General features: G+C 58.3%; 40 protein-coding genes and 2 tRNA genes (1 of these 42 running past the window's edge). 33 read left to right on the top strand and 9 right to left on the bottom strand.

What is annotated here, in order from left to right; translation table 11 throughout:
- Positions 1 to 134: 134 nt before the first annotated feature.
- Positions 135 to 1,418 (bottom strand): NAD(P)/FAD-dependent oxidoreductase, encoded by a 1,284-nt coding sequence (locus tag AAEZ03_RS07575; RefSeq protein ID WP_123750512.1) that lies wholly within the window; start codon positions 1,416 to 1,418, stop codon positions 135 to 137.
- 184 nt (positions 1,419 to 1,602) lie between these two features.
- Here AAEZ03_RS07575 and AAEZ03_RS07580 point away from each other — a divergent pair.
- The 12 genes from AAEZ03_RS07580 (at position 1,603) to AAEZ03_RS07635 (ending at position 19,501) form a co-directional block, all read left to right on the top strand.
- Positions 1,603 to 1,679 (top strand) — tRNA-Val (locus tag AAEZ03_RS07580).
- Between the two features lie 1,024 nt (positions 1,680 to 2,703).
- Positions 2,704 to 4,272: a cellulose biosynthesis protein BcsQ gene (bcsQ, locus tag AAEZ03_RS07585; protein WP_350577411.1), complete on the top strand. Its 1,569-nt coding sequence runs from the start codon at positions 2,704 to 2,706 to the stop codon at positions 4,270 to 4,272.
- The gene (bcsA, locus tag AAEZ03_RS07590) at positions 4,272 to 6,494 is read left to right on the top strand and encodes a UDP-forming cellulose synthase catalytic subunit (RefSeq protein WP_048368895.1); all 2,223 of its coding nucleotides are present in this window, start codon (positions 4,272 to 4,274) and stop codon (positions 6,492 to 6,494) included. The genes bcsQ and bcsA overlap by 1 nt, the downstream gene beginning before the upstream one ends.
- A complete protein-coding gene (gene bcsB / locus AAEZ03_RS07595) occupies positions 6,494 to 8,782 on the top strand; it encodes a cellulose biosynthesis cyclic di-GMP-binding regulatory protein BcsB (RefSeq protein WP_350577414.1) in 2,289 nt (762 codons plus the stop codon). The genes bcsA and bcsB overlap by 1 nt, the downstream gene beginning before the upstream one ends.
- Positions 8,783 to 8,788: 6 nt before the next feature.
- Complete coding sequence (bcsZ, locus tag AAEZ03_RS07600) at positions 8,789 to 10,027, top strand: cellulose synthase complex periplasmic endoglucanase BcsZ (protein ID WP_350577416.1); 1,239 nt, start codon at positions 8,789 to 8,791, stop codon at positions 10,025 to 10,027.
- Positions 10,003 to 13,935 carry a cellulose synthase subunit BcsC-related outer membrane protein gene (locus AAEZ03_RS07605; protein WP_350577419.1) on the top strand — a complete coding sequence of 1,311 codons (3,933 nt, stop codon included), beginning with the start codon at positions 10,003 to 10,005 and terminating at the stop codon, positions 13,933 to 13,935. Before bcsZ ends, AAEZ03_RS07605 begins: the two co-directional genes overlap by 25 nt.
- 16 nt (positions 13,936 to 13,951) lie before the next feature.
- A complete protein-coding gene (locus tag AAEZ03_RS07610) occupies positions 13,952 to 14,617 on the top strand; it encodes an SGNH/GDSL hydrolase family protein (protein ID WP_153355775.1) in 666 nt (221 codons plus the stop codon).
- A 17-nt stretch (positions 14,618 to 14,634) separates the two neighbouring features.
- Entirely contained in the window at positions 14,635 to 15,288 is a 654-nt protein-coding gene (locus AAEZ03_RS07615) for a cell division protein FtsQ (protein ID WP_350577537.1), read from the top strand.
- An 18-nt stretch (positions 15,289 to 15,306) separates the two neighbouring features.
- Entirely contained in the window at positions 15,307 to 16,722 is a 1,416-nt protein-coding gene (locus tag AAEZ03_RS07620) for an MBOAT family O-acyltransferase (RefSeq protein ID WP_350577423.1), read from the top strand.
- A gap of 11 nt (positions 16,723 to 16,733) precedes the next feature.
- Positions 16,734 to 17,876: an alginate O-acetyltransferase AlgX-related protein gene (locus tag AAEZ03_RS07625; protein WP_350577426.1), complete on the top strand. Its 1,143-nt coding sequence runs from the start codon at positions 16,734 to 16,736 to the stop codon at positions 17,874 to 17,876.
- A gap of 187 nt (positions 17,877 to 18,063) precedes the next feature.
- Complete coding sequence (locus tag AAEZ03_RS07630; RefSeq protein ID WP_278940725.1) at positions 18,064 to 18,234, top strand: hypothetical protein; 171 nt, start codon at positions 18,064 to 18,066, stop codon at positions 18,232 to 18,234.
- Between the two features lie 190 nt (positions 18,235 to 18,424).
- Positions 18,425 to 19,501: an alkene reductase gene (locus AAEZ03_RS07635; protein ID WP_350577429.1), complete on the top strand. Its 1,077-nt coding sequence runs from the start codon at positions 18,425 to 18,427 to the stop codon at positions 19,499 to 19,501.
- Between the two features lie 138 nt (positions 19,502 to 19,639).
- Here AAEZ03_RS07635 and AAEZ03_RS07640 read toward each other — a convergent pair.
- Positions 19,640 to 19,714 (bottom strand) — tRNA-Gln (locus AAEZ03_RS07640).
- 317 nt (positions 19,715 to 20,031) lie between these two features.
- Here AAEZ03_RS07640 and AAEZ03_RS07645 point away from each other — a divergent pair.
- The 3 genes from AAEZ03_RS07645 (at position 20,032) to AAEZ03_RS07655 (ending at position 22,867) form a co-directional block, all read left to right on the top strand.
- Positions 20,032 to 20,589, top strand: a complete 558-nt coding sequence (locus AAEZ03_RS07645; protein WP_048368902.1) for a helix-turn-helix domain-containing protein — start codon at positions 20,032 to 20,034, stop codon at positions 20,587 to 20,589.
- 16 nt (positions 20,590 to 20,605) lie between these two features.
- Complete coding sequence (locus tag AAEZ03_RS07650) at positions 20,606 to 21,952, top strand: glutamine synthetase family protein (protein WP_350577432.1); 1,347 nt, start codon at positions 20,606 to 20,608, stop codon at positions 21,950 to 21,952.
- 90 nt (positions 21,953 to 22,042) lie between these two features.
- Positions 22,043 to 22,867 (top strand): helix-turn-helix transcriptional regulator, encoded by an 825-nt coding sequence (locus tag AAEZ03_RS07655; protein WP_048368904.1) that lies wholly within the window; start codon positions 22,043 to 22,045, stop codon positions 22,865 to 22,867.
- Here the strand turns inward: AAEZ03_RS07655 and AAEZ03_RS07660 are convergent.
- Together AAEZ03_RS07660 and bamA are read right to left on the bottom strand one after the other, a co-directional pair.
- Positions 22,864 to 23,451 (bottom strand): LysE family translocator, encoded by a 588-nt coding sequence (locus AAEZ03_RS07660; protein WP_048368905.1) that lies wholly within the window; start codon positions 23,449 to 23,451, stop codon positions 22,864 to 22,866. The two genes, AAEZ03_RS07655 and AAEZ03_RS07660, sit on opposite strands and share 4 nt — an antisense overlap.
- Positions 23,452 to 23,585: 134 nt before the next feature.
- Positions 23,586 to 25,952 carry an outer membrane protein assembly factor BamA gene (gene bamA / locus AAEZ03_RS07665; protein ID WP_350577436.1) on the bottom strand — a complete coding sequence of 789 codons (2,367 nt, stop codon included), beginning with the start codon at positions 25,950 to 25,952 and terminating at the stop codon, positions 23,586 to 23,588.
- A 230-nt stretch (positions 25,953 to 26,182) separates the two neighbouring features.
- Between bamA and AAEZ03_RS07670 the strand changes: the two genes are divergently transcribed.
- From AAEZ03_RS07670 to AAEZ03_RS07680, 3 genes are all read left to right on the top strand, one after another.
- Positions 26,183 to 26,869 (top strand): response regulator transcription factor, encoded by a 687-nt coding sequence (locus tag AAEZ03_RS07670; protein WP_278940729.1) that lies wholly within the window; start codon positions 26,183 to 26,185, stop codon positions 26,867 to 26,869.
- Entirely contained in the window at positions 26,866 to 28,146 is a 1,281-nt protein-coding gene (locus tag AAEZ03_RS07675; protein ID WP_350577538.1) for a sensor histidine kinase, read from the top strand. Before AAEZ03_RS07670 ends, AAEZ03_RS07675 begins: the two co-directional genes overlap by 4 nt.
- 339 nt (positions 28,147 to 28,485) lie before the next feature.
- The gene (locus AAEZ03_RS07680) at positions 28,486 to 28,935 is read left to right on the top strand and encodes a hypothetical protein (RefSeq protein WP_278938523.1); all 450 of its coding nucleotides are present in this window, start codon (positions 28,486 to 28,488) and stop codon (positions 28,933 to 28,935) included.
- A gap of 3 nt (positions 28,936 to 28,938) precedes the next feature.
- On the opposite strand, the gene AAEZ03_RS07685 is transcribed toward AAEZ03_RS07680, so the two are convergent.
- The 4 genes from AAEZ03_RS07685 to araD1 all read right to left on the bottom strand — a co-directional run bounded on the left by AAEZ03_RS07685 (position 28,939) and on the right by araD1 (position 34,570).
- Positions 28,939 to 30,522 (bottom strand): aldehyde dehydrogenase (NADP(+)), encoded by a 1,584-nt coding sequence (locus AAEZ03_RS07685; RefSeq protein ID WP_350577438.1) that lies wholly within the window; start codon positions 30,520 to 30,522, stop codon positions 28,939 to 28,941.
- Between the two features lie 80 nt (positions 30,523 to 30,602).
- On the bottom strand, positions 30,603 to 32,159 hold the full coding sequence (locus tag AAEZ03_RS07690) for a UxaA family hydrolase (RefSeq protein ID WP_350577440.1): 1,557 nt from the start codon (positions 32,157 to 32,159) through the stop codon (positions 30,603 to 30,605).
- Positions 32,160 to 32,182: 23 nt separating this feature from the next.
- Positions 32,183 to 33,502 (bottom strand): MFS transporter, encoded by a 1,320-nt coding sequence (locus AAEZ03_RS07695; protein WP_048368912.1) that lies wholly within the window; start codon positions 33,500 to 33,502, stop codon positions 32,183 to 32,185.
- A 69-nt stretch (positions 33,503 to 33,571) separates the two neighbouring features.
- On the bottom strand, positions 33,572 to 34,570 hold the full coding sequence (gene araD1, locus AAEZ03_RS07700; protein WP_048368913.1) for an AraD1 family protein: 999 nt from the start codon (positions 34,568 to 34,570) through the stop codon (positions 33,572 to 33,574).
- A 125-nt stretch (positions 34,571 to 34,695) separates the two neighbouring features.
- On the opposite strand from araD1, the gene AAEZ03_RS07705 reads away from it, so the two are divergent.
- Entirely contained in the window at positions 34,696 to 35,625 is a 930-nt protein-coding gene (locus AAEZ03_RS07705) for a LysR family transcriptional regulator (RefSeq protein WP_262124064.1), read from the top strand.
- Positions 35,626 to 35,635: 10 nt separating this feature from the next.
- Here AAEZ03_RS07705 and AAEZ03_RS07710 read toward each other — a convergent pair whose 3' ends face one another.
- Complete coding sequence (locus tag AAEZ03_RS07710; protein WP_350577443.1) at positions 35,636 to 36,253, bottom strand: TetR/AcrR family transcriptional regulator; 618 nt, start codon at positions 36,251 to 36,253, stop codon at positions 35,636 to 35,638.
- Positions 36,254 to 36,374: 121 nt separating this feature from the next.
- On the opposite strand from AAEZ03_RS07710, the gene AAEZ03_RS07715 reads away from it, so the two are divergent.
- The 14 genes from AAEZ03_RS07715 to AAEZ03_RS07780 form a co-directional block, all read left to right on the top strand.
- Positions 36,375 to 37,580 carry an MFS transporter gene (locus tag AAEZ03_RS07715; protein ID WP_350577446.1) on the top strand — a complete coding sequence of 402 codons (1,206 nt, stop codon included), beginning with the start codon at positions 36,375 to 36,377 and terminating at the stop codon, positions 37,578 to 37,580.
- A 256-nt stretch (positions 37,581 to 37,836) separates the two neighbouring features.
- Complete coding sequence (locus AAEZ03_RS07720; protein WP_350577448.1) at positions 37,837 to 39,060, top strand: SfnB family sulfur acquisition oxidoreductase; 1,224 nt, start codon at positions 37,837 to 37,839, stop codon at positions 39,058 to 39,060.
- A gap of 2 nt (positions 39,061 to 39,062) precedes the next feature.
- A complete protein-coding gene (locus tag AAEZ03_RS07725) occupies positions 39,063 to 39,728 on the top strand; it encodes a methionine ABC transporter permease (protein WP_350577451.1) in 666 nt (221 codons plus the stop codon).
- A 34-nt stretch (positions 39,729 to 39,762) separates the two neighbouring features.
- A complete protein-coding gene (locus AAEZ03_RS07730; RefSeq protein ID WP_153332688.1) occupies positions 39,763 to 40,533 on the top strand; it encodes a MetQ/NlpA family ABC transporter substrate-binding protein in 771 nt (256 codons plus the stop codon).
- A 460-nt stretch (positions 40,534 to 40,993) separates the two neighbouring features.
- Complete coding sequence (locus AAEZ03_RS07735; RefSeq protein WP_048388512.1) at positions 40,994 to 42,049, top strand: NADP(H)-dependent aldo-keto reductase; 1,056 nt, start codon at positions 40,994 to 40,996, stop codon at positions 42,047 to 42,049.
- A gap of 11 nt (positions 42,050 to 42,060) precedes the next feature.
- Positions 42,061 to 43,455 carry an LLM class flavin-dependent oxidoreductase gene (locus AAEZ03_RS07740; protein WP_350577456.1) on the top strand — a complete coding sequence of 465 codons (1,395 nt, stop codon included), beginning with the start codon at positions 42,061 to 42,063 and terminating at the stop codon, positions 43,453 to 43,455.
- 232 nt (positions 43,456 to 43,687) lie between these two features.
- A complete protein-coding gene (locus tag AAEZ03_RS07745) occupies positions 43,688 to 45,340 on the top strand; it encodes an ABC transporter substrate-binding protein (protein ID WP_350577459.1) in 1,653 nt (550 codons plus the stop codon).
- A 13-nt stretch (positions 45,341 to 45,353) separates the two neighbouring features.
- Positions 45,354 to 46,334 carry an ABC transporter permease gene (locus tag AAEZ03_RS07750; RefSeq protein ID WP_350577462.1) on the top strand — a complete coding sequence of 327 codons (981 nt, stop codon included), beginning with the start codon at positions 45,354 to 45,356 and terminating at the stop codon, positions 46,332 to 46,334.
- The gene (locus AAEZ03_RS07755) at positions 46,331 to 47,194 is read left to right on the top strand and encodes an ABC transporter permease (RefSeq protein WP_350577465.1); all 864 of its coding nucleotides are present in this window, start codon (positions 46,331 to 46,333) and stop codon (positions 47,192 to 47,194) included. Before AAEZ03_RS07750 ends, AAEZ03_RS07755 begins: the two co-directional genes overlap by 4 nt.
- On the top strand, positions 47,191 to 48,903 hold the full coding sequence (locus tag AAEZ03_RS07760; protein WP_350577468.1) for a dipeptide ABC transporter ATP-binding protein: 1,713 nt from the start codon (positions 47,191 to 47,193) through the stop codon (positions 48,901 to 48,903). Before AAEZ03_RS07755 ends, AAEZ03_RS07760 begins: the two co-directional genes overlap by 4 nt.
- Before the next feature lie 24 nt (positions 48,904 to 48,927).
- Positions 48,928 to 50,136: an acyl-CoA dehydrogenase family protein gene (locus AAEZ03_RS07765; protein WP_282363677.1), complete on the top strand. Its 1,209-nt coding sequence runs from the start codon at positions 48,928 to 48,930 to the stop codon at positions 50,134 to 50,136.
- Between the two features lie 383 nt (positions 50,137 to 50,519).
- Positions 50,520 to 52,553 (top strand): type VI secretion system Vgr family protein, encoded by a 2,034-nt coding sequence (locus tag AAEZ03_RS07770; RefSeq protein ID WP_350577471.1) that lies wholly within the window; start codon positions 50,520 to 50,522, stop codon positions 52,551 to 52,553.
- The gene (locus AAEZ03_RS07775) at positions 52,543 to 53,286 is read left to right on the top strand and encodes a DUF4123 domain-containing protein (RefSeq protein WP_350577474.1); all 744 of its coding nucleotides are present in this window, start codon (positions 52,543 to 52,545) and stop codon (positions 53,284 to 53,286) included. Before AAEZ03_RS07770 ends, AAEZ03_RS07775 begins: the two co-directional genes overlap by 11 nt.
- Before the next feature lie 2 nt (positions 53,287 to 53,288).
- Positions 53,289 to 57,671, top strand: the 5' portion of a protein-coding gene (locus AAEZ03_RS07780; protein WP_350577477.1) for an RHS repeat-associated core domain-containing protein. The gene runs 501 nt beyond the window's last position; only the first 4,383 of its 4,884 coding nucleotides appear in the window; it begins with the start codon at positions 53,289 to 53,291; its stop codon lies off the right edge, out of view.

Raw genomic sequence — 57,671 nt, forward strand, 5'->3', positions numbered from 1 at the left:
AGCTTGTCTCGCGATCTTTTAAAAGATCAAAAGATCGCGAGACAAGCTCGCTCCTACAGGGTGTGGCGCACACAAACCCTCCCACTCGATGCAACGGCCAAAATCAAAAGATCGCGAGCCCTTTCTTTAGCCCGTTAAAACCCGAACTTGTCACGCAAGCTGTAATACCAGGCACCTAGCGCCGTCAGCGGTGTACGCAACAACTGCCCGCCGGGGAAAGGGTAGTGCGGCAAGTCAGCAAACGCGTCAAAACGCTCAGCCTGCCCGCGCAGCGCTTCAGCCAGCACCTTGCCCGCCAGATGCGTATACGTCACCCCGTGCCCGCTGCAGCCTTGGGAGTAATAGATGTTGTCGCCAATGCGCCCAACCTGCGGCAAACGGGACAGCGTCAGCAGGAAGTTGCCTGTCCATGCGTAATCAATTTTTACGTCCTTGAGCTGCGGGAACGCCTTGAGCATCTTCGGTCGAATAATCGCTTCGATGTTGGCCGGATCGCGCGCCCCGTACACCACGCCACCGCCGAAGATCAGGCGCTTGTCGCCCGACAGGCGATAGTAGTCGAGCAAATAGTTGCAGTCCTCGACACAGTAATCCTGAGGCAGCAGCGTTTTGGCCAACTCCTCGCTCAGCGGTTCAGTGGTAATGACCTGCGTGCCACACGGCATGGACTTGGACGCCAGCTCAGGCACCAGATTGCCCAGATACGCGTTGCCCGCCACGATAATGAACTTGGCACGTACCTTACCTTGTGGCGTATGCACCACCGGGTTGGCGCCTCGCTCTATGCGTACAGCGGGCGACTGCTCGTAAATCGTGCCACCCAAGGATTCGACCGCAGCCGCTTCGCCCAACGCCAGATTCAGCGGGTGGATATGCCCGCCGCTCATGTCCAGCAGGCCGCCCTGGTAGAGATCGCAAGCAACCACTTCACCAATACGGCGCTTGTCCAGCAGCTCAAGTTGCGTATTGCCGTAGCGTTCCCACAACTTCTTCTGCGCTTCGAGGTGACCCATTTGTTTGCTGGTGATCGCAGCAAACACACCACCGTCTTTTAAATCGCACTGGATCTGATATTTGGCAACGCGGTCACGAATAATCTTGCCGCCTTCAAAGGCCATCTGGCCCAACAGCTGAGCTTGTTTGGCGCCGACCGTGCGCTCAATTACATCAATGTCGCGGCTATAACTGTTAACGATCTGGCCGCCATTACGCCCTGACGCGCCAAAACCCACTTTGGCCGCCTCAAGCACCGTGACCTTAAAACCGTGCTCCAGCAGAAACAAAGCACTCGACAGCCCGGTATAACCGGCGCCGATCACACAGACATCCGTTTCAACCTCATCCTGCAGGGCAGGGCGCTCCGGCGCCGGATTAGCCGAAGCCGCATAGTAGGACTGGGGATAAGGTGTGTTCGCCATTCTGCAACCTCTGTTTTATATTTTTTACGAGTGCGCCCGATGCTACCTCAGTTGAAATTCGCCCGCCAGCCAGCGCCAACTGAGTATTTTCGGGGTGAAAATAAAAATTTCGACTATTCATGGGGTTAGCTGCAAAAAAGGTGTTGACACCCCTCCGCAAATCTATAGAATGCGACCCCACAGCAGGCACGTAGCTCAGTTGGTTAGAGCACCACCTTGACATGGTGGGGGTCGTTGGTTCGAGTCCAATCGCGCCTACCAAACAAAATCCGCTCTGCTGGGCGGTCTAGAAGGGCTCACCGAAAGGTGGGCCCTTTTTTGTTGTCTAAAATTTAGCGTCCTCCTTAAATGCATCAGGCTAGCCGATAGCTCAAGGGTTGTTATGTGGCTCTGATGCTATACAGATTCTGTCCTTGTCGACGTGATCAAACCATTTATCCCTTAATTAGAGCTCGGCAGGTGCGTTATGGGCTTGGCATTCGGGTCAAAGTTTTTTCGGGTTAAGTGCTGCCCGGTTTGCATTTTGGGGTGAGTCTGCTTGGTGGCGGGGTATGTTTGAGTGGGTGTAATTCGCGGCTCATATTGAGCGACAATTTATGGCAAGTAATTGCTTTAGAAGGTAGGGCGGGTGGTCTTCTTATAGCTAATTACTCTGGATTCTACGTGGGGGGCAAAGTTGGCCGCTAAGCGACCTGAGGCGAAATCTGTGCGCAGGTTGGTAGGTAGTTGTCTGTGGTCTGGTGCGCTGGAGGGCTCACCGTGCGCTGCTACAATAAATGGAGGTCAAAAAAATTTATGCCAAACAGGTGGCGGTATCCGCGATGGCTGATGTTCATTTGAGCTGGAGGCTGCGGTAATCAAAGTTTTTTAGTCTTTTCAAATGATTGTGGTCGAATTGTTCTAAGTATGCGGGCGTTAACGTGAGATGGAGAGGGTGGTACAACAATTGCTCAAGTGGCTATCCGTCAGTCAGGTATCGTTTTTTGTGGCGCACTAGAAAGGTTGTGAAGTTATTGCATGGCTTAAAAACTTGTCGTGAGGTCTTCAATTGGTGGGTTCAAGCGAGCGGGATGCGTTTGGTGATTGTTTGATCTTGATTGTGTCGGTAATGAAAAACCAAAAACGCCAAAAAAATGACGATGCCAGTTGTTTTAACTTGGTGATGCAGCTTTTTTTGCTGGATTATCCAAAATATTGACGATATCATTTTGGTGGCTTATCTTGATGTATATAAAGTGGCGTTGCGGATGTCCTTTTTAGAAAGTCAGCGTCACGGGAAATGTCTATGAATCGTACAGATGACATATCGAATCTTTTTGGTCGATTCGGAGCAAGTGCTGAGAGTTATCACGAGTTCGATAGTCAGGTCGATTTCAAAGAGACTCAGCCGGCTCAGGAGCAGGAAGAAATGCCGTCTGGCTCAGAGCTTGCCCCCGTTCCTGGTAACGTCCCACTTGATCCTGTAGCTGAAGTGCTCGAAGAGCTTATCGAGCCTGTGCAGGTTGACGTGCACTCCTCGCTGCATGAAGTATCTTCAGTATCGTCTGCTCCTGTCGTAGTGGGCGATTGCTTGCCGGTTGTTGAGGCTTGTCTCGCGTCTGAACTGCTTGAAGTTGAAGCCGCTGCATTACCAGTGCCGACTTCGAGTACTGCTGAGCCCACTGCGTTGCCAGAAGTTATTGATGCTGGTGATTGTTTTGAGGCGTCTGCTACAGGGGCTGAATTCGAGCAGTCAGTTGAGTTCCGAACGCCGCAGGAGCAGTCGTTTTCAGCAGTGACTTCTGTTACTGCGCCAAGCCAACTGCGTAATCTGTTGTCTGAAATCGCTCAGGAGCGACCGGCTATAGAGGCTGCTGGCCAACTGCTTGCGGCCGAAGAAGCGTCAGAATCCGGGCGCTCTGATGTGTTGCTGGTAGAACAAAAGCAGGCTTTGCCAGCAGTTCCTCCTGTCACTGCACCTGGCCAGTTGCGCAACCTGCTCGCTGAAGTAGTGCTGGCCCGTCAGGCAGAGGCACAACTCCTAGCTGAGGAAGCGTTGCGTCAAGCGGCAGCCCGTGGTCGTCCCGCCAAGTGCAAGGCGCACATTGTGGTGATGATTTCGCTCAAGGGTGGGGTCGGAAAGACCACTCTGAGTGCCGGTCTGGTCAGCAGTTTGCGGCTTAAGGGGGGGCGAGCGCTGGCAATCGATCTTGATCCGCAAAACGCGTTGCAATATCACCTAGGGGTCGAGCACAGCGTGTCCGGTTTCGGTAGCTCCAGCATGGCAGGGCTCAACTGGAGCGAGAGGTGGCAACGCGCTTTTAACGATGCTTTGCTGTTGCCCTACGGCATATTGAGCGAAGACGAGCGGAGTTCACTGATTAAGGACATGACCGAAGACCGCCATTGGCTGGCTCGCCAATTAGACAGCATGAATCTGGATGAAAACGATGTAGTGGTGATCGATACAGCGACCGGCAACAACCTGGCATTGATGCAGGCCCTGGATGTGGCGGATGAAGTACTTGTTGTGACGACGGCTGATGCGTCGAGTTTCATGGCCCTGGATCAGATCGATGGCGTGTTGGGCGAGAGCGATGCTCGTCCGGCGTATTCACGTTGCAGCTACTTAGTCAATCAGTTCGATGCCAGCCGTGAGTTTTCACGGGATATGCTCCAGGTTCTTAAGCGACGCCTTGGGGAGCAGTTGATGGCGGTTATTTCCCTGGATCATACCTTGGGTGAAGCGCTTGCCTATGGACGAAACCCTTTTTCAACGGTTGAGCCTTCGCCGGCGTGTGAAGACGTGTTGAATCTCGCAAAACAGCTAAAGGCCAGATTCGAAGCTACACCTGTTCAAGGGATTGAAGGTTGATGATAACAACAACTCCAGAATCCGGAGCCCCGTCTACACGCACGCAGCGTTGGGCCCAGGCATTTTCTGATCGTATTGAGCGGTGGCCGACGGCATTACGTCGAACTCTGGGCATAGGTGTGACCCTCTTAAGCTGCTTGCTTGCCATCTTTATTATCATTACGCCTTTTGAGTTGTATGCGCAGTGCATCTTTGGTTTGGGCTGTTTCATGGTGGCGCTGATTTTGCGCAAGATCCCGGGTCGCCTTACGGTTCTGATCTTGATCGGCCTTTCATTGACGGCGTCGTTGCGCTACATGTATTGGCGCGTCACGTCGACCCTGGGCTTTGAGAGCTGGGTCGACATGGCCTTCGGTTATGGGTTGGTGCTGGCTGAACTATATGCGCTGGTTGTGTTGGTCTTCGGTTACTTGCAAACAGCCTGGCCATTGCGTCGTCAACCGGTTTTGATCAAGGGGCCGCCCAGCGAGTGGCCCGTTGTAGATGTATTTATCCCGTCATATAACGAATCTCTGGATATCGTAAAGCTGACGATCTTTGCAGCCCAAGCAATTGACTGGCCCAAGGACAAGCTTCGCGTGCATGTACTCGACGATGGTCGGCGTGAGGACTTCCGCGAGTTCTGCGCCCAGATCAATGTCAACTACATTACTCGTGACAACAACCGTCATGCCAAGGCTGGCAACCTTAACGAAGCTCTTAAAGTCACTAGTGGCGAATTTGTGGCATTTTTTGATGCTGACCACGTGCCAACACGCTCGTTCCTGCAAATCAGTATCGGCTGGTTTCTCAAGGACCCCAAGCTTGCGATGCTGCAGACGCCGCACTTTTTCTTTTCTCCGGATCCATTCGAGAAAAACCTCAACACCTTCCGCTCTGTACCCAACGAAGGTGAGCTGTTTTACGGCTTGGTGCAAGACGGAAACGATCTGTGGAACGCAACCTTCTTCTGTGGCTCTTGTGCAGTGCTGCGCCGTGAGCCATTGCTGGAAGTTGGTGGCGTGGCAGTAGAAACCGTAACTGAAGACGCCCACACAGCGTTGAAGCTCAACCGTGCCGGTTACAACACAGCTTATCTGGCTATTCCTCAAGCAGCCGGTTTGGCCACAGAGAGCCTGTCGCGACATATCAGCCAGCGGATTCGTTGGGCGCGAGGGATGGCGCAAATTTTTCGGACGGATAACCCGTTGTTCGGCAAGGGTCTCAAACTGGGGCAGCGCTTATGCTACCTCAACGCAATGTTGCACTTTTTCTATGGCTTGCCGCGGCTTGTGTTCCTGACTGCGCCACTGGCATATCTGTTTTTCGATGCTCAGATTTTCCATGCAACAGGGTTAATGATCACGGCGTATGCGTTGCCGCACATTTTTCATGCGAGTTTGACCAACTCGGCTATCCAAGGGCGTTACCGTCATTCGTTCTGGAACGAGGTGTATGAGACCGTCCTGGCCTGGTACATCATGGGTCCGGTACTGATGGCGCTCGTAAACCCAAAGTTCGGTGGTTTCAACGTTACCGACAAAGGCGGGATCATCGATCAAACTTTTTTCGACTGGAAGCTGGCCCGGCCTTATATCGTGCTTCTGGCGCTCAACGTTGCAGGCATGATTTTCGGTTTTGTGCAGCTTGCAACAGGCGATGAGGGTGCTGTTACGACCTTGCTGATTAACTTGGTTTGGACGGTCTATAACCTGATCATCACCAGCGCTGCCGTGGCGGTAGCCAGTGAAACCCGTCAGGTGCGTTCAGAGCCGCGGGTTGCAGCCGAGTTGCCGGCGTTGTTGACCTTGGACGATGGTCGTTCAATAGAGGGCGTCACTCAGGACTTTTCACAAAAGGGCATGGGATTGCGTTTGCCTGAAGGCTTTAGCGTGCCTCAAGGGGCGCGGGTCAAGCTTTCGTTGTATAGAGATGATCATCCCAGTGTGTTCCCGGCAAGCATTGTGTTCAGTCGCGGCTCCTTGCTCGGTCTGCAGTTTGATCACTTGACGTTGCGCCAGCAAAGCGAACTGATTCGTCTGACGTTTTCACGTGCTGATACCTGGGCTTCTACATGGGGGCATGGCCAAATCGATACTCCTCTGACTGCTTTGCGCGCTGTTACCCGCATTGGTTGGCGGGGTATTCATGCACTTTTTCAAGCCACGATCATGGAAGCACGACAGTTCTTTCAGCGTCGTCGTGTCGGCCCCTCCACTCCAGAAAACGTAATGGACAAATGATGAAATCAAAGTCTTTCGCTTTCAGTAATCTGCGCGACCCGCGTCGCACCCTGGCAGGCATTGCATGCGCCTGGCTGGCGTTGAGTGGCGGCACTGTATTCGCCGAAACTGCTGCTGCGCCTGCTACTTCAGTTGCGCCTGCAGTGGCCAGTCCGCAGGGCTACACCGTTACGCTCAAACAATTGGGACGAAATTATCCAATGACGTTGCGTGGTGTAGATTCGACGGACAGCGTCAGCTTCAATGTGCGCGCAGATTCTATTGTGACTGGCGCCAAGTTGAATTTGCAGTATTCGTATTCGCCTGCATTGCTGGCGGAGTTGTCGCAAATCAACGTGCTGATCAATGACGAGGTGGCAGCGAGCTTACCTTTGCCTAAAGACAAGGCCGGACAGCCCCAGCAGCAGACAATCGAAATTCCGGCGCATCTGATCACCGAATTCAATCGATTGAGTCTTCAGTTTATCGGCCACTACACCATGAGTTGCGAGGATCCTCAGCACACCAGTTTGTGGGCCAAGATAAACAACAGCACCAATTTGAGCCTTGATATATCGCCATTGGCATTACCCAACGATCTGTCGATTTTACCGCTGCCATTTTTTGACCGCCGTGACGCGTTGCCATTAAACCTGCCATTTGTATTTGCAGCTTCACCGGACAACACCACATTAGAGGCAGCTGGTGCGCTGTCGTCCTGGTTTGGTGCGCTGGCCAGTTACCGCGGTGCCCGGTTTTCGTCAACCTTTAACCAGATCCCAGCCAGCGGTAATGCCGTGGTTCTGCTTAGCGGACCGGGTGAGCTGCAACTGGATGGGGTGAGCTTGCCAGCAGCCAAGGGCCCTAGCATCAATATCATGACCAACCCCAATGACCCGAATGGCAAGTTATTGCTCATCACTGGTCGTGACAGCGCAGAAGTCAAGCGCGCAGCCACAGCGCTGGTCTTGGGAAGTCAGGCGTTGTCGGGCAACAGTGTGGTTATTGACAGCCTTGCAGTAGTGCAACCGCGCAAGCCTTACGATGCGCCAAACTGGTTGCCAACAGATCGCAAGGTCAAGCTCGGCGAACTTCTTCCCGAGCAGCAGTTTAATGTATCCGGTTACAATCCTGGCGATATCGTCGTGCCATTGAACTTTCCCCCTGACTTGTTTACTTGGCGAGATGATGGGGCCCCTCTGGACCTTAAATACCGTTACACACCGCAAGAGAAATCTAACAACTCGTCATTTATCATCAGCTTCAATGAAGCGTTGATTCAATCACAGAGCCTGCCATCAGAAGAAAAGCTCGACAGCAGTGTGTTGAGTTCGCTTAAAGCTAACAATGGCAATTTGGAGCGCGAGGCTAACGTGCGTTTGCCGCTGAACTCGGTGGCCCTGCAGTCACGCCTGCAACTCCGCTACATGTTCGATTACATCAAGCAGGGCGAATGCCGCGACATCATCATCGACAACATGCGCGGCTCTGTCGACCCTGAGTCTACGCTGGACCTGACCGGGTACGACCATTTCATCGCGATGCCTAACTTGGGCGTGTTCAAAGACGCCGGTTTCCCGTTCACCCGCATGGCTGACCTGTCAGAAACTGCGGTGGTGCTGCCTGATCACCCCGGCGTTGCTGAACTGAATGCGTTCCTGACCGTGCTCGGCCGTTTTGGCCAGTCCACCGGTTACCCGGCGGTTGGCGTGCAAGTGATCGAAGCTGACAAAGTGGCGGGCGCCGCAGATAAAGACCTGCTGGTGTTTGCCTCGGACAACAACCAGCCGTTGCTGTCTCTATGGGCCGATCGCCTGCCGGCTTACGATGCTAATGGCCAGCAGAAATTCCATCTGTCTGACCTGCCGATGCGCGTTCGCGACTGGTTCAGCCCGGATCCGGAAGCCAACTTGCGTAAAACCAAGCTGGCGATGGCGTTCTCCGGTGGTGCGCGCAGCACTTACCTGACGGGCTTCGAATCGCCGCTCAAGAGCGGTCGCAGTGTGGTGGTGATCGCAGGGGGCGGCCCTGACGGCCTGGCGGATGCGACCAATGCCCTGATTGGCGGGGAGGATTACAACCAGTCGGTCCAGGGCAGCCTGGTGGTGGTTCGCGATAAAGCCGTCGAGGCGCTGGTAGCTGACGAGGATTACTACGTCGGCAACCTGGGCACGATCAAATACCTGCAATGGTTGATGTCGCGCCACGTGCTGTGGGTGCTGGTGCTGACTGGCCTGGGCGTGGTGGTGCTCAGCGGGCTGGCTTACCTGGCATTGCGTGCACGTGCCAACAAACGGTTAGGTGACTGATCTGCCATGAAGGTTATTTCCAGCTCTGCATTGAACTCACTTTTGCGCAGTAGACGCACCGTATTCTCTTGGCTGGGCGGTCTTCTTGCTGCCGTTAGCTTGAGTCCTGCTTTGGCAGGTAATTCAGTGTGCAAGAATGAAAGTTGGCCATTGTGGCAAGCCTATGCAGCACGTTATGTGCAGGATGATGGGCGGATGCTCGAGTCAAGCGTCGAGCCCAATCACAGCACCTCTGAAGGGCAATCCTATGGAATGCTGTTTGCCTTGGTTGCGAATGATCCTCAAAGATTTGAGTCACTGTGGAAATGGACAACTGCCAATTTGGCAGGTGCTGACATAAATATCCGTTTGCCAGGATGGTTGTGGGGGCGTGGAAAGGATGAACAGTGGCAATTGCAGGACGCCAATTCAGCCTCTGATGCCGACTTGTGGATGGCTTATTCATTGCTCGAAGCTGCCAGGGTATGGCAGCGTCCGGATTATCACGATGATGCTCTGCGCTTGCTGAAAACTATTGAGTCGAAGTTGGTGATGAGTCTTCCTGGGCTAGGCAAAATGGTGATTCCCGGCCCTGAGGGGTTTGTCCAGCCTGATCATCTTTGGCGTCTTAACGCCAGTTATTTGCCGATTCCACTTTTGCGCCGCCTCGCCAAAGAAGCACCGAACGGTCCGTGGAAAGAGGTTGCCGAAAACACCGTGAAAATGGTTAAGGCCTCGAGTCCTGAAGGCTATGTTGCTGACTGGGTCGGTTATAGGGCAACAGGGCCGAAAGAAGGCCTGTTTGTCGTCGATCCGGTCAAGGGTGACATCGGTAGCTATGACGCAATCCGAGTCTACTTGTGGGCCGGTATGACCCCTAAGTCTGATCCGCTGGCGGGGCCACTCCTGTCTAGCCTCAACGGAATGTCTCTTGGTACGGGGTCAACAGGTTTCCCACCTGAGAATGTTCAGACCCAGAGCGGGGCACTCAAGAGGCAAGGACCTTTCGGGTTTTCTGCGGCGTTGATCCCCTATTTTGAAGCGAAGGGGCAACCCTGGTTAGCGGATATACAGCGGCGTCGAGTAGAAGAGTCGCTAAACGCCGCGTTGCTTAACGGTGGAAACTCAGGCAGCGAACCGTTGTATTACAACACTATGCTTAGCCTGTTCGCGTTTGGATGGGCAGAAAAGCGTTATCAGTTTCGTGATGATGGAACATTAAAAATGTCTTGGGAGACGCCATGCGTTCGCGCAGAAACTCGCTAGTTATCGGCCTAATGACTGCTGTTATTGGCGCAACGGCCCATGCTGAAAACAGTGATGTGCAAAAAGTGTTGATCGAGCAGGGTCAATACTGGCAAGCGCGCTCTGATGCCCCACGCGCTGCTGAGGCGTGGGAGAAAGTACTACGACTTGATGCCAAGCAAGTGGACGCACTGTATGGCATGGGGCTGGTCTCTCTCAAAATGAACAAGCCTGAGCAGGCGAAACAATACCTTGCCCGTTTGCAGGCATTGTCGCCCCGGCCTTGGCTAGCAGCGCAGCTTGAGCAGGATATTGCCCTTACTGATCCGAAAAATATTGCATTGCTCGCTGAAGCGCGACGCTTTGCTGATAGTGATCAGCGTGATCAGGCAACCGAAACGTTCCGAAAGCTTTTTGCAGGGCGAACCCCAGAGGGGCAAGTCGGACGAGAGTATTACACTAACCTGGCTTTCAATCCGACCGGTTGGCCCGAAGCGCGCAAAGGTTTTGAGCGTTTGTTGCGTGAAACGCCAGACGAGCCGATTCTAGCGCTATTTTATGCCAAGCACCTTGTTCGCCATGAAGACAGTCGAGCTGAGGGGATTCGGGCATTAGCGAAACTCTCGACTCGAGTGGACATTGGCGGTGATGCGGATGAAAGCTGGCGTCTCGCATTGGTCTGGATGGGGCCGCCGAACGCAGTACAAGTGCCTCTTTTCGAGCAATTTCTGAAAGTCCATCCTGATGACCAGGGGATTCGCGATTTATTAAACAAAGGCAAGTCTCAATCCGTCGCAGCAAGCCGGCCCGTGGCTTGGCAACCGGATCCATTGGTTGCGCGTGGATTACAGGCGCTTGAAAAGAACGATCAGGCTAGTGCAGAGCAAGCTTTTTCTGCTCGGTTGAAAAATAAATCTAACGACCCCGACGCACTTGGCGGCATGGGAGTGGTTCGCCAGCAACAGAATCGTCTTGCTGAGTCTGAGCAACTGCTCAACCGAGCTATTGCCAATGGTGGCTCACGCTGGAAACCGGCACTCGACAACGTGCGCTACTGGGCATTGCTTCAACAGGCGCGGGGCGAGGCGAAGAACCAGCCTGCAAAGGCTCAGCAAAGCATTGCACAAGCGATGCGCCTTAACCCCAAGGGGTTTGAGGCGCGGTTGGCGCTAGCAGATGTACAAGCTCAAAACGGCCAGCTGGATGCCGCGCAGTCCAACTACCGTCAGGTTTTGGCCTCGCAGCGTGGTAATGCCCAGGCTGTGCAGGGCTTGGTGAATGTGCTATCGCAATCAGGCCAGGCTGATGAAGCGCTGCGCCTGCTTGATACCCTGACTCCCGCCCAGCAGGCTGAGGTTGGCGGGGGAGGGCGTTTGCGTGCCCTGCGGTCTACTCAGAAGGCAAAAATTGCCGAGCAACAAGGTGACACTCGCGGGGCACAACAAGCTCTGTTGCAAGCGGTCAAAGATGCCCCTGATAACGTATGGACCCGGTTTGACCTGGCAAGGCTTTACCTTAAGACCGGCGAACCTCAGAAAGCGCGTGACCTGATCGACAGTTACCTCAAGGCGCACCCGACAGATGTCGATGCACTCTACACCAGTGCTTTGTTGTCTGTTGAGATGGAGCAGTGGGATGCCGCGCAAGCTGCTATCAGCCGAATCCCGGTTGGTCGTCGCACTGCTGACATGAACGAGTTGGCTGATCAGATAACGCTGACAGTGCAGATCAAGATTGCAGCTGCGATGGCTCGTCGGGGCCAGAGACAAGAAGCGCTGGCTTTGCTTGACCGCTTGCAACCAATGGCCACCCGCAGCCCTGATCGCATGGCAACTTTGGCTTCCGCTTATGTGGATGCGGGAGACTCGCAGCGGGCGTTGACCATGATGCGTGACGTCATCAATCAGACGCCAACCCCGTCTGCCGATCTGATGCTGCAGTATGCCAACCTGCTGCTGAAAACCGGCAATGATGCGCAGGTCAACTCAATCCTGCGTGGTTTACAAAACCAGCGTATGAGTGTTGCCACCCGCAAACGCTACGATGATGTGCTTTATCAATATCGGATTCGCCAAGCTGATTTGCTGCGCGAAGCGGGTGACCTGGCGGGTGCTTACGATACCCTCGCGCCGGCTCTGGCCTCGCGTCCCGATGATGTCGGCGCTGTTTCAGCCCTGGCCCGTATGTACGCCACCAGCGGTGACAATGCCAAAGCTTTCGAGTTGTACAAGCCTTTGTTGCAGCGTCAGCCCAATGATCCGCAGATGCTCCTCAATGCGGCCGATGCAGCTGTATTGGCGCATGACAACGGTTATGCCGAACGGGCTCTGGAGCAGTATGAGAAGCTGCAAAACTTCGATCCGCAGTCATTGGAACAGGCGGCACGTATTTATCGCAGCATGGGTAAAAGCAGTAAGGCAACCGATTTGCTACGCAAAGCCGTAGGCATTGAGCAGAGCGAGCAAAAACGTAGCCTGGCGTCTCAGATGGCAACGTCCAATACACCTGGTAACCCTTTTGCTGGCACATCTTCGCAGCGTTTTAAAGAGGGGCGCGCAGCGCTGGATACTATCCCTGCGCCGACGCAGGCGCTTCTGGAGTCCTCCTCATATACGTCGTCCAGTTCAGTGCCGTTACCGGCGGACCTGTATGCCGACCCGTTAATACGCAGCAGGGCGCCGGCAGGCTCGACAGTTGCTGTGGTCCCTGGTGTTCGTCTGGGCGGCGATACAGCTAACCCATTTGCGCCTTCAGGGACGGTCAACGTTGCTGTAGAGCAAGTCAGCTCTGCTCAGCGCGCTTTGGACAGTATCCTGCAGGAACGCAGTGGATACGTTACCCAAGGCGTTACGATCCGCAGCAATGACAGTGAATCCGGCTTGAGTAAGCTAACAGACGTCGAAGCGCCTCTTGAGGTGAATATTCCGGTCGGGGATGATCGTTACTCTGTTCGCGTAACCCCTGTTTCACTGACTGCCGGCCGAGTAGGCACTGATGCTGCCGAGCGTTTTGGCAGCGGTGGCGAATCGGCCGACGGTATTGGCTCGCAGCGCGATCAGGGTGTGGGTGTGAGTGTGGGCTACGCGCGCCCGGATGAAGGCATCAAAGCCGATATCGGGACCACTCCAATGGGCTTCAAGTACAGCACGATGGCTGGTGGTGTTAGCGTCGATCGCCCGCTTGAGAGCAACTCTAATGTTCGATACGGCGTCAACGTCTCTCGGCGCCCTGTCGTCGATAGTGTGACCTCATTTGCCGGTACTACTGATGGCCGGACGGGGCAGTCATGGGGTGGGGTTACAGCCAACGGCGGGCGCGGGCAGTTGAGCTATGACGACCAGGAAGTCGGTGCCTATGGCTATGGTTCGTGGCACAAGCTGGTTGGACACAATGTTGAATCCAACAGTCGCACAGAATTGGGCGGCGGAGTGTACTGGTATCTGCAAAATGTCGAAGACTCCAAGCTGACTCTCGGCTTAAGTGCTACCAGTTTGAGTTTTGAAAACAATCAGGATTTTTTTACATATGGGCATGGTGGCTATTTCAGCCCCCAGAGTTACTTTGCTCTCGGTGTACCGGTCACATGGTCTCAGCGTAATGACCGTTTGACTTATCAGCTAAAAGGTTCGGTGGGTGTTCAACACTTTGAACAAGATGCTGCGGACTACTTCCCGAATGACAAGAATCTGCAAGCAGCCAGCGGCAAGCGCTATTCAGGCCAGAACAAAACCGGCATCGGCTACAGTTTGAGTGCGGCTGGGGAATACAAGTTCGGCTCAAACTTTTTCCTGGGTGGCAACCTGGGACTGGATAACGCGCAAGACTATAAGCAATACACAGGCGCACTGTACCTGCGCTACATGTTTGAGGACATGAATGGTGCGATGGAACTACCGGTAAGTCCTTACCGTTCCCCTTATTCAAATTAATTATCTGGAGCCTTCAATGCCTTCTTCTGTTCTTGCTGGTATGACCTTATTGGTGCTTGGAGAAAGCCACATGAGTCTGGCGGACCATTTGATGGAGCCGTTGCATGCCAACTTGACCCAGCAGGGTGCTAATGTGCATTCGATTGGTGCCTGCGGTGCCAGTGCCGGGGATTGGCTGGTCACGAAAAAAGTCGATTGCGGTGCCGAAGAAAAAGGCAATGGCAAAATAGTGATCAAGGGACGCGATGCGACGACCACCCCTATCAAGGACTTGATTGCTGCTGACAAGCCTGATCTGGTAGTGCTGGTGATTGGAGATACGATGGCTTCCTATGACAACCCGGTTTTTCCGAAGGCCTGGGCATGGCAGAACGTTTCAAATCTGGTCAAAGAAATTACAGCGAACGGTGCCAAGTGCGCATGGGTAGGTCCTGCATGGGGTAAAGAGGGCGGCCAGTACAAAAAGAACGATCCACGCACCAAGCTGATGTCGGCATTTCTGGCGTCCAACGTTGCACCGTGCACTTATATCGACTCGTTGCAGTTCTCCAAGCCCGGTCAATGGGTCACTACAGATGGGCAGCATTTTACTGTGGCCGGTTATAAGTCCTGGGCTAATGCAATTGGTGAGGCGTTGGGCAAATTACCCGCGGACGCTGTCAGCAATAAAGGGGCTAAATAGTGACTCGTTTATTTCCCATGTTTACCGCTATTGCAGCGATGGGGGTCAGTACGACGCTAATGGCTGCAGAGTTCGCCCTGTATCCGACAGGGCCAAGTGAAGACTCGGCATTCATTCGCTTCGTCAACGCCAGCCCTGCGCCGCTGGAGGTGGTTGCTCAGCCTGGGCAGGCGCCGCTGCGTCTGGAGACGGCGCTGCCGGTGTCGCTGTTGTTTCCCGTGGACTCCAGCAAACCGGTCAAGGGCACGCTGGTCAGTGGCGGGCAGAAGTTGCCCATCGATTTGAAGATCGAGCCCAGTGAGTTTGTCACGGTGTTTGCTGTGCCGGATGGCGCGGGTATTCAACAGGCTGTGGTGCGCGAGCCCGACACTGACTTCAATGCTTTAAAGGCATCGCTGGCGTTTTTTAACGTCGATGCGTCGTGTGCCGATGCAGGGCTGCTCGCTGCGGGCCGTAACGCTGAGTTGTTCAAATCTGTACCGGTCAACACCGCCCAGCGCCGCATGATCAATCCGGTGCAATTGTCGGTGCAACTGGTGTGCGCGAATGCCAATGTCGGCGCTGCGCTGGATCTGGGCCAACTCAAGGCGGGCGAGCGCTACAGCGTGATGTTGGTGCCTTCTGCCAACGGGCCGCGGTTGTTGCACGCAACGGACACTCTATCTCACTGATCGGATTCTGCAGCCGCCATGGTCTTCGCCTCTCTCGAGTTTTTGACGTTATTCCTGCCAGCATTCCTGCTCATCTATGCGCTGGGCAAGCCGCAGTGGCGTAACGTCATTTTATTGATCGGCAGTTGGTTGTTTTACGGCTGGCTGAACCCGATGTTTCTCGCGTTGCACATGGCGTTGACCGTGGTCGCGTGGGTCGGCGGGCTGCTGATTGACCGTTCGCGGGAAGACTCGAAGGGCCGTGTGCGGTTGTTGGTCGCGCTGATCGTGTTCAACACCGCTGTGCTTTGCTGGTACAAGTACGCCAACATCCTTGCGGCCACCTGGATGGAGTGGATCACCTATCCGGGTGCCATGCCGCTGGAATGGCAGCGCGTGGCGTTGCCTGCCGGGTTGTCGTTTATCGTGCTGCAGGCGATTTCTTATCTGGTGGACGTGCACCGCAAGACCGTGCCGGTCGAGCGCAGTTTTGTGAACTACGCCACCTACATTTCGATGTTCGGCCACTCGATTGCAGGGCCGATTATTCGTTACGACTGGGTGCGCCGCGAGCTGGTTAAGCGTTACTTCGACTGGCAGAACTTCTCGCTGGGTGCCCGCCGTTTCATGATCGGCATGTGCATGAAAGTGCTGGTGGCCGACACCCTGTCGCCGTTGGTGGACGTGGCGTTTCATCTGGACAACCCGTCCTTTGTCGATGCCTGGATCGGCTGCCTGGCGTACTCGCTGCAACTGTTTTTCGACTTTGCCGGCTACAGCGCCATGGCCATCGGTCTGGGCTTGATGCTGGGCTTTCACTTCCCGGAAAACTTCAATCAGCCGTACCTGGCCCCAAGCATTCAAGACTTCTGGCGCCGATGGCACATGTCGCTGTCCAGCTGGTTGCGCGACTACCTGTACATCGCCTTGGGTGGCAACCGCAATGGCGCCTGGAAAACCTACCGCAACCTGTTCCTGACCATGGCCATCGCCGGTCTGTGGCATGGCGGCGACAGCTGGAACTACCTGCTTTGGGGCGCTGCGCACGGTATTGCACTGTGTGTGGATCGCCTCTGGTCGCGCTCGACCTTGCCAAGCATCCCGCCGGTGCTGGCGCATACCTTGACCCTGCTGTTTGTGTTTATGGCCTGGACGTTGTTCCGCGCGCCGGACTTCCATTCGGCGTTGAACATGTACGCCGGGCAGATTGGTTTGCACGACTTTGCACTGGGTGATGCGCTGGCCGTGACCCTGCGTTCGGCCCATGGCCTGGCGGCTTTGCTGGGCATCGCCTGCATCCTCGCACCAGCCTTTAAAAGTTGGTATGAGCAACGCTTCGGCGGCTCAGCACTGTATGCACCGATAGCGGCCGTGTGGCCGGTGGCGGGCTTTCTGCTCTCGTTCGCGTTGATCGCGAGCCGTGAAGCGGTGCCTTTTCTGTACTTCCAGTTCTGATGGCCGAGCCCATGCCTGACTCATCCCCAAAAGCGGTTATGCCGAGTGAATTCACAGCCCGTATCAGCAAGCTGTCCGGCTGGGTATTCGCCGCGTTTTTGCTGGCAAGCTTTGCCTCGGCAGTCTGGTTAATGGTCAGCGGCAAGGTACAACTGTTGCCGCCCAACCTCACCCAAGACCAAGTGCTGCATGGCGAGGTCACCCATAAAATCGCCAAGCAATTGTCGATGGCGGCGGTGCCGGAACGCGCCGCCGATCTGGAGCGCGCGGCCAGTTGGCTGACCTTCCATGACACCGGCGCGCGGGTGCGTCCGGGCTGTGACGGCTGGTTATTCCTGACCGACGAAATGCGCATCAACCGTCACGCCCAAGACAATGCCAACACCAAAGCGGCAGCGGTGGTCGACATTCAACAGCGCTTGGCCAAACGCGGGATTCAACTGCTGGTAGCGGTGGTACCGGACAAGAGCCGGATTGGCGCTTCACAACTGTGCGATTTGCGTCGCCCGGCGCAATTGCAGGACCGCGCGGTTGCCTGGGTCGCGGCGTTGAACAAGGCGGGCGTCAAGGCCATCGACCTGGCGCCCACCCTGCAACCGTTGGGCGCCGAGGCGTTTCTGCGCACTGACACTCACTGGAGCGAAGTGGGCTCATCGGCGGCTGCCAAAGCGATTGCCCAGCACGTGCAGGCCATGGGCATCAACGCCACCCCGCACACAGACTACGAGCGCACCGTGCAAAGCCCGGCCCGCCGACCGGGCGACCTGGTGCACCTGGCGGGTCTTGATTGGTTGCCGGTGAGCGCCCAGCCCGCCCCGGAAACAGTGGCGGCCAGCGAATTCAGCGAGAAAAAGACCGAAGGTAGCAGCGGGGCGGCCAGCGAAGATGACCTGTTTGGCGACGACAACCTGCCCAACATCGCGCTGATCGGCACCTCCTTTTCGCGTAACTCCAACTTCCTCGGCTTCCTGCAACAGGCGCTGGCCGCGCCGGTGGGTAACTTCTCCAAGGATGGCGGCGAGTTTTCCGGCGGTGCGAACACCTACTTCAACAACCCGGCCTTCAAAGACACCCCGCCCAAACTGGTGATCTGGGAAATCCCCGAGCGCGACATCCAGACGCCTTACAGCGAGACAATTGAGTGGGCCAAGTAAAAGAGCTGCTAATGCAGCGATTCAGCAAAATGGTGAATCAGATGCGGGCATGACCTTGTGTAGCTTCAAGTGCTAGCTTTGGCAAAACAGACTCCGGGCTATCTGATGACGAGTGAAGATATTGCAATTGAAGAGGCCGCACTTGAGTTTGTGCGAGTGAACCGCTCTTCGCTCGAGGCTGAAAAAAATGACTGCCAATAAGGCCGAAAAACCCAGTCCCTTGGCCGATTTTTTCTGCAACGCATCGATAGAGAAGAAGCGCGAAGTCTTCAACATCGTGATAAGCAAGGCAATTGCCTCTCAGCGCAGCGTTGTCGAAAAGGCAGAAGCCATCAAAAAATCCCGTAAGAGCGCCTAACTCCAACTTCTTCAACTTCGTGCAGCGCCTGGGTAGTCTTGGCGCACGCAACTCCTGTAGCAGTTGACGAGCTCAGCGAGGCTACGTCCGGCTGCGAAGCAGTCGTAAAGATCTTTTACTGGCGCCGGCAGCATGAGGCGCCGCGGTCTATGCTCACAGTCCTTCGCCATTTCTCCAAAGGACCTCAGCCATGACCGAAAAGACGTTGTTTGAGCCTTACGCCCTTGGGCACCTTACGCTGGCCAACCGCATCGTGATGGCGCCGCTGACGCGTAACCGCGCGGGTAAAGGGTTGGTGCCCAGTGAGTTTGCGGCAGAGTATTACAGCCAGCGGGCCTCAGCCGGTTTGCTGATCTCAGAAGCCACGCAAATTTCTCAGCAAGGGCAGGGCTATCAGGACACGCCCGGTATTTATTCCCCGGCGCAAATTGACGGCTGGCGTGCAGTGACTGATGCCGTGCATGCCAAGGGCGGGCGGATCTTTGCCCAGTTGTGGCATGTGGGGCGGATCTCCCACGTAGACCTGCAACCCGATGGCGGTGCTCCGGTCGCGCCTTCAGCGCTGCGTGCCGAGAGCAAAACCTTCGTCAATAACAGTTTTGTGGATGTCTCTGAACCTCGGGCGCTGGGGCTTGAGGAACTGCCGGGCATCATCAGCGATTTTCGTCAGGCCGCGGCCAATGCCATCGCGGCAGGTTTTGACGGGGTCGAGATCCATGGCGCAAACGGTTACTTGCTGGACCAATTCGCCAAAGACGGCGCCAACCTGCGTGACGACGCCTATGGCGGTTCCATCGTCAACCGTGCCCGCTTGTTACTGGAGGTGGCGTCGGCGGTGGCCAGCGAGATCGGCCCACGGTGCACCGGTATCCGTATTTCGCCGGTTTCTCCGGCCAACGGGATAACCAGCAGCGATCCGCAGGCGCAGTTTGATTACATCGTCGACCAGTTATCGGCGCTCGACCTGGTGTATCTGCATGTAGTGGAGGGTGCGACCGGCGGGCCGCGTGATGTGGCGCCTTTTGACTATGCCGGGCTGCGTCGACGTTTCAAAAACACCTACATCGCCAATAACGGTTATGACCTGGCGCTGGCGAAGCAGCACTTGGCTGAAAACAGGGCTGATCTGTTCGCTTTCGGGCGGCCATTTATTGCCAATCCGGATCTGGTCGAGCGCCTGAAAACCGGTGCGCCTCTGGCTGAGCTGGATCCGCACACCCTGTATGGCGGTGGCGCTGCTGGATATATCGACTACCCGGCGTTGTAGTCGCTGACGAGGCACGAAGGCTGCGAGAAGAGATAGATGAAATGGTTTTCGCAGCCTCATGCTTCGGCAGCGGCTACAGGTTTTACGGGTTTAATTGGTTATTCGTTGGATGCCTGGCGGCTGAATAACACTGGAAAATGGCAGGGGCGGCTGGATTTGAACCAACGCATGGCAGGATCAAAACCTGCTGCCTTACCGCTTGGCGACGCCCCTGTATCTGTTGCGAAGAGTGCCTGGCACTCTGTGTGACGCTGCTTACTGCGAGGTCTTTAAGATCTGCTGTAAGAGTGGGCGAGAATATATCGACATTTTCTCGGCCTGTGAACCCCCTAGATGAAAAAAATCACGTAAAAACAGCCGCTTAGTGTTTTTTTAGGGCATGCCGAGAGGTTTTTTGCCCTTAGGCACGGTTGTCTGGTCAAAAAATAGCCTTGCGCTTGTGAAATTTACCGCGTAATTTTTCATGAAATTAAGATAAATAAATTTCATGGCGGTATAAATGTGCCTTCAAGGCTGTGTGGAATCAGGGCGTGAATAAACAAGAAGAAATCGCTGCGCTGGCGATCCTCATTCACGATCTGCGCAAGCACAAAAAAGTCACCCTCACGGAACTGGCCGACAAAATTGGCCGCTCGGTGGGCTTTATGTCCCAGGTCGAACGCGGTCTGTCGCGGCCGACAGTGGCGGACCTTACCGCCATCAGCGAAACGCTGGACGTGCCGACCACCTATTTCTACAACATGCCCAAGCCCAAAGCGTTGTCCTGGGTCACCCGGCCGGACGAGCGCCGCACCCTGTACCTGGCCAACGGCATCACCGACATTCTGGTTTCGCCGAAAATCCGCGCATCGTTTTCCATGCTCGAAAGTCTGCTGGAGGCGGGTGCCACCAGCGGCGAACGGCACATGCTCGACAGCTCCGAGCAGGGCGGTTATGTGCTGGAGGGGGAGTTGACCTTATGGCTGGGCGACGACGAAGACCCGGTGACCTTGCGCGCCGGCGACAGCTTTCAGTTCGACAGCAACACCTTGTGCCGTTACGCCAACCTGACCGAGCAGCTCACACGCGTGCTGTGGGTCTACACCTGATTTAAGGATGAATACGATGGATGCTGCGTGCTCTGACCTGCTGGCCGAAGTGCGGACCTTTCGCCAGCGCTACCCGGATGTGCGGTATGTCGACCTGATTTCCCTGGACATACCGGGGCATTTCTACGGCAAACGTTATCCGATCGACATGCTGGAAAAAGTCGCGGGGGGCAGCGCGCTCAAGTTGCCGCAAAACTGTGTGCTGTTGGGGGCGCAGGGCGGGTTGTTCAAGATCGGTGATTATTGCTTTAACGATGGTGACCCCGATGCCGTGCGCCGTCTGGTGCCCGGCACACTCAAGCCGGTGACCTGGGAAGGCCAGCCACTGGGGCAGATGCTGATTACCTCTGACGGCACGGCAAAACCCATCGAATTCGAGCCGCGTGAAGTCCTCGCGCAAGTGCTTGATCGCCTGGCCAGCAAAGGCATTCATCCGGTGGTGGCGTTTGAGCTGGAGTTTTACCTCTTTGATAAGCACCTGCGCGATGGCCTGCCGCAATTTGCCCGTGACCCGTTCACCGACGACACCGATGACCAGCCCAACATGCACATTGAGCGCCTGTCGCGTTTTGCCCCGGTGCTCAATGAAATGGTTGAGGCGGCGCAAATCCAGGGTATCGATGCCACGGTCATTACCGCTGAACTGGGCCCTGGGCAGTTTGAAATCAACTTCGGCCACCTCGACGATGGTTTGCGTGCCGCCGACTGGTCTGCATTGTTCTGCCGTAGCACCCGGGGTGTTGCGATGAAACACGGTTACCGGGCCAGCTTTATGTCCAAGCCCTACTTGCATCAGCCGGGCAGCGGCATGCACGTCCACGTCAGCCTGTATGACGCGGCGGGCAACAATCTGCTGGCGGCCAATCAACAGCAACCGCTGCGCCACGCCATTGCGGGCTGTCTGGAACTCTTGCCCGCGTGCATGCCGATTTTTGCCCCCAACCACAACGCATTTCGCCGTCTGGGCGGCACCACCAACATCGCCACCCGCGCCAGTTGGGGCTTTGAGGACCGCGACGCGTGTTTGCGGATTCCCGAGTCAGACAGCAAAAACCTGCGGGTCGAATACCGTCTGGCGGGCGCCGATGCCAACCCGTATCTGGTGTTGGCGGCGATTTTGGTGGGGCTTGAGCACGGGCTTGAATCGGCCAAAGAGCCGATCGCGCCACTTAACGAAGACCGCAACAGCGGCGTCGACTTCCCGCTGGACATGCTCGAAGCCGTGCGCGCCATGCAGCCCCAACCGCAGTTGCGCGCAGGTTTAGGGGCCGAGTTCGTCGACGTTTATTGTGAAAACAAACGCCAGGACCATCTGGCGTTTATGCAAGACATCAGCGCGCGGGAGTACCGCTGGTTTATGTGAGGCGGTCTTTGTCCAACCTGCAGGTTGTTCGAAATGTATCTGAATTAAGATACATTTCGCAAAGACCCGCCCCGTGATCAGGTAAACACCATGTCCAGCGATGTATCGAGCGCCACCCCACGATTCTGGCGTGACCCGCAGATGCCCTTTATCGAGGCGCGCTCAATCGCCGATGGCCGCAAGGTGTGTTATGCCCGGCATTCTCACGAAGTGTTTTCCATTGGCGCGATCACTGGCGGGCGCTCTACTTACCTGCACGAGAAAATCCGTCATACCGTCAGTACTGGCACTGTAGTGTTAATGAATCCGGGTGAAGTGCATGCCTGCAACCCCATTGAAGACCAGCCATGGTCTTACCTGATGTTTTATGTCGACCCGCAGTGGTTGGCAGGCATTCAGCACGCCAGCGGGCGCGGCGCCAGGCAAGCGTTTCAGCCCATTGCTGCGACGCACACGCAATTGCCCGAACTGTTCAACGGGTTGCTTGGGTTGTATGCGCAACTGATCGATCCCCTTAGCGAGACGCTGGCCAAGCATGAAGCTGCCGTTGGCTTTTTCTCGCTGTTGCAGCAGTCATTGGGCGGCTCGAAATTGCTCCCCAGGGTTGCCAACCGTCGCATAGAGCGTGTCGCCGCGTACATCGATGCGCAATTCATGCACTCGATCCGGCTGGAAGACATGTGTGAAGCAGCTAATCTGTCGCAGGCTTATCTGATTCGTGCGTTTGAGCAGCGCTATCACATGACGCCCCATGCCTACCTGACCAATCGCCGGGTGCAGCATGCCCAGGCCCAACTGCGCGACGGCACCTCCATTGCCGCCATTGCCCAGTTAAGCGGTTTTGCCGACCAGGCCCATTTGCAACGGGTGTTCAAAAAGCACCTTGCGGCCACGCCGGGTCAATACAAGGCTTAAATCCACAATAACGACACCGCGCAGGATGCCAGCAGCAATGCCATGCAGCGATTGAACATCCGTATGCGTGACGCGTTGTGCAGGTAGCGGTTCAGAAAAGCACCGGCGTAGACCCAGCACGCCACTGACACATAGCAAATCACAAAGTAAATCAGTGCGAAGGTCCAGATCAGCGTGGCTTCGCCGCTGGCGACAAATGCTCCCATCCCTGCGATGGCGGCCAGCCAGGCTTTGGGGTTCAGCCACTGCATCATCGCGCCGTTCATGAACGACGGTTGCAGTATCGTGCCTTGGGCATCGAGGCGCCCGTTATCGGCTGCCAGCTTCCAAGCCAGGTACAGCAAAAAGGCCATACCGGCCCAGCGGATCAGGTCGGTGAGCAGCGGCCATTTTCTCAGCACCTCGTGCAGCCCAAACCCTGTGAACAACAGCAGCACCACAAAGCCCACCGTTGCGCCAAGAACATGGCGCAGGCTGGGCCCCAGCCCGAATTGCCTGCCGCAACTCAGCGCCACGACATTAACCGGGCCCGGTGAAATGGAGGCCGCGAGGGCGAATACAGCCATGGAAACGAGCACGCTCATTCTTCAACTCCTGCTTGTCAATTAGGGGGCAAGTATGCGGAGTTGAATGACCCGGGTATTGAACAAAACTGCCCAACCTAAGCAAAGAGAGGGCGTATTCGTTGACGAGTTACGCGCTCGCGCTGCTGGGCGGGTTAGAACGTTTGCCCCAGCGAGAACTGGAAGATTTGCGTCTCGGCATCGGTCGGTTTGCGCACCGGGAAGGCCAGGTTGACGCTCAGCGGGCCCATCGGGCTGTACCACGTCACGCCCACGCCCAACGAGCTGGCCATCTGGCTCAGGTCTACGCCGTCGCAGCCGGTGGTGGTACTCAAGTGGCACTTGTCCGAATACACGCTACCGACGTCCCAGAACAACGAGGTTCGCAGTGATTTGTTGTCCTTGATGAAGGGGATCGGGAACAGGTATTCGACGCCGCCGGTGATCATGATGTTGCCGCCCAGCGCGTCGGTTTTGCGATCGGTGTAGTACTCCTGGCCCATGCTCGCGTATTTGCCGGTGGCCGGGGTGTTGCGTGGGCCGAGGGTGCCGCTTTCAAAGCCGCGCACTGAACCTTCACCGCCTGCGGTGTAGTTTTCATAGAACGGCAGGCCGTCGGTTGAGCCGTAGCCATTGCCGTAGCCCAGGTTGGTATGAAAACGCAGCGAGGTGGACTGTGTCAGCGGCAGGAAGGTCTGGCCGCTGTAATCGATTTTGTAGAAACTCAGGTCGCTGCCGGGCACCGTGACCATCAGGTTGAGGTTTTGCGAGTAACCGCGTGTCGCCAGAATCCCTTTGTTCAGGGTCGATTCCGACCAGCCCAGGTTGGCTTTGAAGTTGGTGAAGGACTTGCCGTCGCGCTGGATAAAGTCATAGATCTCGTCGGCGCTGTAGGTGCCGGGTTTGAGTTCGTCATGCTGCGCGGTCAGGCCAAAACTGACCCGTGAGGTCTCGTTGATCGGGTAACCCAGGGTGATCCCGGCACCGTAGCTGTTGATCGAGTAGTACGACACGCCATCGTCGTAATAATCGTTGTAGTCGGTTTTGTTGTAGAACGCGTTGTAGCCAAGGCTCACCCCGTCCGGGGTGAAGTAGGGGTTGGTGAAGCCGATGTTGTATTTACTTTGGTACTCGGAGCGGGTCAGGCCAAGGCTGGCGGAGTTACCCGTGCCCAAAAAGTTGTTCTGGGTGATCGAGCCGCCGAGGATCAAACCGGCGTTCTGGGCAAAGCCGACGCTGGCGGTGATCGACCCCGAGGCCTGTTCTTCAACGGTGTAGTTCACGTCCACCTGGTCGTCGACACCCGCCACGGCCGGTGTTTCAACGTTGACCTCCTTGAAGTAGCCCAAACGCTCAAGGCGCACCTTGGACTGGTCAATCAGGTAGGTCGAGGCCCAGCCACCTTCCATCTGGCGCATTTCACGGCGCAGCACTTGGTCTTCGGTCTTGGTGTTGCCACGGAAGTTGATGCGGTCGGCGTACGCGCGCTTGGCCGGGTCGACCACAAACACGATATCAACCGTGTGGTCGTCTTTATTCGGTGTTGGCACCGCGTTGACGTTGGCAAAGGTATAGCCTTCGTTGCCGAGGCGCCGGGTGATCAAGTCCGAGGTGGTGGTCATCAGTTTGCGCGAGAACACCTGGCCTTTTTGCACCAGCAACAAGGCTTTGATCTGGTCCTCAGGGATTTTCAGGTCGCCGCGCAAAGACACGTCGCGCACGGTGTACTTTTCACCTTCATTGATATTGACGGTGATGAACACCTGCTTTTTATCAGGCGAAATCGAGACCTGTGTCGAGATGATTTCCATGTTGATGTAGCCGCGGTCCAAGTAATAAGAGCGCAGGCGCTCCAGGTCACCGGTGAGCTTTTCGCGGGCGTATTTGTCATCGTTCTTGAAGAACGACAGCCAGTTGGTGGTCTTGAGGGTGAACTGGTCGTCGAGTTCTGCCTGATCAAACACGCTATTGCCGACCACGTTGATGTGCTTGATCGCCGCCACCTGGCCTTCGTCAATCTTGATCTTCAACTGCACGCGGTTACGCGGTTGGGAGACGACTTCGGTGTCTACCGAGGCCGAGTAACGGCCTTGGGCGACGTATTGGCGCAGCAGTTCGTTGCGCACGCCTTCAAGGGTGGCCTTCTGGAAAATCTCGCCTTCGGCCAGCCCCGATTGCTTGAGGCCTTTCATCAGGTCGTCGGTGGAGATGGCCTTGTTGCCTTCTATATCAATGCTGGAGATAGACGGGCGTTCAACCACGGTGATGACCAGAACGTCGCCATCGCGACCCAACTGAATGTCCTGGAAAAACCCGGTTTTAAACAGTGCCCGGGTGGATTCGACCAAGCGCTGATCATCCGCTTCTTCGCCGACATTCAAGGGCAGGGCGCCGAACACGCTACCGGCGGAAACCCGCTGCAAGCCGTTGATTCGAATATCAGAAATTTTGAAACCTTGGGCATGTGCAAGGGTGGCATTGAGCAGCAGTGCAACCGAGCAGAGCAGGCGCGGAAAATTCATCAAGATCTTTATTTCCAGAACACATCGACAAGCAGCGCTGGCGGGCGTGCGGATGACTCGAGCAGACGCCATGCTCCGCGAGCCACGCAAGCGGGTGGAGCGCCAGCATAAAAGCTCGGGGCGTTTGGTGCGGTTAACCCAGTGTCAAGTTAGGTAAAGGTTGGCGTTACGCGATGACGCTGCACGGTTCAGCTACGATAATGCCTGGCCCCCCTTTGCAAGAGTTCGCCATGATCCGTGTATTGCTCGTCGACGATGACCAGGAACTGACTGCACTGCTCAGTGAATATCTGGAGCGCGAAGGTTTTGCTGCGACCGCCGTGCACAGCGGCGAAGAGGGCGAAGTCCAGGCGTTGTCCGGTCGCTACAGCATTGTTGTTCTGGACGTGATGTTGCCCCGGCTGTCGGGGATCGAAGTGCTGCGGCGCATTCGTGCGCGCAGCCAGGTGCCGGTGGTGTTGCTGACCGCCCGTGGCGACAACATTGACCGCATCACCGGCCTTGAGCTGGGCGCGGATGACTACGTGCCCAAACCCAGCTCGCCGGGTGAACTGGTGGCGCGCTTGCGGGCGATCATGCGTCGGGTCAATCCTGCCCCTGACCAGACCGCGACCGAGGTCATCAAAACCGGGCAGTTGGTGCTCTGGCCCGGCAAACGCCAGGCGCTGTGGCAAGGCAATGAGCTGGGCCTGACCAGCACGGAATTCAGCCTGCTCGAAGAACTGGCCCGCTGCGCCGGGCAAGTGGTGAGCAAGCAAGATTTGTCGCTCAATGCCCTGGGCTGCCCGTTGACCCGCTATGACCGGCGCATAGACGTGCACATCAGCAGCATTCGGCAAAAACTCGGCCCGCGTCCTGATGCCAAAGCCTGGATCCAGAGCGTGCGCGGCCTGGGCTACCTGTTGATCGCTGAATAATGAAAGCGAGTCGACTGTTCTGGAAGCTGTTTCTGGCGTTCTGGCTGGCCACCACGTTGACGTTTTTTGTCGGCATGGGCTTTGTGATCCTGAGTAAATCAAAACCGGGAGACCCGCACCTCGACACCATCCTGACCAGCGAAATTCACCTGCTTGAAACCTTTGGTGTCGAGTCGGGCATGCAGTTGCTCACGGTCTGGCGCCACCCCGATGACCAGGCCATTGGCGTGTATGACAGCAGCGGGCAATTGCTGGCCGGGTCACCCGTATTGCACCCGGTGTTTGAGCGCGCGGTGCTGAGCAAGGAAGGCATCGAACTGTTTATCCGCTCGACCCGCGCGCCGGGTGAACACGGCGAGCCCGGGCCGGAGTTTGGCGAAGGGCCGGGCCTGATGCCGTTGATTATCGGCACGGTGATGAGCGCGTTGTTCAGCGGTTACATGGCCTTTTACCTGACCTGGCCGTTGACCTTTTTGCGCCGCGCCATGAGTGACGTGGCCCAGGGCCGATTCGGGACGCGGGTTAAACCGATGATGGGCGGGCGCCGTGATGAAATCGTCGACCTGGCCGAAGACTGCGACCGCATGGCCAACCAGCTGAGGCTGCTGGTCGAGGCGCAACAGAGCTTGCTGCATGACATCTCCCACGAATTGCGCTCACCGCTGACGCGCATGCAAGTGGCGATCGGGCTGTTGCATCAAGACCCTGGGCGTAAAGAAATGGTCGAGCGCATCGAGCGCGAGTCGGTGCGCATGGACACCCTGATTGAAGCGCTGCTGACCCTGGCCCGCGTTCAGGGGCGGCCCGACAGCATCGAGCGGGAGCTGGTCGACATCATCGAATTGCTCCGATTGATCGTTGAAGATGCGCAGTTTGAGGCGGGGGTCAAAGACTGCGAAGTCACCTTGCAGGCGGGCCCACCGTTTGTCAGCCGGGTGAGCGGTGAACTGCTGTATCGCTGCTTTGAAAACGTGATTCGTAACGCCGTTCGCCATACCCGCCCCGGCACGCGTGTGCGGGTAACCACCCAGACCAGCCTGGCGGGCAACAGCTTGCAAGTGCAAATTACCGACCATGGGCCGGGGGTTGAAGAACCGCGCCTGAAGAGCATTTTCCAGCCCTTCGAGCGCGGCGCCAGCGAACCCGGTGGCGGTTTTGGGTTAGGGCTGGCAATTGCTTCACGCTCGGTGGAAATGCACGGCGGCACCATCGTCGCCTACAACCAGCCCTCGGGCGGCCTCACCGTAGAAATCAGCCTGCCCAAAGACCCCGTGTAGGAGCGAGCTCGCCTCGCGATCTCATAAAAGATCAAAAGATCGCGAGGCAAGCTCGCTCCTACAGTTTGAATCGCGTACACCCTGTAGTCGCTGACAAGGCACGAAGGCTGCGAGCAAACACCCCCCGTAGCAGTTGACGAGCCTTGCGAGGCTACGTCCGGGCGCACAGCGGCCGAAAAAAGAGCCAAGATCAAAAGATCGCGAGGCAAGCTCGCTCCACAGGTTTTGTGATCTTTACACGATATTACATAGCCTTGACGGCTCTGTACGCCTTGCCCCCGTAGACTTCCCGCTCAGCACTGTCTGAGGTTGTGGTGATGCCATTGAGTGGAGGTGAACATGTTTTTGGTGCATAAAAAAGGCTTTGTCGCGGGCAAGAAAATGGTCGATGGGCTGGTGCCCTACGATTTTTTTTGCGAAGACAATCCGGCCATTAATCTGTTTGTGTTTACCGGTTCGAACGCCCAGGGCAAGGCGTCGGCAGAGCAAACCTTGTGGGGGTTTACCCGCCTTGAACGCTTTGAGGCATTGACCGATACGTTGGTGTCGCACAAGAAGAATCAAGACTGGTTTCAGACCGTCAATGTGCTCACCGGCCCCGCCCAGAACGGTACCCAGAATGTGAAATTCCAGCGCGTGCTGAAAATCATCAAGCACGTCAGCGTCTCGAATCGTGTGCCGAGCAAAGTGCAGTACGAGATTCTCACGGATGAGGGTGACACCTACTTCACCCTCAAGTCCGTGGCCCCGGACAGCGCGCAAACGGTTATTTACGCGGCTGACCAGTAAGCATCAGTTCAGCGCCTCACGGCTTGGCTGACCATTGAGCAGGCGCTGGATTCCTAGCGGGTTGGCGTTCTTGAGCGCATCGGGCAGCAGGCTGTCCGGGTAGTTCTGGAAACACACCGGACGCAGGAAACGGTCGATGGCTAGGCTGCCGACCGATGTGCCACGGGCATCCGATGTCGCCGGATAAGGCCCGCCATGGACCATGGCATCACACACCTCAACCCCGGTCGGGTAGCCGTTGATCAGCAAGCGGCCAGCCTTGTGCTCAAGTACCGGCACCACTTCGGCAAAGGCTTGCAAGTCCGCAGGCTCACTGATCAGCGTGGCCGTGAGTTGACCGTGCAGGCTGTGCAGCGCTTGCAGCAACTGCGCTTTGTCGGCCACTTCAATGACGATGGTGGTCGGGCCAAAGACTTCTTCTTGCAGCACCTCGGCACCGCCGATCAGCAGGCTGGCATCGGCCTGGAACAGCTGCGGGTGCGCCTGATTGCCCTGTTGTTGCGAACCTGCGAGATGGCGAATGCCTTCGACCGAAGCCAAATGGCTGAGACCTTTGACATAGCTTTTCAGGCCACCGGCATTGAGCAGTGTGTGCGCCGGTTGGGCGCTGAAAAACGAGCCCAGTGCATCGACAAAGGCGCTGAACGCTGGTGAGGCAATCCCCAGCACCAGGCCAGGGCTGGTGCAGAACTGACCGGCGCCGAGCATCACCGAGCCACCCAACTCTTTGGCGATCTGTTCGCCGCGCTGTTGCAAGGCTTCTGGCAGCAACACCACCGGGTTGATGCTCGACATCTCGGCAAATACCGGGATCGGTTGCGGACGTGCCGCCGCCATGTCACACAGGGCGCGACCGCCCGACAGTGAGCCGGTAAAGCCGACTGCTTGAATCGCCGGGTGCTTGACCAGCGTTGCGCCAACCCCGGCGCCGTAGATCATGTTGAACACGCCCGCAGGCATACCGGTGCGTTCAGCAGCTCGAATAATCGCCTGCGCCACCCATTCGGCGGTTGCCATGTGGCCGCTGTGGGCCTTGAACACCACCGGGCAACCGGCAGCCAGTGCCGCTGCGGTGTCGCCGCCTGCGGTGGAGAACGCCAACGGAAAGTTACTGGCGCCGAAAACGGCGACCGGGCCGACGCCGATGCGGTATTGGCGCAGATCCGCGCGAGGCAGCGGTTGGCGTTCGGGCAGGGCCTGATCGATCCGCGCGCCATAAAAATCGCCGCGCCGCAGTACCTGGGCAAACAAACGCATCTGCCCGCTGGTGCGGCCGCGCTCACCCTGAATACGCCCGGCGGGCAGGGCGGTTTCACGGCAAACGATGGCCACAAACGCGTCGCCCAGCGCGTCGATTTCTTCGGCAATGGCTTCTAAAAATTCCGCACGGCGGCTGGCGGGCAAACTGCGAAAGGCCGCGAAGGCGGCGCTGGCCGCGTTGGCGGCGGCGTCTACTTCGGCGTCGGTGGCCTGCACAAACTGATACGGCAGGGCTTCACCGGTCGTTGCATCCAGGCTTTGCAAATGAACAGCGCCAGCGCCGCTGCGCTGGCCGCCAATAAAGTTCTGGCCGGTAATCTGGGTCATGTCCATCTCCTTGAAAAAACAATGAAACCCGTGGGAGCGGGCAAGCCCGGTTCCCACAGGTGTGGTGTGTCATCACGGGCTTAGGTAATTGCACCGATCTGCCATGGCACAAATTCGTTTTGGCCGTAACCGTGCTGCTCGCTTTTACTGCGCTCACCGGAGGCGATGCGCAACATCAGGCGGTAGATGTACTCGCCGCGTTCTTCGATGGTCATGCTGGCGTCGGCAATGCCGCCGCAGTTCACGTCCATGTCTTCTTCCTGGGTCTCCCACAGGCGGGTGTTAGTGGCCAGCTTGATCGACGGCGAGGGCGCGCAGCCATAGGCCGAACCGCGCCCTGTGGTGAACGCAATCAGGTTGGCGCCGCCCGCCACCTGGCCGGTGGCCGAAATCGGGTCGTAGCCCGGCGTGTCCATAAACACCAGGCCGTGGGCGCGCACCGTCTCGGCGTATTCGTAGACATCGACCAGGTCACTGGAACCGGCTTTGGCCACGGCGCCCAGGGATTTTTCGAGGATGGTGGTCAAGCCACCGGCCTTGTTGCCCGCCGACGGGTTGTTGTTCAGCTCGGCATTCATGCGCTTGCAGTAGTCTTCCCACCAGTGAATCCGCTTGATCAGCTTTTCACCGACTTCACGGCTGACCGCACGGCGTGTGAGCAAGTGCTCGGCGCCATAGATTTCCGGGGTCTCGGAAAGGATTGCAGTCCCGCCCGCTGCGACCAGGCGATCTACCGCATTGCCCAGCGCCGGGTTGGCGGTGATGCCCGAGTAGCCATCGGAACCGCCGCATTGCAAGCCGATGATCAAGTGTTTGGCACTGACCGGCTCACGCTCGACGCGGTTGGCCTCGGCCAGCAGGGATTTAACCTGCTCAATGCCGCTGGCAATGGTTTTCGACGTGCCGCCCGTGCCCTGGATGGTAAAGGCGCGCAGGAACTCACCTTTTTCCAGGCCCTGGGCCTCCAGCAAATCCGCGATCTGGTTGGTTTCACAGCCCAGACCGATCATCAGCACCGAGGCGAAGTTGGGGTGAATCGCATAGCCGCCCAAGGTCCGGCGCAGCATGGCCAGAGCTTCACCGCCGGGGTCGACTGCGCACCCAAAACTGTGGGTCAGGGCGACCACGCCATCCACGTTGGGGTAGTCGATCAGGGCCTGCGGGTTGATGTCGCGGCGAAAGTGATCGGCGATGGCCTTGGCCACCGTCGCCGAACAGTTCACCGAGGTCAGGATGCCCACGTAGTTACGGGTAGCGACGCGGCCATCCGGGCGCACGATGCCCATAAAGGTGTCTTGGTCGGGCGTATGAATCCCCCGCGCATCCACACCAAAGGCGTAATCGCGCGAAAAATCCCCCATGGCCAGGTTGTGCACATGCACGTGTTCACCGGCTTTGATCGGCTGGCTGGCGAAGCCAATGATCTGCCCATAACGGCGAAGCGCCTGGCCGGCCTGCAGATCACGGGTCGCGATCTTGTGGCCCGAAGGGATGGCGTCCAGCGCTGTCAGCCCTTCGGACTCAAGGATCAGGCCTTTGGGAATGGGCTGGCGGGCAATCAGCACATCGTCCAGCGGGTTGAGTCGAATCACGGCGTTGGCAGCATTTTCACTGCCTGTTTTAGTTATGAGTTGCATCAACAGTTACCTCAGTGAAAGGCTCAGGCCAGACCGCGCTCGCGGTAGTCGATGAGGGATGAGAACAGCATCAGACCGAAAGCCATCACCACGAAGAAGATCAGCGCGAGGAAGTACGAACCGGTGAACTGCACGATCAGGCCGATCAGGATCGGTACGATGACACCGACCATGTTGCCGCAGAAATTCATGCTGCCGCCCAGTACGCCCGCCTTGGATTTACCGCCCAAAATGGCTGGCAAGCACCAGTACATGCCGCACCAGCGAATGAAAAACAGGGCCACGCAAAGCAGCGAAATCACGGTGAAAGCGTCCGGGGTGTAGGCCACCAGCAGGATGCACAGCGCAGCAATCGCCGCCGAACCGCCGAACATGGTGCGCATCACCTTGTTCGGTGCGCCGCCTGCGTCTTTCCATTTGTCCGCCAGCCAACCGCCGAAGATCTCGCCGATAAACCCGCACATAAAGATCAGGAAGGTTGCACCGCCCATGGCTTTGATATCGAGGTTGTGCGCCTTGTGCAGGTAGCTCGGCATCCAGGTCAGCAAGCCGTAGAACACGCTGTTGTAGCAGGCGTACCCGGCGAACATGGCCAATACTGAACGGCTTTTCAGCAAGTCTTTGAGGATGGCTTTGCGTTCGCCGTTGGTTTTCGCCGCCTCGGCATTGGCGTTGGTGATATAGGCCAGTTCAGCTGCGTTGACTTTAGGGTGTTCGGCCGGGTTATTACGGATGTACCACCAGGCCCAGACACCGACGATCATGGTGCCGACACCGGCGATCACGAACGCAATGCGCCACGAGTCGAACCAGGTAATCAGGCCCGCGATGATGATGGCGCCAAAGGCTGTGCCCAAGGGTGCGCCGCCATCCACCAGGGTTGCCCCGCGGCCCCGCTCATTGGGCGTCAGCCAGGCACCGTTCAGCTTGGCCCCGGCGGGCATGATCGGTGATTCGGCAACGCCCAGACCGATACGGGTGGCGAGCAAGGTCATCCAGCTGTGGGCGCCCCCTGCGATGGCCTGGAAGAAGCCCCAGCCCACGGTCGCCACACCGACGATATTGCGCACCTGAAAACGGTCCAGGAGCATGCCGCCAGGAATTTGCATCAGCGCATAGGACCAAAAGAACGCGCTGAGCATCAGGCCTTCCAGGGCCGGGGTCATTTCAAATTCGCTGGAAATCAGTGGCAAGGCCACCGACAGTGACGCGCGGTCGATGTAGTTGATCGCCGACAACAGCAGCAGGATCAAAAATATGCGCCAGCGCACCGTGGTAGGTCGTGAGGCGTCTGCAAGCCCGGCGGCCTGGCTGGGGGCGGCCGGTGCAATTTTGCTGTTCATGTTCGTCTCGCTTTTTTATGTTTTTTATCAAGCGGGGAGTGGGCTTGCAGGCAAGCCCACAAAGCCTTGCTACAACGTTACGACATGCCCGGCTGGCAGTTCAGCGGTGCCTGCCTGTATGCCGTTGATCAGCGGTGCGCCGAACTCCGGCATGCTGATTTCGAAGCGGTCACCTTCCTGGGTGTGAATGTTGTCGGCCACCGACAGAGTGGCGGTGCCAAAGAAATGCACGTGCACATCGCCAGGGCGCAGGAACTGCGGGTACTTGAAGTGGTGGTATTCAAGGTTTTCCAGGCTGTGGCACATGTTGTCTTCACCGCTGAGAAACTCTTTTTCCCAGACTACCTCGTTCCCGCGCAGGATGCGGCTCATGCCGGTCAGGTGACGCGGCAGCTCGCCGACACGCAGCTCGGGGCCGTAACTGCAATTGCGCAATTTAGAGTGCGCGAGGTACAGGTAGTTACGGCGCTCCATGACGTGGTCAGAAAACTCATTGCCCAGCGCAAAGCCTACGCGGTAGGGCTTGCCATCGTCGCCCACTACATACAGGCCGGTCAGCTCGGGTTCTTCACCGGCATCTTCAGCGAAGGTCGGTTTGCTGAACGCACTGCCGGGGCGAACCACGATCGAGCCGTCACCCTTGTAGAACCACTCCGGTTGCACGCCCACCGTGCCGGATGCCGGGCGGCCACCTTCTATGCCCCACTGAAAAATACGTGCGGTGTCGGTCATGGCGCTGTGATCGGCTGCGTTTTGCTGGTGCATCTTGTCGCGTGTCGAGGCGCTGCCCAAGTGGGTCAGGCCGGTGCCGCTGATCAGGCAGTGGGCCGGGTCTGCATGGTCCAGCGGCGGGAGTACGCGGCCTTGCTCCAGTGTCTGGCTATAACTGACAGGACTTGCCTCGGTGCCACGGGCCAGCACTTCAGCGACCAGACCGTGGCCTTTACGAATGGCCTCCAGAGCCAGTTCGCGGGTGGTTTCGGTGCCCAGCACCACGTGGATCTCATCGCCTTCGATCACCCCGACGTGGCGCTGGCCTTGAGCTGTTTCAAACTGGATCAAGCGCATACAGTGAACTCTCGCAGATTATTTTTATGGCGGGTCGTTAACCCCTTCTGGCGCTCACTTTAATTTTTGTCAGGGATGCTGCCTAATGACAGATGCTGATTGAGCGATAACCAATAGTCATCCCCATGCTGCCATCCCTGACCACCATCATTTCCCGGCTGCGCCTCAAACAACTGCGGTTGTTGATTGCGCTGGACGAATTCGGCTCGCTGCACAAGGCCGCCGAGTCTGTGGCAATTACCCAGCCCGGCGCGACCAAGGCGCTGCACGAAATTGAATCGACGCTGGGCGCAACCCTGTTCGAGCGCACGCCCAAAGGCCTGACGCCCAATGATCTGGGGCGTTGCGTGATTCGTTACGCGCGTTTGATACACACCGATGTGGCACACCTGCGCGAAGAAATGCTCGGCATTTTGCAAGGCCATGGCGGCCGTCTGTCGGTGGGGGTGATCATGGGCGCAGTGCCGGTGCTGGTGGAATGCCTGGCGCAATTGCGCGCCAAACAGCCGCAGTTATCGGTAGAAATCGTCGAAGACACCAGCGCTCGCCTGTTGGGATTACTCGACGAAGGGCGCCTGGACCTGGCCATATGCCGCACCAGCGTCAGCAAACATCCGGCGGCTTATGACAGCCGCCTGCGCGAGCAGGAGCCGCTGATCGTGGTCGCTAACACTGCGCACCGGTTTGCCCGCCGTACGTCGCTGGCGTTGAGCGAACTGGCAGATTCGTCGTGGGTGGTGTTCCCGGTCAACATGCCCATGCGCCTGACCCTTGAGCGGGAGTTCAGGGAAGCGGGGCTTAACTTTCCGGCGTATCCGATTGAAACCTCATCGACCTTCACCACGCTGTCATTGCTCTTGCAGGACCCGCAACTGGTCGCCGTAATGCCGGTGGACGTTGCGCAAATGGCGGTGACCCACGGCATGCTGATGCGCTTGGCACTGGACTTGAAATCACGCAGCGAGCCGTACGAAATCGTCACCCGCAAAGGCGTGGCATTAACCGCCCCGACTCAACTGCTGATTGATGAACTGACCCGCCAAAAACAGACATGAATGCAGGCCTTTACGCGGCCACGCGCATCACATCCCATGCGCTCATCACCTGGGTGACAGCGGCGTCCAGTACTGCGTGCTCCAGGCCGTCCCGGGCAAGCGTCGTCAGCCCCAGCAAAAAACTCTCAAACACCGTGGCCAACGCAACAACGTGGGTCTGCGCGGACAGTTCACCTGAGGCGACGCCGCGCTCGATGCAGGCAATAAACCCGGCCCGGTTGCGTGCGCGTGCCTGGGCCAGTGGCGCGCATATCTCCAGGGTTTCAGCCGAACACGCACTCATCAGCCCCAGCGTTACCAGGCAACCACGCGGGTGTCCCGGCTCGCATTGCATGCGGGCCGAGCGGCGCAACGCCAGTTCGATGGCTTCACGCGGGGCAATGCCGGGGTCTTGCAGGCTCTCGGTCACGCGGCCATGGGAGTTCAGATAACGTTCCATGACCTCTTTGAACAAGGCCTCCTTGGAACCAAAAGCGGCATAAAAACTCGGCGCCGAAATGCCAGAGCCGATGTTCGCCTTGAGCTGGCTCAGCGAGGTGGCGTCGTAGCCGTGCTGCCAAAACAGGTGCATGGCTTGAGTGATTGCCGCGTCACGGTCAAACGTACGTGGGCGTCCCATCTGGGCCATTGTCAGCCTCCTTCTTCACAAGACATAAATACTAGTCGATACAAAAGTCGTTGACCAATCGCTTTTGCATTGCCAACATCTGCACCTATCGATACATAACTAAGACAGGCTGTAACAGGCGATGGCTGAAGAGCGCGACACCACTGAACGATTACCCATGGGCGCGCTGCTGGCGCTGGCCATGACCGGGTTTATCTGCATTGTCACCGAGACCTTGCCGGCAGGTTTGCTGACCCAAATCAGCGGCGGCCTTGAGATTTCCTCGGCAATGGCCGGGCAGATGGTCACGGTCTACGCGCTGGGCTCGTTGCTGGCGGCGATTCCCTTGACCATCGCCACCCAGGGCTGGCGGCGGCGCAATGTCTTGCTGCTGACTATCGTGGGTTTTCTGCTGTTCAACTCGATCACGGCGTGGTCGTCACACTATGGCGTGACCCTGGTGGCGCGCTTTTGCGCGGGCGCCTCGGCCGGTCTGGCCTGGAGCCTGTTGGCGGGGTATGCACGGCGTATGGTTGCCCCGCACTTGCAGGGCCGTGCCATGGCGGTGGCGATGGTCGGTACGCCGATCGCGTTGTCACTGGGTGTGCCGCTGGGCACTTGGCTGGGGGCGCTAATGGGCTGGCGCAGCGCCTTCGGCCTGATGTCGATACTGACCGTGGTGCTGATTGTCTGGGTGCTGGTCAAAGTGCCGGATTATCCGGGGCAGGCCAGCGCCCGGCGCATCGGCTTGCGCCAGGTATTGCTGACACCCGGGGTGCGCTCCGTGCTTGCGGTGGTGATGACCTGGATGCTCGCGCACAACATGCTCTACACCTACATCGCCCCGTTTGTGACGCCAGCGGGCCTGGCCGATGAGGTGGATCTTGTGTTGCTGGTATTTGGCCTGGCGGCGCTGTTGAGCATCTGGCTGACCAGTCGTCTGGTCGACAGCCATTTACGCAGGGTGGTGCTGGTCAGCCTTGCGGCGTTTACCGCGATTGCCCTGTTGTTTGGCTTGTTCTTCCAGTCTGCGCCGGTGGTGTACGTCGGTATTTTCATCTGGGGCCTGTCCTTTGGCGGCGCGGCAACCTTGCTGCAGACGGCGCTGGCAGACGCGGCAGGTGAGGGCGCCGATGTGGCGTTGTCGATGAACGTGGTGGTCTGGAACAGCGCCATCGCTGCCGGAGCACTCACGGGTGGCGTGCTGCTCGATCAAGTCGGTGTGAGTGCGTTGCCCTGGGCGTTGCTGGTGTTGTTGCTGGCAGGGTTGTTGATCGTGTTCAACGCTCGCCAGCATGGTTTCCCCACGGGGCAGCGCCAGGCCGGGGCTGCCGTCGTCGGCCATTGATGTTCATAAGATCGCCTGCGTGTCGCTAAACCTGCAGGAACTGCCGAGGCACGAAGGCTGTGAGCCTGGGTTTGCGCAGGCAGTGTTGGCCTGGCAACAGTTGTTCTACAGACTGTTGCCAGACCAACTATTTACGCTTCGAACAAACCATAACTTACTGAATTTAAACAAAAAATTATCTGGCATGGATTCTGCTCTGTTGTGAATAACGATCGCATCTGTTGGCGATTAAACACGAGTAAAGAGTGAGAACCCCATGTCGAACACCCCAGCCGACGCCCATTACCCACTGTCTGTTCCCGATGCCCATGTCATCCGCACGGACGCAGAAGCCATTGAAGTCGCCCATAAAGTCGCCGCTTTTTTACTCGAAGGTGATGCCGAGCGCGACCGCCAGCGCGAAGTACCTGCTGAGGTGGTGGACGTGTTCTCCAACAGCGGCCTGTGGGGCATTACCGTGCCCAAGGAGTACGGCGGTGCTGAGGTGTCGTTCGCCACGCTGGCCGAGGTGATCGCCATCATTTCGGCGGCCGACGCTTCCCTCGGGCAGATCCCGCAGAACCATTACTGCCTGCTCGAAGACATCCGCCTGCAAGGCACAGAAGAGCAGAAGGCCTGGTTCCTGGGGCTGGCGCTCAAGGGCAACCGCTTTGCCAATGCGATTTCTGAAACCGGCGGCAAGACCGTGCAAGACATCCAGACGCGCTTTGTCAGCGAAGGCGATGAGGTGGTGATTAATGGCCGTAAAGGCTACTGCACCGGCTCGTTGTACGCCCATTGGCTGGGGGTGCTGGCGCTGAATGCCGACGACAAAGCGCACTTGGCGTTTGTGCCGCGGCGCACGCCGGGCCTGACCGTGGTGGATGACTGGTCGAGCATTGGCCAGCGCAACACCGCCAGCGGCACGGTGCTCGCAGAAAACCTGCGGGTGCCGGCCTTTAACGTGTTCAAGACGTACCAGTCTTATGAAAACCCGACCTTGGCCGGGCCGATTGCGCAAATCACCACCGCCGCCATTGATGCTGGCATTGCCCGCGCCGCCTTGCGCGACACCCTGAGCTTTGTGCGTGATCACGCTCGCCCATGGATCGACTCGGGGCTGGACAAGGCCAGCGAAGACCCGCTGACCATCATCCAGATCGGCAAATTGAGCATCCAGCTGGACGCTTCTGAAGCCTTGCTTGAGCGGGCGGGACGAGTCCTCGACCGCGAGCGCGAAAACCCCGGTGAAAACGGCGTGGCGCGCGCTTCGGTAGCAGTGGCCAAAGCCAAGGTGCTGACCACTGAAATCGCCCTGGAAGCCAGCAACCGTCTGTTCGAATTGGGCGGTACGCGCTCCTCGCTGGCGCGTCACAACCATGATCGCCACTGGCGCAACGCCCGCGTGCACACCCTGCATGACCCGGTGCGCTGGAAGTACCACGTGGTCGGCAACTGGCTGCTGAACGGGGTCAATCCGCCGCGTCATGACTGGTCATAACCATGGACGCGCTGCTGAGCAATATTAACTGGCCGGAAATCGGCCAGGCCTGCCTCGACACCCTGAGCATGCTCGGCATGGCCCTGGGTTTTACCGTGTTGCTGGGGCTGCCGCTGGGGGTGTTGCTGTACCTCACCGGCAAGCAGCAGTTGCACGCCAAACCCGGCATCTACCGGGTGCTGTCGATGGTGGTGAATATCCTGCGGTCGTTGCCCTTCATCATCTTGCTGATTGTGCTGATCCCGGTGACCACCTTGATCACCGGCACCTCGCTGGGGGTGGCGGGTGCCATTCCGCCATTGGTGGTGGGCTGCACGCCGTTCTTTGCGCGGTTGGTGGAAACCGCGCTGCGTGAAGTCGATCGCGGCCTGGTGGAGGCCACCCAGTCCATGGGCGCCACGACCTGGCAAATCATCTGGCACACCTTGTTGCCAGAGTCCCGGCCGGGGCTGATTGCAGCCGTCACGGTGGCCGCAATCGTACTGGTGGATTACACCGCGATGGCCGGTGTGATCGGTGGCGGGGGCTTGGGTGACCTGGCAATCCGCTTTGGTTATCAGCGTTTTCAGACTGACGTCATGGTGGTCACCGTGGCCTTGCTGGTCCTGTTGGTACAAGGGCTGCAAATGACCGGTGACCGTCTGGTGTCCCATTACAGCCGTCGCTGAGACGGCTCATTTTTGATTGTTCGGAGTTTGTGCAATGAAAAAGCTTCTTGCTCTGGTGGCCGTGATGGCCGCCTTTAGCGCTCAGGCCAATGAAAAGTTAGTGGTCGGTGCCACGCCGGTGCCCCATGCCGAAATTCTTGAGTTTGTTAAGCCTGAGCTGGCCAAGGAAGGCGTTGATCTGCAGATCAAAGTGTTCAACGACTTTATCCAGCCCAACCAGCAACTCGCGCTTAAAAACATCGATGCCAACTACTACCAATACCGGCCGTTTCTGGATGAGTACAACAAGGAACGCCACACGGATCTGGTCCCGGTAGTGGGCGTGCATATCGAGCCGTTTGGCGCGTACTCGACCAAAATCAAAAACATCGCCGAGCTGAAGGACGGCGCTTCAGTGGCCATCCCCAATGACCCGGTCAACGCCGGTCGTGCTCTGGTGCTGCTTGAAGAGGCCAAGCTGATCACGCTTAAAAACCCTGGCGACCCGCAGTCGACCACCCGTGACATCGTGACCAACCCCAAGCACTTGAAAATCCGTGAGCTGGAAGGCGCGATGCTGGCCCGTTCCGTGAGCCAGGTGGACCTGGCCTTTGTGTTTGCCAACTACGCGCTGGAAGCGGGTATCGACACCAACAGCGCGTTGATTGTCGAGAAGGGCAAAGACTTGTACGTCGAGTACCTGGTGGCACGCCCGGACAACATCAATGACCCGCGTATTCAGAAGCTGGCCAAAGCTTTGCACTCTGATGCCGTGCGTCAATTTATCCTGACCCGTTACAAAGGCCAGATCGTGCCAGGCTTTTAAATCGGCATTAAACGTCTGTGTTCTCTTATGTCAGCTAGGCTATTGAAGATAAATAACCCGCTGACCCAGGAGAACGTATGACACTGCGATGGATGCTGTTGAGCCTTGTTGTTCTATGTGCGGGCTGCCAATACTTGAGTTATCAGCAAGGCTGTACCGAAAATCCGAATCAACGCAATTGCGAAGGCGGCACAGTAGAGTCGCCATAAATACTGTAGGAGCGAGCTTGCCTCGCGATCTTTTGATCGTTTAAACGATCGCGAAGCAAACAAATCAACATGTTGGTTGCCCAACACTTCATGAGCACATTGCACACGGTTCAACAACACATTGCCCAGCGTGCAGGGCTAATCCGCTGTTATAGCTGAGGTTGGTGCCCGTGGCATGTTAGGTGCATAGGTTCCTGGCAGTCATAAACACTCAAGGTGTTTGTATTGATTGCCAGCTAAAAGGACCTCTCATGCACTACCGTCAACTGGGTAACAGCGGCATTAACGTCAGCGTTCTGGGCCTCGGCACCATGACCTGGGGCCACCAAAACACCGAAAGCGACGCTCATCAGCAAATCGAACTGGCGCTGGCTGAAGGCGTCAACCTGATCGACACCGCCGAGATGTACCCCACGCCCACTCGCGGCGACACCTGGCGTACCACCGAACGCTACATCGGCAACTGGCTGGGCGCCAACAGCGCGCGCCGTGCTGACATCGTGCTGGCGAGCAAAATTGCTGGCCCGGCCCGCGAGCCGGGTGGCCAATTGCATATTCGCGATGGCCTGACCCGACATGACCGGCGCAACATCGTCGAAGCCCTGGACGGTAGCCTCAAGCGCCTGCAAACCGACTACCTCGATCTCTATCAACTGCACTGGCCTGATCGCCCGACCAATTTTTTCGGCCTGCGTGAATACCCGTACGCCGAAGACACGCAAAGCGTGGCCATCGAAGAAACCCTCTCGGTGCTGGCCGATCAGGTTAAGGCGGGCAAGATCCGCCACATTGGTGTGTCCAACGAAACGGCGTGGGGCGTGGCCGAGTTCCTCAAGCAGAGCGAGCGCCTGGGCCTGCCGAACATTGTCAGCATCCAAAACCCCTACAGCTTGCTGAACCGCCTGTACGAGGGCGGCCTCGCAGAATTCACCCATCGCGAAGGCGTAGGCCTGTTGGCGTATTCGCCGCTGGCGTTTGGCACCTTGACCGGCAAGTACCTCGGTGGCGCCCGCCCTGAAGGTTCGCGTCTGACCTCGGTGTACCGCACGTTCAATCGCTACGACAGCCCGCTGGCCCAAGAAGCCATCGCAGGCTATGTGGACATCGCTCGGGAGCACGACCTGACCCCGGCGCAATTGGCCCTGGCTTACGTCATCAACAAACCCTTTGTGGCCAGCGCGCTGACCGGGCAAACCAGCCTCGTGCAATTGCGCGACAACCTCAGCGCAATCAATGTAAGCCTCAGCCCGGAGATTCTGGCGCGCATCGAGGCCGTCCATCAGCGTGTCCCCAACCCTGCGCCATAGGAGTACGGGCGATGCCCAAGCAACTGCACGTCAATCTGTTTGAAATGAACTGCGTGAGCCATATCGTTCACGGCCTGTGGGTGCATCCCGAGAACAACCGTCACCGCTTCAATGATCTGGATTACTGGACCGAGCTGGCGCAACTGCTGGAATACGGCACCTTTGACGGGGTGTTTCTGGCCGACGTGATCGGCACCTATGACCGTTTTCGCAACGGTCCGGAAACCGCCCTGCGCGAGGCCATGCAAATCCCTAGCAACGATCCGTTGATGGTCATTCCGGCCATGGCCGCCGTGACCAAAAACCTCGGCTTTGGCGCGACGTTTTCAACCACGTACGAGCCGCCGTTTGCCTTTGCCCGGCGCATGAGCACCCTGGATCACCTGACCAAGGGCCGGGTGGGCTGGAACATCGTGACCTCGTACCTGCCCAATGCCGCGCGTAACTTCGGGCATGACACCGAGGTCGTGCACGACCGCCGCTATGAAATCGCCGATGAATACCTGGATGTGCTCTACAAGCTGTGGGAAGGCTCGTGGGACGATGACGCGGTGATTATCGACCGTGAACAACGGGTGTACACCGACCCGCACAAGGTCCGTTACATCAACCACGTGGGTGAGCACTTCAGCGTGGCCGGGCCGCACCTGTGCCAGCCTTCGCGTCAGCGCACGCCGGTATTGTTCCAGGCAACCGGTTCGCCAGCCGGTATCGAATTTGCCGGGCGGCATGCCGAAGTGGTGTTTACCGGCGGTCTCGACACTCCGGCCGTGCGTGCGAATATCCAGGCCATGCGCAACAAGGCCATCGCCCATGAGCGTGACCCGGCGGGGCTGAAATTTATCGTCATGGCCGGGGTGATCGTGGGCCGGACTGACGAAGAAGTCAGCCGCAAGCTCGACAGCTATCGCAAGCTGATGAGCGTCGAAGCGTCGCTGGCCCATCACCAATCAGCAATTGACCTGACCGCTTACCCCGGCGATGCGCTGATCAGTGATTTGATCGAGCTTAAAGTCGACGGCTGGGAGAGTCTGCAGCGCTACAAACCCGAGTGGACCATCGGCACCGTGTTGTCGCAGTTCTCCGGGTTTAACCGCGAGCGTTTCTTTGTGGCGGGTACGCCGACCGTGGTGGCGGATGAAATCGAGAAATGGCTGGATGTCGACGGCATCGACGGGATCAATTTGCGCCAGTACCTGTCGTTTGAAACGGCTCGGGATTTTATTGAGCTGGTGATCCCGGAACTGCGCCGCCGTGGTCGTTTCCGTGAGCGCTACAACGAAGGCGAAACCCTGCGCGAACGCCTGTTTGGTTCGGGGCAGGCGCGTTTGCCCGCTGATCATTTCGGCGCTCGTTATCGCGACCCGGCGCTGTTGCAACAACCGGCCACGCCATTACGTTTCTGAACACATCACCTGTAGGAGCGAGCTCGTCTCGCGATCTTTTGATCTTTAAAAAGATCGCGAGGCAAGCTCGCTCCTACAGTGGGTTTTTAGCCAACTGTTGGCCCACCAACAGTCGCTGCACAGACTGTTGCTTTTGACTCCCTCCCAACGCCGATTTGCGCCTGTTTGCTGGGCGAAAAACCCGGCATGGCTTGTGCAATGCCTAAGTCCCGGACTTAAGGCAGCAGGCCCCATGCGCAATATTTCCCCCTTTATTCGAAACTTTCCGTTGCTCGGTATCGCAACCCTGTGCTCGGTACTGGTCGGCTGCGGGCAGGAAACCTCAACCGTTGCGCGCAGCGACAAACCGGTCAGCGGCGGGACGTTGATTTATGCCACCGACCGCGAGCCCACGTGCCTCGACCCGCATGTGGCGGGTGACATGCCGCAGGTGTTTATCGGCCAGCAGTACCTCGACTCGCTGGTGTCGATGGATGACCAAGGCCAGATCGGGCCCTGGCTGGCGAAAAGTTGGGAGGTCTCGACCGATGGCCTGACGTACACCTTCCATTTGCGCGATGACGTGCATTTCACCGACGGCACGCCGTTCAACGCGGCTGCGGTCAAGGCCAACCTCGATCACATGGCCAACCCGAAAACCCAATCGAGTACGGCGGGCGGTTATATCCGCCAATACCGCAGCACCGATGTACTCGATGACCATACGGCGGTGGTGCACTTGGCCACCCCGTACGCGGCGTTTCTGGAGGTCCTGGCCCAGGGTTTTCTGGGCATAGAGTCGCCCACCGCGCTGCTTCGCTCGCGCGATGAAAACTGCGAAAGCCCGGTGGGCAGCGGCCCGTTCAAGATCGTCCGCTGGGACCGGCAAAGCCAGGTCGAGCTGGTGCGCAACCCGGATTACAACTGGGCGCCACCCACCGCCAGGCATCAAGGCCCGGCGTGGCTGGAGCGCATCGTCTGGAAGTTCATTCAGGAGCCATCGGTGCGCTTCGCCTCGCTGCAAGCCGGAGAGGTCGATGTGATCGAGACGCTGCCGCCCGAATCCCATGAGGCCGCCCGACGCAACCCGGACCTTACGGTATTGGTGGCCTTGCGGCCGGGCAACCCCACAAACGGCACGCTGAATATCACCCGTGCGCCGTTTAATGACCTCAAGGTGCGCGAAGCTTTTGTGCGCAGTTCGGATGTCGAGGGCGCGCTCAAAAGTGTGTATTTCAGCGAGTTCCCCCGTGCCGGTGGCCCGCTGAGTTCGGCGACCCGCTTTTACAGCCCGGACTTCGAACACGCCCAGGACTACGACCCGGCGCGCGCGGCGCAATTGCTTGATGAGGCCGGCTGGACCGGACGTGACAGCGAAGGCTATCGCACTCGTGACGGCAAGCGCTTGCAGGTGCATGTGGTGATGGGCAACCGCACGCCGCCCTCGGAGTACACCTTGTGGGAGCAGGTGCAAGCGACCACTCGGGCGGTCGGGTTTCAACTGATCATCGACCAAATGAGTGATGTGCAGGCCACTCAGCGCCAGGCGGACTGGGACTACGACATTCGCATCGGTTACTGGAACACCAATACCCCCGACGTGCTGCGGATCATTTTTGGCTCGGAGTTTATTCGCCCGGCGGGTGTCGGCGGTTATCACCAGAACACCGCCGGTTTCAGCGATACGGCGTTTGACGGGCTGATCCAGCAAGCCTTGACCACGCAAGATCCTGAGCAGCGCAAGGCGCTGTATTACAAGGCGCAGCAGATTGCCTCCAGCCAATACCTGCAACTGACCACGTACCCGCAAAGCTCACGCCTGGGCATCTACAAGACCACCCAGGGCGTGCGCCTGGAGCCGTCTTTGGCGGTGACGTATTTGTATGACGCCTGGGTCAATAAATGAAAAGGGTGAACCAATGAGCCGAGTCGAGACTGTAAATCCGCAGCGCGAGCGCTGGCTGCAGGTGGGGCGACGCGCCGTCTGGCGTGTGGCGGGCGGGCTGCTGGTGCTGTGGGCGGTGGCGACCCTGACCTTCTTTGCCCTGCGGCTGATGCCGGGCGACCCGGTGCTGGCCATCCTCGGCGGCCCGAGTGGCAACCCGTCGCCCGAGACCATTGCCGAAGCCACCCGCGAGTACGGCCTGGACAAGCCCTTGGCGGTGCAATACGCGCTGTACCTGGGGCGTCTGGTCCAGGGCGATCTGGGGGTGTCTTACTCGCAGCACTTGCCGGTGACCCGCGTGCTGGCCGAGCAATCGTGGGCGACCCTGCAACTGACGTTTACCTCATTGGTCCTGGCCTGGCTGCTGGTGCTGTTGCTCACCGTGTTGACCGCCGGGCGCCAGCGTTGGGTGGCCAAGGTGGCTTCGTTTGCCGAAACCGTCTCGGCCGCCGTGCCGCATTTTTGGCTAGGCCTGGTGCTGCTGGCGGTGTTTGCCTTCGGGCTGCGCTGGTTCCCGCCTGCCGGTAGCGATGGCTGGCGAACCCTGGTGTTGCCGTCTGTGGCGCTGGCGGTGCCGCTGGCCGGGTTTATTGCGCAGGTCACCCGAGAATCACTGGAGCTGACCCTGGAGCAACCTTTTGTGCTGACCGCGCGGACCCGTGGTTTGAGCGAAACCGCCGTGCGCTTCAAGCATGCGCTGCGCCATGCGGTGTTGCCCGGCATTTCGTTGTCGGGCTGGGCCATCGGCGCCTTGATCAGTGGCGCGGTGGTGGTTGAAGTGATCTTTTCGCGCAAGGGGCTGGGGCGTCAGTTGTATCAGGCGGTGCAGGCGCAGGACTTGCCGCTGACCATCGGTATCAGCTTGACCGTTGCGGCGGTGTATGTGCTGGCCAACATTTTGGTCGACCTGTTGCACCTGTGGGTCGACCCTCGTCAACAGGGGAAAACAGCATGAGCACACTGACTCTCGAAACGCAGTTGCTGGGTGTGCGGGTGCAACGCAGGTCACGCCAGGTGCCGCTGGGGCCTTTGCTGGCACTGATTTTTCTGGCGTTTTTGATCGTTGCCGCGCTGGTGCCGCAACTCTTTACCCATGCCGACCCGCTGGCGATTGTGCCGCACGATGCGTTTCATTCGCCGGGTTGGGCGCATTGGTTCGGCACTGATCAGTCTGGCCGGGATATTTTTTCGCGGGTGATTTACGGCACCCGCCAGTCGCTGTTGATTGGTCTGGCGGCCACCGTGCTGGCCATGAGCATTGCGATTGCCCTGGGGTTGCTCGGCGGGCTTGGCGGTGCGCGACTTGACCGTGGGGTTGGCTGGTTGCTGGAAATACTGTTCGCGTTCCCGAGCCTGGTGTTGGCGCTGCTGTTTGTGGCGGTGTTTGGCAGCGGCATCGGGCCGTTGATTGTTGCCACCGGACTGGGCGCAGCGCCGGGCTATGCACGGATGGTGCGCGGTCAGGTGCTGGCGGTGCGCAATGCCGGTTACATCGAAGCGGCGGTTGCTTTGGGTCACCCCACGCGGCGGATCATCCTGCGCCAGCTATTACCCAATGCCATGCGCCCGCTGATCGTGACTCTAACCATGGGGATTGGTCAGGCGATTGTCTGGGCCTCGGCCCTGAGCTTTCTGGGGCTGGGCGCCAAGCCGCCCGCGCCGGAGTGGGGGACCATGCTGTCCATGGGCCGCGACTTTGTCGCCAACGCCTGGTGGCTGACCTTCTTTCCGGGGGTGTTCATCGTCCTCACCACGCTGTCGACCACGGTCGCGGGCCGTTATCTGCAACAACGTCTGGAGGGGCGCCTGTCATGAGCGATAAACACTTGATCGTTGAGGGCCTGTCCATTGAGTTTGGCGGCCAGACCGTGGTGCGCGATGTGTCGTTTACCCTGGCGCCGGGCAAGACCCTTGCGCTGGTGGGCGAGTCGGGCTCTGGCAAAAGCGTGACGGCGCGTAGCTTGATTGGTCTGGCCGGTGCCGGGGCGCGGGTGACGGCGCGCACTTTGAGTTATGGCGGGCAGGATTTGCTCGGGTTGTCTGAGCGTGGCTGGCGCGGTTTACGCGGCAAAGGCATTGGCTTTGTGCTGCAAGATGCGTTGGTCTCGCTTGACCCGCTGCGCCCGGTGGGCAAAGAGATTCTGGAAGTGCTCACGACCCACCAATGGGGTGACCGGCGCAGCCGCGCTGAGCGGGTTATCGAATTGCTGGATAAAGTTGGCGTGCCCGAGCCCGAATTGCGTGCCCGCCAGCGGCCCGATCAATTGTCCGGCGGCCTGCGCCAGCGTGCGTTGATCGCCAGTGCGTTGGCGCTGAGCCCAGGGCTGGTCATCGCCGATGAACCGACCACCGCGCTGGATGCCACGGTGCAGGCGCAGATTCTGCAAGTGCTGCAAGAAATCAAGGCTCGCGGGGATTCGTTGTTGATCATCAGCCATGACTTGGCGGTGGTGGCGCAATTGGCCGATGAGGTGCTGGTGCTGCGCCACGGCGTGGTGGTTGAGCAGGGTCCGATGCAGCAGGTTTTGCGCACCCCGAGCCACCCCTACACCCAGGCGTTGCTGGACGCGGTGCCGGCCGAACATGCGCGGGGCACGCGGCTGTCGTCGCACAACAGCGGGCAGCTTGTGCAACCTCGGCCGGGCGCTGACTCGCCGGTGCTGCTCAAGGCCAGCGGTTTGGGTAAACGCTACATCGGCCCCGATCAGCAATCTCGCCAAGTGGTCGATGACGTCAGCTTTGAACTGCGCGCCGGGCGCACGCTGGGCATCGTCGGCGAGTCCGGTTCGGGCAAAACCACCGTGGCGCGCATTGTGCTGGGGTTGCTGGAGCCGGATGCGGGTCAGGTGCAGTTTCTGGGGCAGGCCTGGGCGGGGGCGGGCGCAGATCGGGTGGCGGAAAAAGACCGGCGTGTGCATCGACGTGACATCAGCGTGATTTATCAAGACCCGCTGAGTTCGTTCGACCCGCGCTGGAGCATCGGCCAGATCCTCGCCGACGCGCTGGATGTGGCCGGTGTAGCAGCTTCGCAGCAGCCCGCACGGATCCGCGAGTTACTCGAGCAAGTGCGCTTGCCGGCCGAGCTGGCGAGCCGCCGTCCCTTGCAACTGTCGGGCGGCCAGCGGCAACGGGTGGCCATCGCCCGGGCCATTGCCAGCAACCCTAAAGTGATCATTTGTGACGAACCGGTCTCGGCCCTCGATGTCTCGGTGCAGGCGCAAGTGCTGGACCTGCTGGCCGACCTGCAAGCCTCATTGGGGCTGGCCTACCTGTTTATTTCCCATGACCTGGGCGTGATCCGCCATGTCAGTGACGAAGTGCTGGTGATGCGTCGCGGCCAAGTGGTTGAAAGCGCCCCGGTCGAAGACCTTTTTGAACATCCAAAACACGCTTACACCCAACGCCTCTTGGGCGCAGTGCCGCGTTTGCCGGGCGCCGACAGTGAGCTGGTGGTGCCACCGCTGGAAGCGGAAAGCACGGCGTTGCGATTTGACGAATCGCAACTGTGGAAGATCGCTATTTAAGCTTGAACACCTTAAGGAATTGTCATGACTACGTTGTCTCTTGTAACTGAACAGGCTATTGCCACGATCGACACACTGAATGTCCGGGCTGATGAAATATTGCCCACCATTGCAGCGGGGGCCGCACAACGCGAGCGTGATCGCCTGCTGCCGTTTGATGCGGTGGCGCAGATTGCCAAGGCCGGTTTTTTCACCACGCGCATCCCCGTGCGTTATGGCGGCAGCGGTGGTTCGGTCAAGGATGTGATCCGTTTATTGATCCGCATTGCCGCCGCCGATTCCAACGTCGCCCAGGCGTTGCGCCCGGGGTTCGGCTTTGTCGAAGGCTTGCTGGCGTCCTCCAGCGAACAGGCCGAAACCGAGCGCGAGCGCTGGTTTGCTCGCTACCTGGACGGCATCGTGGTGGGCAATGCCGGCTGGGAAGTGGGCGGCGCCAACGGCTCGATCAGCGCGCGGATTGTGCGTGACGGCGAGCACTACCGGGCCACCGGTAGCAAGTATTACAGCACCGGCTCGCTGTACGCCGACTGGGTCAGCGCGGTGGCGTTGGACGAAGAGGATCAACCGGTTTCGTTTATCCTGCCGCGCAACCGCAAGGGCCTGGAGTTGCTCGACGATTTTGACGCGATGGGCCAGCGCCTGACCGCCAGTGGCACCACGCGCCTGAATAACGTGCAAGTGCTGGCTGACGAAATTCGTACACGGACGGTGGAAGAGGGCAAGCGCACAATTGTCACGCCGTTTTTGCAATTGTTCCTCGCCGCGGTTCAGGCGGGCATTGCACGCAACGCCTTGAACGACGCCATTGTGTTTGCCAACGAGCACGCCCGGCCCATCAAACACAGCAGCGCCAGCCGCTCGGTGGACGACCCTTATGTTGAATTGAGCGTCGGTGACATCTCGGCCCGGGCCTTCACCGCCGAAGCAGTGGTGTTGCACGCGGCAGAATCCATTGACCGGGCATGGGCGGGCGACCTCGATCCGCACTTGGTCGACCAGGCCGCTGTCGATGTGGCCCAGGCGCAATACATTGCTGCCGAGTCGGCGCTCAAGGCCGCCGAGCTGGTGTTCGACGTGGGCGGCGCCTCAACCACAGGGCGCGGGCACAACCTGGACCGTCACTGGCGCAATGCGCGCACGGTGGCCAACCACAACCCACGCCACTGGAAAGCCTCCGCCGTTGGCTCCTGGCAACTGAAAGGCACGCCGCCACCGACCTCCGGATTGTTTTAATACACGCTGTAGCCGTTGCCTCGCGGGTCGAAAAGATCGCGAGGCAAGCTCACTCTTACCAAACACAGTTCTGTAGGAGCGAGCTTGCTCGCGATCTTTTGATCTTGATCTGGTTTTTGATCTTGATCTAAGAGGCCCCGCTGAACCACGCTGGCCGATCGCAGACTTCGTACCTCGTCAGCGACTACAGTGGCCTGTCTGCTTCGCGACTGGGCGGCTCCTCCTACACTTAGCATTCAGCCTTCCTACTCGATATTCGCCTAAAGCTCAGGTCGTCATAGACCTAGCCTACATCCAGCCCCAATGCCGTGATTGCACACTTGCGCACCGATAAGCCCTGACGTTTCGTTACATCAGGGCGACCGCAGCGCAAGGAGTCGCGGATGTCACGCTCGCAGCCTCAGTTTCGTTTCAGCCTGACCATTGACGGCTTTGCTGATGACCTTCAAGTCTTGTCATTCAAAGGTGATGAGGCCATCAGCACGCCTTATGCCTTCGAACTGGTACTGGTCAGTCCGCGTGCCGATCTGGATCTGGTGGCATTGCTGCATGCCCCGGCCTTTTTGGCGTATGCCGACGGCGGAGGCGGCGTTCACGGGCTTATCTATGCCATTGCCCAAGGCCAGACCCGCCAGCGCCTGACGGTGTATACCCTGACCCTCGTACCGCAACTGGCCTACCTCGAGCATCGCACCAACCAGCGCATGTTCCAGCAACTGAAGGTCGAACAAATCATTGCCAAGCTCCTTGAAGAGCACGGCATTTTCAGCAATGCCTACACCTTCAACCTGCACGGGACCTATCCGGTTCGCGACTACTGCGTGCAATACCACGAAACGGATCTGCACTTCATTCAGCGCCTGTGTGAAGAAGAGGGCATCCATTACCACTTCCGCCACTCAGCCCAAGGTCATCAATTGATCTTCGGTGATGGGCAGAACGCCTTCGCCAAACTTGATCACCCTGTGCCCTATCAGGGCGAAAGCGGCCTGGTGGCCGATACCCCGGTGGTCAGCTATTTCGAGGTGGGCATCAACACCCGTTCCACCCGCAGTACCTTGCGTGATTACACCTTCGAAACCGCCAGTCGCGATATCCAGGCGAGCTACGGCCCGGATACCCAGCGCGTCGAACGAGATCTTGAGGATTACCGCTACCCCGGTCGCTTCAGCCTCGAACAGCGCGGCCAGTTGCTGAGCCAGCGGGCCCTTGAGCGCCAACGCGCCGACCGCTGTCTGGCTAATGGCGAAAGTGACGACTGCGGTTTTATCAGTGGCCATTTCATTACCCTGAGCGAGCACCCCCACAGCGACTGGAACGCGATGTGGTTGCTGACTGAAATCCATCATCAGGGCCGGCAGCCGCAAGTGCTCGAAGAGACCGGGACTGATCTGGACGACAAGCCCACTGACGGGTTTACCCAGGGCTATCGCAACGACTTCGCGGCGACACCGTGGGACGTGTTCTACCGCCCGCCACTCAAATATCTCAAGCCTCAGGTGCTGGGCCTGCAGACCGCCCGGGTCACCGGCCCCGTCAACGACGAGGTGCATTGCGATCAGTACGGCCGGGTGAAGGTGCAGTTTCATTGGGACCGTGAAGGCCAAAATAACGACGCCAGCAGTTGCTGGCTGCGGGTGGCTTCTAGCTGGGCCGGTGACAGTCATGGCGCAGTAACCGTGCCACGGGTCGGCATGGAAGTGCTGGTGGCGTTTCTGGAGGGTGATCCGGACCAGCCGGTGATATCAGGTTGTCTGGGCAATAGCCTCAACCCGCCTCCCTATCCGTTGCCCGCCTACAAAACCCGCAGCGTGTTGCGCAGCCGCAGCACCCCGAACGGCACAGGCTACAACGAACTGCACATCGAAGACCGACTGGGCCAGGAACTGATCTACCTGCATGCCCAGCGCGACCTTGAACAACACATCAAAAATGACTCGCTGCTGCAAATCGATGGCCAGCGCGCAGAAACCATCACCGGCAACAGTATTTCGGTGCTCAAAGGTGATGATCAGCGCACGGTCAGCGGTGATCGCAAAGCCCAGCTCAATGCCAACGACTTTCGCCAAATTGCCGCCAGCAGCCACACCCTGGTGGGGGTGGCGCTGACGGTCGATGCGGGCATGGAAGTCACGATCAAGGCCGGTGCCCATGTGGTGTTGTCGGCAGGGGCGTGTATCTCGCTGACGGCGGGCGGCCAGCACCTGATCGTCAGCGCTGCCGGGATTTACGTCAGCTCACCGATCCTGCTCGGTGGCGTACCGATGCCCGGCACACCGGCATTGCCCGCTGTCACCTCTACCGTTGCAGCACTGACTGCAGCCGTCTTGACCCCGACCCAAATCAACAGCCTCAAGCGCAACGCACCTTTCTGCGAAGAGTGCGAAAAATGCAAAGGAGGCGTTTGTGAACTCTGAGCCTTTAACCCCCCGGCAGTGGCTGGCAGACAACCCGCTGCGCCCCGGCGAAAGCCTGTACGCGGTGATCAGCTCCACCAGCGATGCCAACCCGCTAGCGGCCTACCGCCAACAAGGTGGAGTCGAACCACCAGACAGGCTGTGGGCTGGCACCGCCTATGCCGACTGGCTCCCGGTCATGCCTTATCTACTGAGGCTGACGCCTGACAGTGAGTTCATCCTGTGGGCGGAGCAAACCGATGCTGACGATTGGGGCTGGTTGGCCATCTCCACGGCCAGCCCGCAACGTATTACCGAACACTTGCGCAGTTTGACCCAGGTCCTGATGCCTGCTGGTGAAGCCGTGTTTTTGCGGTTCTGGGACGGTCGCCACTGGCTGCCCATCCTCCAGTATTTGGGCACAGCGACCCGTGATGTCTTGCCGGTCTTCGACCGCTACTGGATCAACGGCCAGCCGGTCACGGTGGGGCAGGGTGAGGTGCTTGCCGCTCAAGCATTCCCGTGGTGGCAAGTGCCCGGTGACCTGCTCGACAGCCTCGCTGAGCAGGACCTCAACACCGTAATCGACAACCTCATGCAGTGGTTCAAAGACGCTCACGCGCCGTTGTATGCAGTGATCGGCGAAGCCCGGCTGCGACTAAAGGTTGAACACTTTGTACAGCGCTCGACCCCCTTACAACGTAAAGACAGCGGGCTCTTGTTGGCTCATGTGCAGCAAGAGGTTTGTGCGTAACCATGATCACGATTATCGGCAAAATGCTTCTGACTATTGGCGACACCCAGCCTGACGTAAAGCAGGTTTTGCAAGAGCTAGAACACTGTATCGAAGGCTATCGGGATCGGGCGGACTCCTGGTACGGCGGCATGATCGATGTCGAGCAAGTGTTTCGTGTCGGCGATGAAGTAGTGATCCATGACAAGGACGATCAGGCGCCGGCGGCCATGTTTGCCCAATGCCAGCGCGATTCTACCGTGACGTTGGTCCACGCCTTTGAAGCAGCGCGTTTTATACCCATAGGCAATACCCCAGTGCGCTTGGTGCCAGTAGGGGGTGGTGTCGAGATCAAAGCGTTGATTGATGCCACCGGTATCACGCGTGTCGAGGGCTGCCTGCCTAATCAGCAATACCACGTCACCTTTTACTCGCAGATCACTTCTGAGCAGCTAGATGCGTTTTTTAACTCTTATCAGGAGGTGCTCAGTGATCTGAGCCAATGGCTCGGTACCCAGTGGGACACTGAATATCTGTCGCTCTGGCAAGCTCACCAGGAAGCCGATGCATTGGGACGTTCCTGGATCGAGATCAAGAGCCAGTGGAGTGGCCTTATCAAGTCATTGTTGGCCGTGTGGGATGACATCGTTGGTTTCTTGAAGCTGATCAGCCGCCCCCAGCAGAGCTACGAAACGTTCAAGAAGTTCCTCAGCGAAGAGCAACTGAAGTTGCTCTTGAATGCCTCCAAAGAAACACTGGAAACCGCGCTGCTAATTGCCAGCGATGAGCCACTGATGTGGTCTTATTTCTCAGCCTTGATCGCCTGGCTCAAACTATTACCGCCCCAAGTTCGTAGCGAGATACAAGCGCGCCTCACCACTGACGTTCTGATCAATATCGTCCTCGGCATCATATTCAGTGGGGGGATTGGCCTGGCTGTACGGCTCTCCATCAAGGGGGCCAATACTGTGGTTGAAAGCGCAAAAGCGACTCGATTGCTGGAAGGCTTTGTCGATCTGCTGATGCGCACCAGCAAAGCGCGATCCACTCACCACGCCACAGTAGGCAAGCCGATTTTGCTGCAAAGCGCGGGTCTACTGGATCCAGGGTTGAAGGCTGATCTGGATATCAAAGCGCAGAGTGGCCAAGCCCCCACCCAAAGCATCCCTGATGCCACGGTTATAGCCCGAAGCAAACCCAAGGCGAGAACCACGCTGGAGGTGGTCGAGCACGTCGACGACGCCCCGTCGCAATCCAAAACCCCCAACGATAAACCTGCCGAACCTGCCAAAGACACCCAAACCCACGGCTGCCCAGTCTCAATGGTCACTGGCGAAGAGCTGCTGACCTTGACCGATGGCGTGCTCGATGGCTCGCTGCCCCTCGAGTGGACACGCCTGTATCGCACCAGCGCGGTCGAAGTAAACGGCGATTTGGGCTTTGGCTGGAGCCACACACTGTCGCACCGCTTGCAACGCGAAGGCGACGAACTGCTCTGGACGGACCACGAAAACCGACAGACCCGCTTTCCACAACCCAGCGCACAACGCCCGGCCATCATCAACAGCTTGGCCAAAGCTGCGATTTACCTGGGCGACCAGGATGGCGAGTTGATCCTCGCCCACGCCGGTAAAAGCAGCCGCTTCTATCATTTCAACGACCTACGACTGACCGCCATCAGCGACGCCTACGGCAACCGGCTGAAAATAACCTACCTGCAAGGGCGTCTGCACCGTATTGACAACGGTGCCGGCCGCGCCTTGCTGTTGCGCTACACCGACGCACGCCTCAGCGCCGTTGAGTACCAGCAATACGATGACAGCCGTGAATTTGCCGAGCGCTCAAATGACCACTACGCCAAGTGCGGGATTCACCTTGAGCGCTGGTCAACTCTCTATACGCAGGTTACCTACCGGTACAACGCTGCGGGGCAACTGATCAGCGCGAGCAATGCGCTGCAAGAAACCGAGCACTACCGCTATGACGCCCAACACGTCATCCAGGAACGGCAACTAGCAGGAGGTGCGGCGTTTTACTGGCAGTGGCAACACACGGGCAAGCAGGCACGTTGCGTCCGTCATTGGGCCAACTTCGGGCAGATGGACGCCACCTACGAATGGGACGACCAAGGCTCGGTCACGGTGAAAAACCGTGACGGCAGCCAGCAAGTGTATGTGCATGACGACAATGCGCGGCTAGTCAGTCAGATCGACCCGGACGGCGCTGAGCACCAAAAAGCCTACGATGACAAAGGCCGCCTGATCGCTGAAAAAGACCCGCTCGGCGCGGTCACCGAATACCAGTACAACGAGGCCGGACAGCTTACGGCACTGATCCCGCCCACTGACGAACCGACGTTCTACAGCTACTTCAACGGCCATGTGCGCAAAGTACAGCGCGGTCTTGCCAGTTGGAAATATGAGCGCAACAACCAGGGCGACATCACCTGCCAGACCGACCCGGACGGCAATCTCACTCACTATAAATACACCGACAAAGGCCAACTCAGCGGCCTGTACTACCCGGACGGCAGCCAGCACACACTGACCTGGAACCCGCTTGGGCAACTGCTCGACGAAACCCTGCCAGACGGTACGCAACGGCGTTATCGCTACGATGCACAGGGTCGCACCATCACCCGGCAAGACGAGCGGGGCGCCATCACCCAGTACCAGTGGGACGCTGCCAACCGTCTCAGCCAAATCACCATGCCCGGTGGCAAAACCCGCGCCTGGAGCTACAACGCCTACGGCAAAGTGACGGCCGAGCGCGATGAGCGCGGCCATATCACCCGCTACGAATACGCCGACAACCTGCACCTGATCAGCCGACGCATCAACCCTGATGGCAGCCAGCTCAACTACCGCTACGACAATGCACGCTTATTGTTGACCGGCATCGAAAACGAGCGCCACGAGCACTACCAGCTTGAGTACTACCCCAACGGTTTGATCCAGCAAGAAATCGGCTTTGACGGCCGTAAAACTGCTTATGCCTACGACCTCAATGGGCAGTTGCTGGAAAAGACCGAATACCCGGATGCAGAACATCCTGACAGTGCTCCGTTGGTTACAGCCTATAAGCGCGACCCTGCAGGACGGCTGACAAGCAAAACCCTGCCTGATGGCAGCGAAATCACCTACACCTACGACACCTTGGGTCGCTTGACTGCCGTCGACGACGGTGCTTGGCCGATGGCCTACGAATACGACCTGCAAGGTCGCCTTGTCAGTGAGCATCAAGGCTGGGCGACTCTGCGCTATCAGTACGACACACTCGGCCAACTTAACGACTGCCGGCTGCCTGATGGCAACCGTCTGCACTACCACTATCAAAAAGGCGGCGCCCTCAAAGGCATCGACCTCAACGGCAAAACCCTCACCGGGCATCGCTACGAAGCGGGGCTGGAAACCGTCCGCCAACAAGGCTACGTGGTCAGCCACTACCAATACGACGAACAAGGCCGACTGCAAGACCACGCCGTCAGCCAACTGAATGCCCGTGGCGATATCGAGGGTCAGCCGCTGTACCGCCGTCACTACCGCTACGATGCCAATGGCAACCTCAGCCTGCTCAGTGACAGCCGTAAAGGACAGAAAAGCTACGCCTACGACCCGCTCGACCGCCTGACAGAAGTACGCGGCCAACTGACCGAACACTTCATCCATGACCCGGCGGGCAACCTGCTCGACCAAAGTATCGACGGCCAACGGCACAGCCGCTACGCCAACATCAAAGGCAACCGCTTGCTGATGCAAGGCGACAGCCATTTTGAGTACGACGCCTACGGCAACCTTCGCCAAGAGCGACGCGGCACAGGCCAACGCCTGACCCGCGACTACCGCTACGACAGTCAGCAGCGCCTGATCGGCATCACCTTGCCAGACGGCAGTCAGGTGACGTACCGCTACGACGCTTTCGGGCGGCGCATCAGCAAGGATCATGGTGGCACCACTACGCAATTTCTCTGGCAGGGCGAACGCCTGATCGCTGAAAGCGCCCAACAAAAAGGCCTGCATGGCATCAGCCACTACTGCAGTTACTTATATGAGCCGGACACCTTCAAACCGCTGGCCTTGCTCCAGGGTGAGGGCGACACCGCACAGGCTTACCACTACCAACTCGACCACCTGGGCACGCCACAAGAACTCACCGACCACCGTGGCCAAATCGCCTGGTCTGCTCATTACCGGGCCTACGGCAACGTCCTCAAACTCGACAAGGCCGAAATCACCAACCCGCTGCGCTTTCAGGGCCAGTATTACGACGAAGAGAGCGGACTACACTACAACCGCCATCGCTACTACAATCCAAACACCGGCCGCTACCTCACCCCCGACCCGATCAAACTCGCGGGCGGGCTGAACAGCTACCAGTACGTGCCCAACCCGACAGGGTGGGTGGAT

Source organism: Pseudomonas sp. HY2-MNA-CIBAN-0224, assembly GCF_040310285.1.
Lineage (GTDB): Bacteria > Pseudomonadota > Gammaproteobacteria > Pseudomonadales > Pseudomonadaceae > Aquipseudomonas > Aquipseudomonas helleri.

Coding starts and splice junctions, on each gene's coding strand:
- AAEZ03_RS07655 (WP_048368904.1), top strand. CDS start 22,043: ATGTCCAGCGATGTATCGAGCGCCACCCCACGATTCTGGCGTGACCCG.
- bcsZ (WP_350577416.1), top strand. CDS start 8,789: ATGAAGGTTATTTCCAGCTCTGCATTGAACTCACTTTTGCGCAGTAGA.
- AAEZ03_RS07690 (WP_350577440.1), bottom strand. CDS start 32,159: ATGCAACTCATAACTAAAACAGGCAGTGAAAATGCTGCCAACGCCGTG.
- AAEZ03_RS07730 (WP_153332688.1), top strand. CDS start 39,763: ATGAAAAAGCTTCTTGCTCTGGTGGCCGTGATGGCCGCCTTTAGCGCT.
- AAEZ03_RS07760 (WP_350577468.1), top strand. CDS start 47,191: ATGAGCGATAAACACTTGATCGTTGAGGGCCTGTCCATTGAGTTTGGC.
- AAEZ03_RS07620 (WP_350577423.1), top strand. CDS start 15,307: ATGGTCTTCGCCTCTCTCGAGTTTTTGACGTTATTCCTGCCAGCATTC.
- AAEZ03_RS07650 (WP_350577432.1), top strand. CDS start 20,606: ATGGATGCTGCGTGCTCTGACCTGCTGGCCGAAGTGCGGACCTTTCGC.
- AAEZ03_RS07745 (WP_350577459.1), top strand. CDS start 43,688: ATGCGCAATATTTCCCCCTTTATTCGAAACTTTCCGTTGCTCGGTATC.
- bcsA (WP_048368895.1), top strand. CDS start 4,272: ATGATAACAACAACTCCAGAATCCGGAGCCCCGTCTACACGCACGCAG.
- bamA (WP_350577436.1), bottom strand. CDS start 25,952: ATGAATTTTCCGCGCCTGCTCTGCTCGGTTGCACTGCTGCTCAATGCC.
- AAEZ03_RS07625 (WP_350577426.1), top strand. CDS start 16,734: ATGCCTGACTCATCCCCAAAAGCGGTTATGCCGAGTGAATTCACAGCC.
- AAEZ03_RS07725 (WP_350577451.1), top strand. CDS start 39,063: ATGGACGCGCTGCTGAGCAATATTAACTGGCCGGAAATCGGCCAGGCC.
- AAEZ03_RS07685 (WP_350577438.1), bottom strand. CDS start 30,522: ATGACCCAGATTACCGGCCAGAACTTTATTGGCGGCCAGCGCAGCGGC.
- bcsB (WP_350577414.1), top strand. CDS start 6,494: ATGAAATCAAAGTCTTTCGCTTTCAGTAATCTGCGCGACCCGCGTCGC.
- AAEZ03_RS07605 (WP_350577419.1), top strand. CDS start 10,003: ATGCGTTCGCGCAGAAACTCGCTAGTTATCGGCCTAATGACTGCTGTT.
- AAEZ03_RS07715 (WP_350577446.1), top strand. CDS start 36,375: ATGGCTGAAGAGCGCGACACCACTGAACGATTACCCATGGGCGCGCTG.
- AAEZ03_RS07755 (WP_350577465.1), top strand. CDS start 46,331: ATGAGCACACTGACTCTCGAAACGCAGTTGCTGGGTGTGCGGGTGCAA.
- bcsQ (WP_350577411.1), top strand. CDS start 2,704: ATGAATCGTACAGATGACATATCGAATCTTTTTGGTCGATTCGGAGCA.
- AAEZ03_RS07610 (WP_153355775.1), top strand. CDS start 13,952: ATGCCTTCTTCTGTTCTTGCTGGTATGACCTTATTGGTGCTTGGAGAA.
- AAEZ03_RS07710 (WP_350577443.1), bottom strand. CDS start 36,253: ATGGCCCAGATGGGACGCCCACGTACGTTTGACCGTGACGCGGCAATC.
- AAEZ03_RS07680 (WP_278938523.1), top strand. CDS start 28,486: ATGTTTTTGGTGCATAAAAAAGGCTTTGTCGCGGGCAAGAAAATGGTC.
- AAEZ03_RS07630 (WP_278940725.1), top strand. CDS start 18,064: ATGACTGCCAATAAGGCCGAAAAACCCAGTCCCTTGGCCGATTTTTTC.
- AAEZ03_RS07705 (WP_262124064.1), top strand. CDS start 34,696: ATGCTGCCATCCCTGACCACCATCATTTCCCGGCTGCGCCTCAAACAA.
- AAEZ03_RS07740 (WP_350577456.1), top strand. CDS start 42,061: ATGCCCAAGCAACTGCACGTCAATCTGTTTGAAATGAACTGCGTGAGC.
- AAEZ03_RS07750 (WP_350577462.1), top strand. CDS start 45,354: ATGAGCCGAGTCGAGACTGTAAATCCGCAGCGCGAGCGCTGGCTGCAG.
- AAEZ03_RS07575 (WP_123750512.1), bottom strand. CDS start 1,418: ATGGCGAACACACCTTATCCCCAGTCCTACTATGCGGCTTCGGCTAAT.
- AAEZ03_RS07765 (WP_282363677.1), top strand. CDS start 48,928: ATGACTACGTTGTCTCTTGTAACTGAACAGGCTATTGCCACGATCGAC.
- AAEZ03_RS07615 (WP_350577537.1), top strand. CDS start 14,635: ATGTTTACCGCTATTGCAGCGATGGGGGTCAGTACGACGCTAATGGCT.
- AAEZ03_RS07720 (WP_350577448.1), top strand. CDS start 37,837: ATGTCGAACACCCCAGCCGACGCCCATTACCCACTGTCTGTTCCCGAT.
- AAEZ03_RS07670 (WP_278940729.1), top strand. CDS start 26,183: ATGATCCGTGTATTGCTCGTCGACGATGACCAGGAACTGACTGCACTG.
- AAEZ03_RS07770 (WP_350577471.1), top strand. CDS start 50,520: ATGTCACGCTCGCAGCCTCAGTTTCGTTTCAGCCTGACCATTGACGGC.
- AAEZ03_RS07695 (WP_048368912.1), bottom strand. CDS start 33,502: ATGAACAGCAAAATTGCACCGGCCGCCCCCAGCCAGGCCGCCGGGCTT.
- AAEZ03_RS07735 (WP_048388512.1), top strand. CDS start 40,994: ATGCACTACCGTCAACTGGGTAACAGCGGCATTAACGTCAGCGTTCTG.
- AAEZ03_RS07635 (WP_350577429.1), top strand. CDS start 18,425: ATGACCGAAAAGACGTTGTTTGAGCCTTACGCCCTTGGGCACCTTACG.
- AAEZ03_RS07660 (WP_048368905.1), bottom strand. CDS start 23,451: ATGAGCGTGCTCGTTTCCATGGCTGTATTCGCCCTCGCGGCCTCCATT.
- araD1 (WP_048368913.1), bottom strand. CDS start 34,570: ATGCGCTTGATCCAGTTTGAAACAGCTCAAGGCCAGCGCCACGTCGGG.